At 63.4% G+C, this 56,582-nt stretch carries 51 protein-coding genes and 2 pseudogenes (2 of these 53 only partly in view); 20 read left to right on the top strand and 33 right to left on the bottom strand.

What is annotated here, in order from left to right; all coding sequences use genetic code 11:
• Together B5V02_RS06600 and B5V02_RS06595 are read left to right on the top strand one after the other, a co-directional pair.
• On the top strand, positions 1–210 hold the end of the coding sequence (locus B5V02_RS06600; protein ID WP_111543348.1) for a FecR domain-containing protein. It extends 324 nt beyond the left edge of the window; 210 of the gene's 534 nt are visible here — the last part of the coding sequence; its start codon lies beyond the left edge, outside the window; it ends in the stop codon at positions 208–210.
• Between the two features lie 6 nt (positions 211–216).
• Complete coding sequence (locus B5V02_RS06595; RefSeq protein ID WP_111543347.1) at positions 217–2,085, top strand: CHASE2 domain-containing protein; 1,869 nt, start codon at positions 217–219, stop codon at positions 2,083–2,085.
• A gap of 169 nt (positions 2,086–2,254) precedes the next feature.
• Here the strand turns inward: B5V02_RS06595 and B5V02_RS06585 are convergent, their stop codons facing one another.
• From B5V02_RS06585 to B5V02_RS06575, 3 genes are all read right to left on the bottom strand, one after another.
• On the bottom strand, positions 2,255–2,680 hold the full coding sequence (locus tag B5V02_RS06585) for a globin family protein (RefSeq protein WP_111543346.1): 426 nt from the start codon (positions 2,678–2,680) through the stop codon (positions 2,255–2,257).
• A 163-nt stretch (positions 2,681–2,843) separates the two neighbouring features.
• On the bottom strand, positions 2,844–2,993 hold the full coding sequence (locus B5V02_RS06580) for a hypothetical protein (protein WP_111543345.1): 150 nt from the start codon (positions 2,991–2,993) through the stop codon (positions 2,844–2,846).
• Between the two features lie 19 nt (positions 2,994–3,012).
• Positions 3,013–3,327 carry a DUF2934 domain-containing protein gene (locus B5V02_RS06575; RefSeq protein WP_111543344.1) on the bottom strand — a complete coding sequence of 105 codons (315 nt, stop codon included), beginning with the start codon at positions 3,325–3,327 and terminating at the stop codon, positions 3,013–3,015.
• Positions 3,328–3,972: 645 nt separating this feature from the next.
• Here B5V02_RS06575 and B5V02_RS06565 point away from each other — a divergent pair.
• Genes B5V02_RS06565 through B5V02_RS06555 form a run of 3 tightly spaced genes read left to right on the top strand, consistent with a single transcriptional unit; the run spans position 3,973 to position 9,208 of the window.
• On the top strand, positions 3,973–8,097 hold the full coding sequence (locus tag B5V02_RS06565) for a Pls/PosA family non-ribosomal peptide synthetase (RefSeq protein ID WP_111543343.1): 4,125 nt from the start codon (positions 3,973–3,975) through the stop codon (positions 8,095–8,097).
• Positions 8,094–8,555 carry a GNAT family N-acetyltransferase gene (locus tag B5V02_RS06560; protein WP_245445733.1) on the top strand — a complete coding sequence of 154 codons (462 nt, stop codon included), beginning with the start codon at positions 8,094–8,096 and terminating at the stop codon, positions 8,553–8,555. The genes B5V02_RS06565 and B5V02_RS06560 overlap by 4 nt, the downstream gene beginning before the upstream one ends.
• A complete protein-coding gene (locus tag B5V02_RS06555) occupies positions 8,552–9,208 on the top strand; it encodes a 4'-phosphopantetheinyl transferase family protein (RefSeq protein ID WP_245445731.1) in 657 nt (218 codons plus the stop codon). The genes B5V02_RS06560 and B5V02_RS06555 overlap by 4 nt, the downstream gene beginning before the upstream one ends.
• A gap of 9 nt (positions 9,209–9,217) precedes the next feature.
• On the opposite strand, the gene B5V02_RS06550 is transcribed toward B5V02_RS06555, so the two are convergent.
• Positions 9,218–10,336: a KamA family radical SAM protein gene (locus B5V02_RS06550; RefSeq protein ID WP_111543342.1), complete on the bottom strand. Its 1,119-nt coding sequence runs from the start codon at positions 10,334–10,336 to the stop codon at positions 9,218–9,220.
• Between the two features lie 159 nt (positions 10,337–10,495).
• On the opposite strand from B5V02_RS06550, the gene B5V02_RS06545 reads away from it, so the two are divergent.
• Positions 10,496–11,431, top strand: coding sequence for a hypothetical protein (locus B5V02_RS06545; RefSeq protein ID WP_111543341.1), 936 nt, complete (start codon positions 10,496–10,498; stop codon positions 11,429–11,431).
• Positions 11,432–11,460: 29 nt separating this feature from the next.
• Here B5V02_RS06545 and B5V02_RS06540 read toward each other — a convergent pair whose 3' ends face one another.
• A complete protein-coding gene (locus B5V02_RS06540; RefSeq protein ID WP_111543340.1) occupies positions 11,461–13,032 on the bottom strand; it encodes a serine hydrolase in 1,572 nt (523 codons plus the stop codon).
• A gap of 300 nt (positions 13,033–13,332) precedes the next feature.
• On the opposite strand from B5V02_RS06540, the gene B5V02_RS06535 reads away from it, so the two are divergent.
• Both B5V02_RS06535 and B5V02_RS06530 read left to right on the top strand, forming a co-directional pair.
• On the top strand, positions 13,333–14,994 hold the full coding sequence (locus B5V02_RS06535) for an acyl-CoA synthetase (RefSeq protein ID WP_111543339.1): 1,662 nt from the start codon (positions 13,333–13,335) through the stop codon (positions 14,992–14,994).
• A 186-nt stretch (positions 14,995–15,180) separates the two neighbouring features.
• Positions 15,181–16,074 carry a hypothetical protein gene (locus B5V02_RS06530; RefSeq protein ID WP_111543338.1) on the top strand — a complete coding sequence of 298 codons (894 nt, stop codon included), beginning with the start codon at positions 15,181–15,183 and terminating at the stop codon, positions 16,072–16,074.
• A 76-nt stretch (positions 16,075–16,150) separates the two neighbouring features.
• Here the strand turns inward: B5V02_RS06530 and B5V02_RS06525 are convergent, their stop codons facing one another.
• Positions 16,151–17,773, bottom strand: coding sequence for an ABC-F family ATP-binding cassette domain-containing protein (locus B5V02_RS06525; protein WP_111543337.1), 1,623 nt, complete (start codon positions 17,771–17,773; stop codon positions 16,151–16,153).
• 218 nt (positions 17,774–17,991) lie between these two features.
• Here B5V02_RS06525 and B5V02_RS06520 point away from each other — a divergent pair, with 218 nt between their 5' ends.
• A complete protein-coding gene (locus tag B5V02_RS06520) occupies positions 17,992–18,291 on the top strand; it encodes a hypothetical protein (protein ID WP_167458382.1) in 300 nt (99 codons plus the stop codon).
• Positions 18,292–18,621: 330 nt separating this feature from the next.
• Here B5V02_RS06520 and B5V02_RS06515 read toward each other — a convergent pair whose 3' ends face one another.
• On the bottom strand, positions 18,622–19,152 hold the full coding sequence (locus B5V02_RS06515; RefSeq protein WP_245445792.1) for an SDR family NAD(P)-dependent oxidoreductase: 531 nt from the start codon (positions 19,150–19,152) through the stop codon (positions 18,622–18,624).
• A gap of 293 nt (positions 19,153–19,445) precedes the next feature.
• Here B5V02_RS06515 and B5V02_RS06510 point away from each other — a divergent pair, with 293 nt between their 5' ends.
• Positions 19,446–19,934, top strand: a complete 489-nt coding sequence (locus B5V02_RS06510; RefSeq protein WP_111543335.1) for an RrF2 family transcriptional regulator — start codon at positions 19,446–19,448, stop codon at positions 19,932–19,934.
• Positions 19,935–20,198: 264 nt separating this feature from the next.
• Here B5V02_RS06510 and B5V02_RS06505 read toward each other — a convergent pair whose 3' ends face one another.
• From B5V02_RS06505 to B5V02_RS06490, 4 genes are all read right to left on the bottom strand, one after another.
• Positions 20,199–20,618 carry a cupin domain-containing protein gene (locus B5V02_RS06505; RefSeq protein WP_111543334.1) on the bottom strand — a complete coding sequence of 140 codons (420 nt, stop codon included), beginning with the start codon at positions 20,616–20,618 and terminating at the stop codon, positions 20,199–20,201.
• A 61-nt stretch (positions 20,619–20,679) separates the two neighbouring features.
• Positions 20,680–21,432 carry an SDR family oxidoreductase gene (locus B5V02_RS06500; RefSeq protein ID WP_111543333.1) on the bottom strand — a complete coding sequence of 251 codons (753 nt, stop codon included), beginning with the start codon at positions 21,430–21,432 and terminating at the stop codon, positions 20,680–20,682.
• A gap of 148 nt (positions 21,433–21,580) precedes the next feature.
• Positions 21,581–22,498, bottom strand: coding sequence for an MBL fold metallo-hydrolase (locus tag B5V02_RS06495; protein ID WP_111543332.1), 918 nt, complete (start codon positions 22,496–22,498; stop codon positions 21,581–21,583).
• 134 nt (positions 22,499–22,632) lie between these two features.
• Complete coding sequence (locus B5V02_RS06490; protein WP_111543331.1) at positions 22,633–23,112, bottom strand: carboxymuconolactone decarboxylase family protein; 480 nt, start codon at positions 23,110–23,112, stop codon at positions 22,633–22,635.
• A 128-nt stretch (positions 23,113–23,240) separates the two neighbouring features.
• On the opposite strand from B5V02_RS06490, the gene B5V02_RS06485 reads away from it, so the two are divergent.
• Positions 23,241–24,137 (top strand): LysR family transcriptional regulator, encoded by an 897-nt coding sequence (locus B5V02_RS06485; protein ID WP_111543330.1) that lies wholly within the window; start codon positions 23,241–23,243, stop codon positions 24,135–24,137.
• 18 nt (positions 24,138–24,155) lie between these two features.
• Here the strand turns inward: B5V02_RS06485 and B5V02_RS06480 are convergent, their stop codons facing one another.
• Positions 24,156–24,755 (bottom strand): YdeI/OmpD-associated family protein, encoded by a 600-nt coding sequence (locus B5V02_RS06480; RefSeq protein ID WP_111543329.1) that lies wholly within the window; start codon positions 24,753–24,755, stop codon positions 24,156–24,158.
• A gap of 187 nt (positions 24,756–24,942) precedes the next feature.
• Here B5V02_RS06480 and B5V02_RS06475 point away from each other — a divergent pair, with 187 nt between their 5' ends.
• Positions 24,943–25,554: a hypothetical protein gene (locus B5V02_RS06475; protein ID WP_111543328.1), complete on the top strand. Its 612-nt coding sequence runs from the start codon at positions 24,943–24,945 to the stop codon at positions 25,552–25,554.
• Between the two features lie 21 nt (positions 25,555–25,575).
• Here B5V02_RS06475 and B5V02_RS06470 read toward each other — a convergent pair whose 3' ends face one another.
• Positions 25,576–26,049, bottom strand: coding sequence for a cupin domain-containing protein (locus B5V02_RS06470; RefSeq protein WP_111543327.1), 474 nt, complete (start codon positions 26,047–26,049; stop codon positions 25,576–25,578).
• A gap of 64 nt (positions 26,050–26,113) precedes the next feature.
• On the opposite strand from B5V02_RS06470, the gene B5V02_RS06465 reads away from it, so the two are divergent.
• A complete protein-coding gene (locus B5V02_RS06465; RefSeq protein ID WP_111543326.1) occupies positions 26,114–26,575 on the top strand; it encodes a MarR family winged helix-turn-helix transcriptional regulator in 462 nt (153 codons plus the stop codon).
• A gap of 157 nt (positions 26,576–26,732) precedes the next feature.
• Positions 26,733–27,461: an SDR family oxidoreductase gene (locus tag B5V02_RS06460; RefSeq protein WP_111543325.1), complete on the top strand. Its 729-nt coding sequence runs from the start codon at positions 26,733–26,735 to the stop codon at positions 27,459–27,461.
• A gap of 25 nt (positions 27,462–27,486) precedes the next feature.
• Here B5V02_RS06460 and B5V02_RS06455 read toward each other — a convergent pair.
• Together B5V02_RS06455 and B5V02_RS06450 are read right to left on the bottom strand one after the other, a co-directional pair.
• Positions 27,487–28,443 (bottom strand): annotated as a pseudogene (locus B5V02_RS06455) (LysR family transcriptional regulator).
• A gap of 22 nt (positions 28,444–28,465) precedes the next feature.
• Positions 28,466–29,371, bottom strand: coding sequence for a S1C family serine protease (locus tag B5V02_RS06450; protein ID WP_111543324.1), 906 nt, complete (start codon positions 29,369–29,371; stop codon positions 28,466–28,468).
• Between the two features lie 390 nt (positions 29,372–29,761).
• On the opposite strand from B5V02_RS06450, the gene yghU reads away from it, so the two are divergent.
• Positions 29,762–30,628: a glutathione-dependent disulfide-bond oxidoreductase gene (yghU, locus tag B5V02_RS06445; RefSeq protein ID WP_111543323.1), complete on the top strand. Its 867-nt coding sequence runs from the start codon at positions 29,762–29,764 to the stop codon at positions 30,626–30,628.
• Positions 30,629–30,677: 49 nt separating this feature from the next.
• Here the strand turns inward: yghU and B5V02_RS06440 are convergent, their stop codons facing one another.
• The gene (locus B5V02_RS06440; RefSeq protein WP_245445730.1) at positions 30,678–31,475 is read right to left on the bottom strand and encodes a hypothetical protein; all 798 of its coding nucleotides are present in this window, start codon (positions 31,473–31,475) and stop codon (positions 30,678–30,680) included.
• A gap of 153 nt (positions 31,476–31,628) precedes the next feature.
• On the opposite strand from B5V02_RS06440, the pseudogene B5V02_RS06435 reads away from it, so the two are divergent.
• Positions 31,629–31,772, top strand: a pseudogene (locus B5V02_RS06435) (glutathione-dependent disulfide-bond oxidoreductase); the annotation flags it as partial.
• A 109-nt stretch (positions 31,773–31,881) separates the two neighbouring features.
• Here the strand turns inward: B5V02_RS06435 and B5V02_RS06430 are convergent.
• Positions 31,882–32,184 (bottom strand): DUF1236 domain-containing protein, encoded by a 303-nt coding sequence (locus B5V02_RS06430; protein WP_111543784.1) that lies wholly within the window; start codon positions 32,182–32,184, stop codon positions 31,882–31,884.
• A gap of 673 nt (positions 32,185–32,857) precedes the next feature.
• Positions 32,858–33,079, bottom strand: a complete 222-nt coding sequence (locus B5V02_RS06425; RefSeq protein WP_111543322.1) for a hypothetical protein — start codon at positions 33,077–33,079, stop codon at positions 32,858–32,860.
• A gap of 168 nt (positions 33,080–33,247) precedes the next feature.
• On the opposite strand from B5V02_RS06425, the gene B5V02_RS40450 reads away from it, so the two are divergent.
• Positions 33,248–33,421, top strand: coding sequence for a hypothetical protein (locus B5V02_RS40450; protein ID WP_167458381.1), 174 nt, complete (start codon positions 33,248–33,250; stop codon positions 33,419–33,421).
• 313 nt (positions 33,422–33,734) lie between these two features.
• Here B5V02_RS40450 and B5V02_RS06420 read toward each other — a convergent pair whose 3' ends face one another.
• From B5V02_RS06420 to B5V02_RS06345, 13 genes are all read right to left on the bottom strand, one after another.
• Positions 33,735–34,952 (bottom strand): amidohydrolase family protein, encoded by a 1,218-nt coding sequence (locus B5V02_RS06420; RefSeq protein WP_111543321.1) that lies wholly within the window; start codon positions 34,950–34,952, stop codon positions 33,735–33,737.
• A 332-nt stretch (positions 34,953–35,284) separates the two neighbouring features.
• Positions 35,285–35,836: an isochorismatase family protein gene (locus tag B5V02_RS06415; protein WP_111543320.1), complete on the bottom strand. Its 552-nt coding sequence runs from the start codon at positions 35,834–35,836 to the stop codon at positions 35,285–35,287.
• A 43-nt stretch (positions 35,837–35,879) separates the two neighbouring features.
• Complete coding sequence (locus B5V02_RS40445; RefSeq protein ID WP_167458380.1) at positions 35,880–37,454, bottom strand: WD40 repeat domain-containing protein; 1,575 nt, start codon at positions 37,452–37,454, stop codon at positions 35,880–35,882.
• 145 nt (positions 37,455–37,599) lie between these two features.
• Positions 37,600–38,370: an exodeoxyribonuclease III gene (locus B5V02_RS06395; RefSeq protein WP_111543319.1), complete on the bottom strand. Its 771-nt coding sequence runs from the start codon at positions 38,368–38,370 to the stop codon at positions 37,600–37,602.
• Between the two features lie 436 nt (positions 38,371–38,806).
• A complete protein-coding gene (locus tag B5V02_RS06385) occupies positions 38,807–39,484 on the bottom strand; it encodes an alpha/beta hydrolase family protein (RefSeq protein WP_111543317.1) in 678 nt (225 codons plus the stop codon).
• A 202-nt stretch (positions 39,485–39,686) separates the two neighbouring features.
• A complete protein-coding gene (locus tag B5V02_RS06380; RefSeq protein WP_111543316.1) occupies positions 39,687–40,802 on the bottom strand; it encodes a tetratricopeptide repeat protein in 1,116 nt (371 codons plus the stop codon).
• On the bottom strand, positions 40,799–41,704 hold the full coding sequence (ku, locus tag B5V02_RS06375; protein ID WP_111543315.1) for a non-homologous end joining protein Ku: 906 nt from the start codon (positions 41,702–41,704) through the stop codon (positions 40,799–40,801). Before ku ends, B5V02_RS06380 begins: the two co-directional genes overlap by 4 nt.
• Positions 41,705–41,938: 234 nt before the next feature.
• Entirely contained in the window at positions 41,939–44,428 is a 2,490-nt protein-coding gene (gene ligD / locus B5V02_RS06370; RefSeq protein ID WP_111543314.1) for a DNA ligase D, read from the bottom strand.
• A 69-nt stretch (positions 44,429–44,497) separates the two neighbouring features.
• Positions 44,498–44,827 carry a hypothetical protein gene (locus B5V02_RS06365; protein WP_245445729.1) on the bottom strand — a complete coding sequence of 110 codons (330 nt, stop codon included), beginning with the start codon at positions 44,825–44,827 and terminating at the stop codon, positions 44,498–44,500.
• Positions 44,828–44,833: 6 nt separating this feature from the next.
• Positions 44,834–46,036, bottom strand: a complete 1,203-nt coding sequence (locus tag B5V02_RS06360; RefSeq protein WP_111543313.1) for a GNAT family N-acetyltransferase — start codon at positions 46,034–46,036, stop codon at positions 44,834–44,836.
• Positions 46,037–46,229: 193 nt separating this feature from the next.
• Positions 46,230–47,465 (bottom strand): GNAT family N-acetyltransferase, encoded by a 1,236-nt coding sequence (locus tag B5V02_RS06355; protein ID WP_245445727.1) that lies wholly within the window; start codon positions 47,463–47,465, stop codon positions 46,230–46,232.
• A gap of 9 nt (positions 47,466–47,474) precedes the next feature.
• Complete coding sequence (locus tag B5V02_RS06350; RefSeq protein ID WP_245445725.1) at positions 47,475–48,803, bottom strand: MATE family efflux transporter; 1,329 nt, start codon at positions 48,801–48,803, stop codon at positions 47,475–47,477.
• Positions 48,800–49,969 carry a glycosyltransferase family 4 protein gene (locus tag B5V02_RS06345; RefSeq protein WP_111543780.1) on the bottom strand — a complete coding sequence of 390 codons (1,170 nt, stop codon included), beginning with the start codon at positions 49,967–49,969 and terminating at the stop codon, positions 48,800–48,802. The genes B5V02_RS06350 and B5V02_RS06345 overlap by 4 nt, the downstream gene beginning before the upstream one ends.
• Before the next feature lie 315 nt (positions 49,970–50,284).
• Here B5V02_RS06345 and B5V02_RS06340 point away from each other — a divergent pair, with 315 nt between their 5' ends.
• The 3 genes from B5V02_RS06340 to B5V02_RS06330 all read left to right on the top strand — a co-directional run bounded on the left by B5V02_RS06340 (position 50,285) and on the right by B5V02_RS06330 (position 53,799).
• Positions 50,285–51,454 carry a DUF1972 domain-containing protein gene (locus tag B5V02_RS06340; RefSeq protein WP_167458379.1) on the top strand — a complete coding sequence of 390 codons (1,170 nt, stop codon included), beginning with the start codon at positions 50,285–50,287 and terminating at the stop codon, positions 51,452–51,454.
• Positions 51,451–52,710 (top strand): glycoside hydrolase family 5 protein, encoded by a 1,260-nt coding sequence (locus B5V02_RS06335; protein WP_111543312.1) that lies wholly within the window; start codon positions 51,451–51,453, stop codon positions 52,708–52,710. Before B5V02_RS06340 ends, B5V02_RS06335 begins: the two co-directional genes overlap by 4 nt.
• A gap of 408 nt (positions 52,711–53,118) precedes the next feature.
• Entirely contained in the window at positions 53,119–53,799 is a 681-nt protein-coding gene (locus tag B5V02_RS06330; RefSeq protein WP_111543311.1) for a redoxin family protein, read from the top strand.
• 220 nt (positions 53,800–54,019) lie between these two features.
• Here the strand turns inward: B5V02_RS06330 and B5V02_RS06320 are convergent, their stop codons facing one another.
• Together B5V02_RS06320 and B5V02_RS06315 are read right to left on the bottom strand one after the other, a co-directional pair.
• Complete coding sequence (locus B5V02_RS06320; protein ID WP_111543310.1) at positions 54,020–55,756, bottom strand: adenylate/guanylate cyclase domain-containing protein; 1,737 nt, start codon at positions 55,754–55,756, stop codon at positions 54,020–54,022.
• A 430-nt stretch (positions 55,757–56,186) separates the two neighbouring features.
• Positions 56,187–56,582, bottom strand: the 3' portion of a protein-coding gene (locus B5V02_RS06315) for a VpsF family polysaccharide biosynthesis protein (RefSeq protein ID WP_111543309.1). It continues 951 nt past the right edge of the window; 396 of the gene's 1,347 nt are visible here — the last part of the coding sequence; its start codon lies beyond the right edge, outside the window; it ends in the stop codon at positions 56,187–56,189.

Raw genomic sequence — 56,582 nt, 5'->3', positions numbered from 1 at the left:
GGCACCAAATGGGCAGTCGACGTCGGCCAGGGCAAGACGTCTGTTTTCGTCCTCAGGGGTCACGTCGCCGTGAACCGGCCGGCGTCCAGTGCCGGCGTGGTCCTGGCGCCGGGCGACGGTGTCGACGTCGAGGCCGGAACAGGACCGCTGACCGTCAAGCGCTGGCCCGCCAAGCGCGTTTCCGCCTTGCTGGCCCGTTTCGGCCAGTGAGCTGCAGTGAGCAGGCGAGCGCTTCCGACGCTGATCGCGCTCATCCTGGCGGGTCTTTGGGGCGCCGGCCTGGGCGTCGCGCACTGGCGCGGCAATTTGTGGTTTCTCGATCGCGTCGAAGCAACGATGACCGATCTTCGAACGCTTGTTCGAGGACCAGCGAAGCCACCGGAGCTGATCACCATTGTCGCAATAGACGATGAAGCGGTGCGGCACGAGGGTACATATCCCCTCAGCCGCGCCACGCTTGCCCGGCTTGTCGATACGATAGCGCGGCTTGGACCGAAAGCCATTGCGCTCGACCTGCTGCTGGTCGATCCCGGGGCAAAAGACAACGATGACGCGCTGGCGCGTTCGCTGAGCGGGAGTGCGAGCGTCATCGCTGCCGCGGCGGTCTATCCCGGAGGCGAACAATGGACGGCAGCCGAGGGCGACGGACCCATCGCCGGCGTGCCGAATGCCGAGCGGTTTCTGTGGCCGCTGAAAGCATTCTCGGACGCCGCCGCTGTCGGCGTCGTCAACGTGGCCACCGACAAGACGGGAACGCCCCGCTTCGTGCCGTTGCTGTTTCGGGCCGGAGATCGGCTGGAAACGTCTTTCCCCTTGCGTGTTGCCGCCATGGCGGCAGGAGGGGATCCAGAAATCGCAGCCGATCATCTATCGCTGGGCGGACGGTCTATCCGGACGGACATTGGTCACATCCTGCCTCTGACATTCTATGGCCCCCGCGGCACGATCCGCACGATCAGCGCGGCGACCGTGCTGGAGGGCCAACTCGATCCTCGCACGATCCTGGATCGAATTGTGGTGATCGGAGCCACTGCAACCGGCACCGGCGATGTTTACCCGACACCGTTCGATCCCATACTCCCGGGCGTCGAAGTCATGTCGACGGCGATTGCCCACCTGATGGCCGGCGACGCAATTGTGCGAGACCAGTCTGTTCGGCTTGCCGATGCCGGCTTTGCGGTGGTGCTGCCAATGGTCCTTGTCGGGCTGTTGGCATGGCGGCGAAATGCCGGCGGCCTCGCGGCGATCGCCGGCGTGATCCTGGTCTGGCTGGTGGTCAACATGACCGCCTTCTTGCACCACATCTGGCTGAGCGCCGCGCTGCCGATGACCGCCGCCGTTCCGCCGGCTATCCTGTTCGGGGCCGCGCAGCTTTGGCTGGGCAGGAGCCGGGCGCAATTTTTCGCGACGCAAAGCCAATTGCTTCAACGCGTCGAAGCCCCAGGCATGGGGGAGTGGCTGGCCAAGCATGGCGACTTCCTCTCGGAGCCCGTCCGGACAGACGCCGCCATCCTGTTCATCGACCTGTCCGGCTTCACCGGACTGAGTGAAACATTGGGACCGATCGCCACACGCGAACTCCTGAACAATTTTCATGCGTTGGTCGGCGAAGAAGTGACGCGTTGCGGTGGCGTCGTCACGAGTTTCATGGGTGACGGAGCTATGATCCTGTTCGGTCTGCCGGAACCAGCGACAAATGACGCCTTCAATGCCGCCCACTGTTGTGTGGGGCTCTCCAGCCGCACCAACGATTGGCTCGCCTCGTTGCCTGCATCGACTGCATCCCGGCTCGGCTTCAAGATCGGAGCCCACCACGGAACAATCGTAGCCTCTCGACTCGGCGGCGAAGGCCGTCAGCACATCGCGGCCATAGGTGACACGGTCAACGTTGCCAGTCGCTTGATGGAGATCGCAGCCGACCAGAATGCTGAAGTCGCGGTGAGTGACATCATGCTTGATGTCGCCGGCCGCGACTGCGCCCTGTTCAAATCCGGTACCCTGAAAGGACCTGTGGAAACACAGATCCGTGGGCGATCCGGCTCGCTCGCGATCTGGCTTTGGCAGAGTGCAGGGATGCCGCAGTAGAGGGTTGCCGCCAGGCCTCCGGCTTGCCTGCCCTGCGAACAGCGGGCCCCCTCAATGCCGCTTGAAATACTGCACCTCGCGCTCATGCTTCACCGCAGCCTCGCGCGTGTCAAACGTGCCGAGATTGCGGCGTTTGCCGGTCTTTTCGTCCTTCTTGCGCGCGCTGCCCTCACGCCGCGAGTTGGACCTCGCGGGCGGCCGCGATCATGACACTCGCGAGCAAGCCGTAGGCTGCCTCCCAGGCCTCGCGCACCGCTGGCGTGAAAGCTGGGCCGAGGCCGGCCGCCAGCGTCTCGATCAGCGCCTGGCCGACGATCGGGTAATGATGCTCCTCGACACCGTAGGTGACGTGACGCTTGGCGAGTTCGCGCACGGTGGGCAGGATGGTCTCGGCACGATCCAGACCATGCACGACAAAGCCCAGGCTCGCCATCAGCTTGGCGCCTTGCTTGGTCATGTCTCTCACCGGAAACAGCGCCCGAAGATTCCCGTCGATAGCGAACAGGCGTTCATAGAACAGGGCGGCGGCGGCCGCGCGTATCGGGACGACTTCGCGAAAACTATCCTGAACTAGTCGAATCTGGTCGGGTGTCATCGGCGCGCTCCTGGGTTTGTGGGTAAGGCTCAACCATCTCCCCAGGGCGTTTCGCACGCATGTCGCCTGTCGCGTCGATGTGTTTCAATTCGGTTGCAAGCTGATTTCAGATTGCATTCAGTTGCTTTCAATTTCCTTCTCGCGCCGCAATGTTCGGCAGCCCTCAACGCCGCTTGAAATACTGCACCTCGCGCTCATGCTTCTCCGCCGCCTCGCGCGTATCAAACGTCCCGAGATTCCGCCGCTTGCCGGTCTTTTCGTCTTTCTTGCGCGAATAGAGGCGGTATTTTCCGTCTTTGAGTTTTCTGATCATCGGGCTCTCCCTGGATCGATCAGGATTTCCGCTTGCCCTTGATGTTCCGCGCATGCTCGACCGCCGCGCGGTCGTGGCCCAGCCTGTCGAGCAGCGCCTGCGCCTCGTCGCTCGATATGCCGGTGCGCACCGCCAGTTCCTCGACCGTCAGGATGTCGGCGCTGGCGATCTCGCTTGTTTCCGGGAGAGCATCGCCCGCCGTCAGCGGCAGCGCCGCCTCCCGGTCGATCTCGGCCGCGGCCTGGTGCCAGTGCCGCTCGGGATCGCCGCCGCCTTCGCGTTCCCAGATCTCGTATGCGCGCTGCTGGATTTTTTCGTGCCGTTCGTCGCCCATGTCAGTTCCTCCGTTGCGTCAGGGAAGAACGCGACGCCAATCCGAACGATCCAAAAAATTTGCGTGATCATGCGGGAAGAGCGTGACCCGCACGAAGGTTGGCGCCCTACGGCGCCCCCCTCTGCCCTGCCGGGCATCTCCCCCACTTGTGGGGAGATTGGCAGCTTCGGCGCCGGCGTTTTTCTCGCAACGTGAAAATTGGCGAAAGCGGATGTTCCGGCCAATCTCCCTCCTTGTGGGGGAGATGCCCGGCAGGGCAGAGGGGGGCGCCGTGGAACTCGGCGGCGGAGGCTTCACCCTCCCCGGTTGACGAAGCATCAAACGCAAAAACCCGCCTGTGCGGCGGGTCATTGGCGCAAATCAGCACGATGGACGAATAGCATAGCTGCCCTCACCATGTCAAGAATAAATTCCTATCGAAAAGCCCCCGGAACAAAAGCCGCCGACACCGCCGGACTGGCTGTCGTCAGGCTTTGTCGACCTGAGCTCGCAGCCTCACGCGGACCGTAGGAAAAGCGCTCGGACACACTCCAGAAACAAAACTCAACAGTTCGGAAAAACTGGCGAAAAGATCGGATGGCATAAGCATCCCGCGGCGGCCGGAAATCGGCCGCGCCGGGCGATGCCCGGCCAGGACGAGAAAGTATGGAAATGGATCACGGTTTCGATATGGCCGGACTGGACGAGGCAAGACCGGGCAGCCAGCCCGAGACTTGCCTCACAAGCGTCGATGCGCTCGTAAGGGTCGCTCACGACTCCGGACCAGTCGCGCGCGGCCAGATCCTGACGGGCGCCGACTTTGCCCGGCAGGGGCAACCCGGTGAGCGGCTCGATACGGTCTTCGAGCAGCTCGCCGAGACCTTTGCCGCGTTGCCGGCGGTGATCTCCGACGGGCGCGCCTGGACGTATCGGGAGCTGGACAAGCGTGCCAACCAGTTCGCCCGCCTGCTGGTCAAGCGTGGCGTGCGAAGGGGTGACCGGGTTGGGCTCATTCTCGACCGATCGGCGGAAACCTATGTTGCGTTGCTCGCCGTGATGAAGGCAGGCGCGGCCTTCGTGCCGCTGGCCACCGCGTTCCCTGAGGAGCGGATGACGCTCATCATCGAAGACGCAAGCGTGAGCCTGATCGTCACCATCGCCGCCTATGCGTCGCGAGCCGATCAACTGCCCGTTCCCCATTTGTTGATCGACAGCGCCGCCGCCGAGATTTCCAAACAGTCCAGCGCGCCGCTGAAGCCACATGCGAAGACCGCGGTATCAGACGACACCTGCTACATCCTCTACACCTCGGGCACCACCGGCAAGCCCAAGGGCGTGGTCATCAAGCACCAGAGCTTCGTCAACTTCATCCGGGTCGCCGCCGCATCCTACGGCTACCGGCCGGGCGATCGTGTCTATCAGGGCATGACCATCGCCTTCGACTTTTCCTCCGAAGAGATCTGGGTGCCATTTGCCGCCGGCGCGACAGTCGTGCCGGCACCTGGCCAGATGCCTCTCGTGGGCGAGGAACTGGCGGATTTCCTGCGCCACCATGACATCACCTGCATGGCCTGCAGCCCGACCCTTTTGTCGTCCATGGCCAGCGACGTGCCCAGCCTGCGCACGCTGCTGGTGGGCGGCGAGGCCTGCCCTCACAATCTGGTGGTGCGCTGGTCGAAGCCGGGGCGGCAAATCCTCAACACCTATGGCCCGACCGAGGCGACCGTCACGGCGACGATGAGTGTGCTGACGCCCGATAGTCCGGTCACGATCGGCGCGCCGCTGCCGACCTACTCGATCGTCATTCTCGACGCTTCGCTGCCGCAACTTGCCGAGCCTGGTGAACTGGGTGAGATCGGCATCGCCGGCATCGGGCTCGCGGTCGGCTATCTCAACAGGCCGGACCTGACGCATCAGAAATTCATTGCCGATTTCCTCGACCTGCCGAACAACCCGTCAAAGCGCATCTACCGGACAGGCGACCTTGGCCGGATCAACGACAATGGCGAGATCGAGTATAACGGGCGCATCGACACCCAGGTGAAGATCCGCGGCTATCGCATCGAACTCGGCGAGATCGAGGCGGTGCTGCTCGACCAGCCCGAGATCGCGCAGGCTGCCGTCACCACCTGGGAGATCGAGCCCGGCCGCGTCGAACTCGTTGCCTACTACGCACCAAAACCCGGCCTGCCGGCGATCTCGCGCGCCGATCTCGGCCAGGTGATGAAGCGACGCCTGCCAGATTACATGGTGCCCTCCTATCTGGAGGAACTGCCGGCGATCCCGATGACGGTCTCCAACAAGGTGGACCTGCGCCAGCTTCCAAAGCCGACAAATGCCCGGCTTTCGGCCGATCGCGCGATGGTGCCGCCCGGCAATGACGACGAGCGTTTCCTGGCCGACGCACTGGCCGCGGTGCTGAAATTCGACGAGGTGTCGGTCGAGGACGATTTCTTCGACGATCTCGGCGCCAACTCGCTGCTGATGGCCCATTTCTGCGCGCGCGTACGCACCCGGAAGGAATGGGCGACGACGTCGATGCGCGACATCTATCTCTATCCGACCGTGGCGCGCCTGGCCAAACACCTGAGCGTAGCGGAAGAGATGACCACGGCCACCAATGAGCCTGTCCTCACCCGCCAGGCATCGAACCTTGCCTACTGGACCTGCGGCGCGGCGCAGCTCGTGTTCTACGGGCTCTACAGCTATGTGGCGCTGTGGGCGGTCAATGACGGCCTCAACTGGATGTACGACGCGCTCGACGAGCCGCTGCAGCTCTATTTGCGCTGCGTGGCGCTTTCGGCCGCCGTGTTCTTCGGCATGTCGGGCTTTGCCGTCATCGCGAAATGGGTCCTCATCGGCCGCTGGAAGGCCGAGGCGTTTCCCATCTGGGGTCTGCGCTACTTCCGCTTCTGGGTCGTCAAGACATTGATCCGCACCGCACCCGTGGTGCTGTTCCGGGGTAGCCCGCTCTACAGCTTCTATTTGAAGCTTCTCGGCACCAAACTCGGGAAAAATGCCGTCATCGAATCGAAATCCGTGCCCGTCTGCACGGACCTCATTTCAATTGGCGCCAACACGATCCTGCGCAAGGAATCGATGATTCTCGGCTATCGGGCCCAGGCCGGCTATATCCATACCGGGCCGCTGACCATCGGCCGCGATGCCTTCGTCGGCGTCGGCTCCACGCTCGACATCGACACCAGGATCGGCAACGGCGCCCAGCTCGGCCATTCGTCCTCGCTGCACCGCGGGCAAAGCATCCCGGACGGCGAGCGCTGGCATGGGTCGCCAGCCGTGCCGACCACGGCGGACTATTGCAAGGTGCGCAACGTCGATCCTTCCAACATTCGGCGCTTCCTCTTCGAAGCGGTCCAGCTGATTGGCCTGTTTGCCATCGTCACCCCGCTGCCGCTGCTGTTCCACAGCTATTGGGAGAACGTCGGCGACGACTATCAGGAGACCATCGGCATCGTCGCGATCGGCACCACGGTCACGCTTTTTGGATATATCGCCGTGGCCTTTCTCGCGGCGACGCTGGTGCCGCGCCTCTTCAGCCTGCTGTTGAAACCCGGCCGCACCTATACGCTTTACGGCTTCCGCTATTGGCTGCAGACCGTCGCCGAATTCTCGAGCAATTCCCGCGTGCTCGGCCTCCTGTTCGGCGACAGTTCGGCAATCGTGCACTACATGCGCGCCATCGGCTGGAACCTCAACAAGGTGGTGCAGACCGGTTCCAACTTCGGCAGCAACCAGCAGCACGAAAACCCGCTCCTGTGCGAGATCGGCACCGAGACCATGGTGTCGGACGGACTTTTCATGATCAACATGCACAAATCCGCCTCAGCATTCAGGCTCGAGCCGACGCGGATAGGCGAACGCAACTATCTCGGCAACAACATCTACTATCCGCCGGATGGACGCACCGGCGACAACGTCCTGCTCGGCACCAAGGTGATGGTCCCCATCGATGGGCCGTTGCGCGAGAATGTCGGCCTTCTCGGTTCGCCTTCCTTTGAAATCCCCCGCATGGTGAACCGCGACAAGGAACTCATCGCCGGCGTCGACGAGGACGACCGGCGCCGTAGCATCCCGCACAAGAACCGCCACAACATGGTGACGATCCTGCTGTTCGTGGCAACGCAATGGATCATGCTGTTTGCCACACTGGCGATCTGGGACCGCGCGCTGAACTACTATACCGAATGGGCGGAGGTCGCCCTCTTCGTTGCCGTGCTTTTGACCTCGGCCATCACCATTCCGTTCTACATCTTCGTGGAGCGGGCAAGCCTTGGTTTTGGCAGGCTGAAGCCGCAAATGACGACGATCTACGACGTCGCCTTCTGGCGCCACGAACGCCACTGGAAGCTTGCCGATTCGCCGATCGTGCGCCTGTTTGCCGGCACGCCGTTCCGGCCGATGATCCTGCGCATGCTGGGCGTCAAGGTGGGCAAGCGGGTCTATGACGGCGGCAGCAACCTGACCGAACGTTCGCTGGTCGAGATCGGCGATGACGTCACGCTCAATGAAGGCTGCGTCATCCAGGCCCATTCGCTGGAAGAAGGCGCGTTCAAGTCCGATTTCATCCGCATCGGCAAGGGTTGCACGCTCGGACCTTCCGCATTCGTCCACTACGGCGTCGTCATGGGCGAAGGATCGGTGGTCGATGTCGATTCCTTCGTGATGAAGGGCGAAGAGCTGGAGCCCAACTCCATCTGGCGGGGCAACCCGGCCAAGCTGCATCGGTTCGTGCAGCCGGTCACGGGCGATGGCTCCAAGGCATCGGCTTGAAGACCGGAGAAATCCGTCTCGCCTCCCTGACCGAGGCCAACCGGGCCTCGGTCGCGTCCCTGGAACTGGCCCCGGACCAGATGGATTTCGTCGCCAGCAACGCGGAGTCCCTCGACGAAGCCAAATCCGATGACGACGCGCGGCCGCGCGTCGTCATGGCTGGGGATCGTGTCGTCGGGTTCCTGATGTACGAGGCGCCGCAGGATGACGACGAGGCGCGCATCTACCGTTTCATGATCGACCGCAAATGGCAGGGCAAAGGCTACGGCAAGGCTGCGTTGCGTGAAGTGCTGGACGAAATCGGAAGCCTCGGCCACATCAGTCACGTGTCAATCTGCTACGAACCGCACAATGAAGCAGCACGACGGCTCTATCGCGCCGCCGGCTTCGTCGAACAAGGGCTCGATGAGGACGGCGAAATGATCGCCGACCTCGTCCTGCCGGCGGATGATCGTTGACGCCGCCGCCCTCCCCTGAAGTCGCGCTTGCGCAAACGTCCCTGCTGCAGGCGATGATTGCCATTGCGCCCAAAAGTGTCCGGATCGGATGCCGGGTGATACGCGACGGCGACGAGGCCCATCTGCTGCCCGACGAAGCGCGTTCCATCCCCGCGCGCCAGCCGGCCATGCGGCGCGCCAGCGGAGCGGCCCGCTGGATCGCGCACGGGCTGCTGGCGGATGTTGGCGTCAACGGCTTCGCCATCCTGCGCGCGCCATCCGGCACGCCGGTCTGGCCCGACGGGATAACCGGTTCGCTCGCCCATGACGACGACATGGCCGTGGCGACGGTTGCGCATGTTGCCCACATCGCTTCTCTCGGCATCGACGTCGAGCCCGCCCAGCCCTTGCCCGACGATATCCTCGCGCTCGTTGCAACCCCTGCGGACCGGACAGACGCGGCGGAGCGGCACCTTGCCGGCCGCATCCTGTTTTGCGCCAAGGAAGCCGTCTACAAGGCGGCCTATCCGCTCGATGGCGAGGTCCTGGGCTATGAGGATATCACCGTGGACCTCGACGCATGCCGTGCGGTGACGAAAACCGGCCGCAAGGTCAGCCTCGCATACTGCGCTGCTCCGCGCGTGGTCGTCTTGGCGTTTGTCGATGCGGGTTAGAGAATCGCCCTACTCGCCAACCACTTCGCGATACCCCCGCACCTCGCCATCCAGCCCGCGCAGCCGCCAGCTCTCGCCCTCCCGCCCCTCGACATAGCACGGCCCGATCGGCACCTTGCCGCCGCCTTCCGGCAGGTCGAGCACATAGACCGGGTTGCAGATGCCCGACAGGCGGGCGCGCAGCGCGCCGGCCAGCGCCTGTCCCTGCGCAATCGTGGTGCGCCGGTGCGCCATGCCGCGGGCGAGGTCGCCATGGTGCAGGTAGTAGGGCTTGACGCCGAGGCGGTACATCAGCTCGCGGCAGAGCTCCTCCAGCACCTCGACCGTGTCGTTGACGCCTTTCAAGAGAACGCTCTGGTTGAGCAGCACGAAGCCGGCTTGCCGCAACATGCGGCAGGCCTGTTCGGTGGCGTCGGTGATCTCGCGCGGATGGTTGAAATGGGTGACGACCGTGACCATCAGCCGGCCCCGCAGCGCCGTCACCAACCCTGATGTGATGCGCGAGGGCAGCGCCACGGGCACGCGTGTATGGATGCGCAGCAGCCGCACATGCGCAATCGCCTCGATGCGGGCGCGGATTTCGGCCAGCGCCTTGTCGGGCAGCGAGAGCGGATCGCCGCCGGTCAGGATCACTTCGCGGATCTCGGGGTGATCAGCGATATAGGCGAGCGCCGGCTCCAGCGCCTCGCGCGTATAGCCACGGCCGATCGAGGTCAGCGACTCCTTGCGGAAGCAGAACCGGCAATAGACCGCGCATTGATAGGTCGGGAACAACAGCACCCGGTCGGCATGGCGATGCGTCAGCCGCGGCACCGGGCTGAACTCATGGTCGGCGATCGGATCGTCGAGCTCGCCGTCCTGTTCCGCCAATTCGTCGGGCGACGGGATGACCTGCGCCCGGATCGGGTCGGCGGGGTCGTTCCAGTCGATCAGGTCGAGATAGGTTTTTGGGATCCGGACCTTGTGGTTCGAGGCCGCGGCTTGCGCCGCCGCGCGCTCGCCCGGTGACAGCGGCAGGGACGCGAGATCGCGCACATGGCGCACGCCGGCGCGGATTTCGGTCTGCCAGGCGGTGTCGGGGGCGAGCGCGGCATCGTCCGTGTGGCGAAGGTTGGTGTCTGAAGTCATCGGGTTTCTCGGGGGCAATTTCTGGCAGAGCTATCGGCCGGATGGCCAGGCGGGTCAACCATCTGGGGTGATCGCCGCCATCGATCCATCGCCTGCGAGCCCATAGGTATTTAAGCAAAATGGCACTATTCTGCGCAGTCTGGGGTTCAGGGAAAACCAATGGATTTCAGCACAGGCCATGGCTACCTGCTCATTGGCGGCCTCATCCTGGTTGGTGCCGGGCTGCTGATCCTGTCGCTGATCGTCAATCTGCGTGTCGCCCACAGTGTGCGCGACGACGTGCGCCACCGCGAAAAGCTGCTGGAATACTACCGCAACATCTTTTCGCAGCTGGGCGTGATCCTGATCGGCATCGGCGTATCGCTGTTCATCTTCTTTTTCCAGCAGAATTACCAAGACCAGCGCAGACGCGAAACGGAACTCCAGCAGGTTCTGGCCAAGCTGGCGGCGCGCATCGCCCGCGGCGCTCCCGTCGTCGGGTCACTTGGAGAATTCGACGCGCTGCTGGATGAAGGCGGGGCCTATGTCAGTCCCGAACTTGGTGGAACCAACGCCGCGATCGGCGCGCAGGGAGCGGAGCTCGGCAAGCAAGTCGGCGAGATCGTGCTGGTCGAGCGCGACGTCGACGTCCGGGACTTCGACATCCTCAACTTGTCGCGCGATTTCGAATCGTCGTTCGTCGTCAACGAGCTCGATCCCACGCTGTGGTTCGACATCGTGCGCGACGAGAGCGAGATCAAATATGCCACCACCCAGCTCGCCCTCGACTACAAGGACCTGCAGGACGCGATCGGCGGCGAGCCGGTCGAGCTTGCGATCGCCAATCCTGAAACAGAGCGCAAGATCAAGCACGAGGTGCTCGACATCTTCTACGATGCCGACCTCCTGCGCCAGCGCAGCAGGCGATTTCTCGGCCGTGCGTGCTGGCTCCTCAGCCACGGGCGCAGCTTCGTCAGCCTTGCACCGGTGGAAGCAATCGAAGCCGATGCGAGGTCGCATCAGGAATGGATCGACCGGTCGAAACCCTTGCTGACGCAGGCGAAGTCGGGCAACGGCGATTGCTTCAAACTTCTCCAGCACGGCCCGGCATCTTGAGCTGCCGGCGGCACCGTTCGATTTGAAAGTCAGTCACCCACACGTTGCAGAGTGCCAAGATGATTGTCGTCGAGAAAACCGATCGTCACGGCCGACGCCTTGCCGTCGGGGCCGACGACAAAACTGACGCCCGAGGGCCTGTCCGGCGTCTCGGCATCGGGGAAGGTCAGGAAAAGGTCGCCGTCGAAATGGGTCAATGAATAGGACCGGGCGCCGGCCGGGCCTGCCCTGAGCACCAGGTCGTCTCCCGCTTTCGAGACGACCGCGTCGCCGATGAAGTCGTTGGCGTAGCGGCCGGCATAGGCACTGGCCGGCCCGGCCGGCCTTGCTGGAGACGGCGGCGCAGCATAGGTGGCCTTCGCCGCCGCGACCGCAGGGCCGAACAGGCCAGCATAAGTATCATCCCACGCCTTGACCCAATCCTTCCCGATCGTACCGTCGAAGACGAGGTCTGCAAAACTGTCGGACAGCCCCTCCGGCACGCCTGTCGGAAAGGCATTGGTGACGATGACGATGCCAAGCTTGTCTTCCGGGAAGATTGTCACCAGGCTGCGCGCGCCGACGCTGAAGGCGCCGGCGTGGCCCCAGCTCAGGCCGTGCCGGCCGAATTCGACATTCCAGCCGAGGCCGTAGAACGATGCGCCGCCGGAGACGGGGTTTTTGCCGCGCGCGATCAGCGGAACATGCGTCTGGCCCAGCGCATCGGCGGCAATCAATGTCTTGCCGGCATAGACGCCGTCGCCGAGGATGAGGAGCACCCATTGCGAGAGATCACGTGCCGTGGAGCTGACGCCGCCGGCGGGCGCCTGCGCATCCGGATCGCGCTCTATCTTCGCGGCCCAAGCGCCATCGACCTTGACATGGAGCGCGGCACGGTTGGCGTGCTTGATGAAATCCGAATGGCGGGAACTGGTCGAGGCCATGCCAAGCGGACGGTAGAGTTTCTCCTCGGCGACCTCCTCCCAGGGCCTGCCTGTCGGCGTCGCGGCCGCCACGGCACCCTCTGTCAATCCGAAATTGCTGTAAGAGTACCCGGCGCGAAAGCTCGACGATGGCGGCACGAACCGCAGGCGATGCAGGATCTCGGCGCGATCGTAGCCAATGTCCTCGAGGTCGTCTCCGGCGGTGCCCGGAAGGCCGCTACGATGCGAAAACAGGTCGCGGACGGTAAGTTGGCTTGCTGGATAAGGATCGGCCAGCCGGAACGCCGGATCGAGGTCAGCGATCTTCGAATCCCAGGACACGATCCCGTCGCTGACCAGCGCCGCTACGACGGTAGCGGAGACCGGCTTGGAAAGGGACGCGATCTGGAACACCGTGTCGGCGTCGACGACCTCAGGCTTGCCGGCCTCGCGATGCCCGAAACCCCTAAGAAAGATCACCTCGTCATCGTGCACGACGGCGATGGCGAGACCGGGTACGGCACCGCCCGCGACGGCGGCTTCGGCGAGCGCTTCGAGCTTCGACAGGGCAGCAGTGATCCGCTCGGGCGTGATGGTATCGGCCGGCGCCGCATGCGGCCAAAGCACCATGGCGGCGATGAAAGCCCAAATCCACCAATGCCAAATCCACCAATGACAGAGATTCCGATCCAGCCGCACGCGCCAGCCTCCTCCCAAGCATTCACCTGGCCATGATACAGGCCCGCGCGGGTGAGGCCAGCCCTCTCAGGCGATCCGCCATCCGGCGGCCGCCGGCATTACCAGCTGGGCGAGGGACCGGTGGCAACGAGCTGTACGTTCCGTGCGAAATCCCGGCGCGGTGCTGCTACTGGAAGAGGGCTGGGAAACCGCAGCGAGTGCGCCCCGCAATCGACGCAATCGACCACAAACCCGATTTCAGGCAATCTGACATATGGGCGGCGCGTGATGAGGAGACGGGCGCCGCCAGGAAGGACTGCCATGACCAAGACACAAGCTGCGGCGCTGCCGCGCTATGAAGACGCCGTTGCGCGCTTTCGCATCGAAGACGAAGTCGCACGGCTTCAGGGAGACCCGACGACCGGCATCAATGCCTGCATCGAATGCTGCGATCGCCACGCCGGCGCCAACCGGCTGGCGTTGCGCGCGATCTCCGCCGATGGCCAGTTGCGGGAATTCAGCTTCGACCAGCTTCGCGACATGTCGGCGCGCGTCGGCACCATGCTGAAAGCGGCAGGCGTCGGCCCCGGCGATGTCATTGCCGGCATGCTGCCGCGCATTCCCGAACTGGTGGCGCTCATCCTCGGCACCTGGCGCATCGGCGCGGTCTACCAGCCGCTGTTCACCGCCTTCGGCCCAAAGGCCATCGACCACCGGCTGAAGACCAGCGGCGCAAAACTCGTCGTCACCAACATGGCCAATCGCGGCAAGCTCGACGAGGTCGAGGATTGCCCTCGGGTGGCGACCATCCTTGCCCAGGACGAAGCCCTGCCGGCAGGCGACATCGATTTCCGCGCCGCGTTTGCCGCCGCCTCGACTTCCTGCGAGCCAATCCTGCGCAAGGGCGACGACCTGTTCATGATGATGTCGACCTCAGGCACGACAGGCCTGCCAAAGGGCGTACCGGTGCCGCTCCGCGCGCTGCTGGCCTTCGGCGCCTATATGCGCGATGCGATCGGCCTGCGGTCCGACGATGTCTTCTGGAACATCGCCGATCCCGGCTGGGCCTACGGCCTCTACTACGCCATCACAGGTCCCCTGCTGCTCGGCATCGCCACGACCTTCAACGAGGGTCCCTTCACCGCCAAAAGCACCTATGACATCATCGAGCGGCTTGGCGTTACCAGCCTTGCCGGTTCGCCCACCGCCTTCCGCCTGCTGCTGGCCGAAGGGCCTGAGGCCACCGCCCGCATCAAGGGCCGCCTGCGCGTGGTCAGCAGCGCCGGCGAGCCGCTCAACCCGGAAGTGATCCGCTGGTTCGACGCCCATCTTGGCGTGCCGATCCATGACCATTACGGCCAGACCGAGAACGGCATGATGGTCAACAACCATCACGGCCTGTCGCACCCGGTGCGCCCCGGCTCGGCCGGCTTTGCCATGCCGGGCTACCGCATCGTCGTGCTCGGCGAGGCCGGCCAGGAGCTTGGCCCCAACCAGCCCGGCATCCTCGCCGTCGACATCGCCAACTCACCGCTGCGCTGGTTCGACGGCTACCACCAGGCCGAAACCCCCGCGATTTCGGGCGGCTATTACCGCAGCGGCGACACCGTCGAGTTCGAGCCGGACGGCTCGATCAGCTTCATCGGCCGTGCCGACGACGTCATCACCTCGGCCGGCTATCGCATCGGGCCGTTCGATGTCGAAAGCGCACTGATCGAGCATCCCGCGGTCAACGAGGCGGCCGTCGTCGGCGTGCCCGACCCGCAGCGCACCGAAATCGTCAAGGCCTTCGTCATCCTGGCATCTTCTTTTCGCGGCAGCCCGGAACTCGCCGAGGAGCTGGCCCAGCATGTCAGGAAGCGGCTCTCGGCCCACGCCTATCCGCGCGAAATCGATTTCGTCAGCGAGTTGCCGAAAACGCCGAGCGGCAAGATCCAGCGGTTTTTGCTGAGGAAGGCCGAGGTGGAGAAGCGGAAGGGGTGAGGCGTGGTCCGCGAAGCGGACGGAAAGCCAATTGCTTGGCTTTCCGAACAACGGACGCCCGGAGCGACAGCGGAGGGCCGGCGCCGGCCGCTGCATGCAATGCTTCGCGTCGACTTGCCGCCGCGCAATAGCCGCAAAGCTGCTCGATGGCTCCCAGCCTGTCGAACGCCATATGGGGGCTATGTCATGCGGTTGGTCTGGACCATCATCTTCGCGCTCGCTACCGGAGCGGCTTTCGCGGCCTCGCCGGAGGACGACTATATCGCCGCACGCGACAAGGCGATTTCCGCCATCGCGACAATGGAAAGCGCGAACGAACCTGTTGAAACGCGCGATGCCGCCGGGACGAAGGCGCTGGCCGATCTCGAAAAGCGTCTTTCCGCCATTCTCGGCCCGCTGGCGGTTGCGGGTTTTCCGGCGACCGGCACGATCAATATCGAAAGCCTGAGCGATTCCGATATCGGGTTCGGCATGCTCGACGGGTTGCGATACGCCAAAAGCGACGACCGCCCGAGCCTCGTGGCAACGACGCGGGGGCTGCTTGAGCGCTGGCTACAGTCGAGAGCCGCCGAGATGGACGCGAGCTTCAGACTGCCCGCCGGCATCGATGCGGCGCTGAAGCTCGATGCCTTCTACACCCAGGCGATCAACAGCGACGCGGCGTTCACGGGGACGCTCGACTTTCCGCTGAAGAAGCCTGAAGGCGCCGACATCGCGTTTGCGCGGCTCGGCGGCTGGGCGCAGGACATAGGACCGAACCCCGACCAGCAGGTCATCGTCACCCTCGTCAAGGGCAACAGCGTCATGATCGCCTCGGCGCCCGCGGCACCGCCTGTTCCGAAGATCGCGGCCTGCGACGCCTTGTGGGCCTCTGCGGACGCCGCCGCCCAGAAATTCCAGGAGGCCTACCAAGCCTCCGATCTCAAGGACCAAAAGGCGTATGATGCCGGCAATGCCGCCTGGGAAAAAGGTGACGCGGACTATCGCGCCTGCATGGGCGAGCACCTGCCGGGCGAGCCGGTCTTCCCGGCACTTCTCGCCCAAGCCCAGGAGCTTGCCGATCACATGGCCGGCAAGTAGGCCTGCTCAGGCGTATCGGCGCCGCGCGTTCTCAGCGGGCTGAATGGTCAGCTCGCTCGGGCGCCATTGGTAACTGTCAACTCCGCAACCCCGGCGCTTCATGCCCGGTGCGCTCGACATACTCCGTATAGCCGCCGCCATAGGTGTGGATGCCTTCGGGCGTCAGCTCCAACACGCGGTTGGAAAGTGCTGCCAGAAAATGCCGATCGTGCGAGACGAACAGCATTGTGCCTTCGTACTGCGACAGTGCCGTGATCAGCATCTCCTTGGTGGCGATGTCGAGATGGTTGGTCGGCTCGTCCAGCACCAGCAGATTGGGCGGGTCGAACAGCATCAGCGCCATCACCAGCCGCGCCTTCTCACCACCTGACAGCACGCGGCATTTCTTCTCGATCTCGTCGCCGGAAAAGCCGAAGCAGCCGGCCAGTGCCCTGAGCGGCGCCTGGCCAGCCTGCGGAAACGCGTCCTCCAGCGTCTGGAACACGGTGCGCTCGCCTTCCAGCAGCTCCATGGCGTGCTGGGCGAAATAGCCCATCTTGACGCTCGGGCCGCGCGCCACCGTGCCGGTATCGGGCTCGGAGGCGCCGGCGACCAGCTTCAACAGCGTCGACTTGCCGGCGCCATTGACGCCCATGATGCACCAGCGCTCGCGGCGGCGGACCTGGAAATCCAGCCCCTCATAGATGCTGCGGCTGCCATAGCCCTTGTGGACGTTCTTCAGCGTCACGACGTCCTCGCCACAGCGCGGCGCCGGCTGGAAATCGAACGACACCGTCTGGCGGCGCTTGGGCGGCTCGACGCGATCGATCTTGTCCAGCTTCTTCACCCGGCTCTGCACCTGGGCGGCATGCGAGGCGCGCGCCTTGAAGCGCTCGATAAAGGCAATCTCCTTGGCCAGCATCGCCTGCTGGCGCTCGAACTGCGCCTGCTGCTGCTTGTCGGCGATCGCCCGCTGCTGCTGGTAGAATTCGTAATTGCCGGAATAGGCGGTCAGCGAACCGGCGTCGATTTCGACCACCTTGTTGACGATGCGGTTCATGAACTCGCGGTCGTGCGAGGTCATCAGCAACGCGCCGTCATAATTCTTCAGGAAGGACTCCAGCCAGATCAGGCTTTCGAGGTCGAGATGGTTGCTCGGCTCGTCGAGCAACATGGCGTCGGGCCGCATCAAAAGAATGCGGCCCAGCGCCACGCGCATCTTCCAGCCGCCGGAGAGTTTTCCGACATCGCCGTCCATCATCTCCTGGCTGAAACCCAGGCCATCGAGCACCTCGCGGGCGCGGCCGTCGAGCGCATAGCCGTCGAGCTCCTCGAAACGGTGCTGCGCCTCGCCATATTTTTCGATGATCTCGTCCATCTGGTCGGCCTGGTCGGGGTCGGCCATGGCGGCCTCGAGTGCGGCCATCTCGGCCGCCACGTCGCTCACCGGCCCGGCGCCGTTCATCACTTCGGCAACCGCGCTGTGGCCCTCCATGTCGCCGACATCCTGGCTGAAATAGCCAATGGTGACGCCGCGATCGACCTGCACCTGACCTTCGTCGGGCTGCTCCTGCCCGGTGATCATGCGAAACAGCGTCGTCTTACCGGCGCCGTTGGGGCCGACGAGGCCGACCTTCTCGCCCTTCTGCAGCGCCGCCGACGCTTCGATGAAGACAAGCTGACGGCCATTCTGCTTGCTGATGCTTTCCAGTCTGATCATGCGATTTCCGGGGGGCTTGGAGCGTGGAAGGATTTTCCCCGGGGCCATACGCGATGGCGGGCGCCAGAGGAAGAGGCGCAAGCGCCGCACGCCCCGGACACACTCCAGAAACAAGATTCAACAGTTCGGAAAAACTGGCGAAAAGATCGGCTGGCATAAGCATTCCTGCGGCGGCCGGAAAATGGTCGCGGCACAACGCGAACGGATGGTTACCAGTAATGCAACGAGATTCGAACGGATGGATGGGTGCCCTGCTCGGCATGTCGCTCGCCGTCACCGCGATCGGACCGTCGGAAGCAAAAGCAGCCATCACCCGCAGCGAACATTGCGACCGGCTCAGTCTTCAATTGGACCAAGCCATCCAGACCAAAGCCGAGACGACCGAGGTCGCTGAGGCAATGTCGCTGCAGAAGACGGCCATCCGCTTCTGTGCCGAGCGCAAGCAGGCGCAAGGCATCAGGACGCTGGCCAACGCTCTGAAGCTGCTTGGGGTGACGCCGGACGATCAAGCCCAGTGATATCAGATCTTTGAAACCAGTTTTTGAAGCCCAGACTTTCAACATCCAGACACAAGGCATGTCAAGAAACACACCGGCAAGAGGCACGGCCACAAGCACGCCAAGGCTTATTGATCGCCGCTCTTTCTGACTTCCTCCCGGGAAATGGCCGCCACTCGCAAAAGCGAGGGCGGCCTTTTTCTTGCGCTGTTTCAGGAAATAATGTGCAGCGGCTTCCACTCGGAATTGCGCAAAATCAAATAAGTTGCAGCGGTTCAACGATTCAAACGTTGAACCGCCCGAAACCAAGCGCCAGCTGCGCTCCGCCGATCATGCCCGGAATTCCGATCCTCACCACGGCAGCCTTTTGCCGTCGCGAAAGAAGCCGCCGGTCGGACCATCGTCCGGCAAGGTCGCGGCCCAGACGATGCCGGCCGCCCCTTGCGCCACCGGGCGCCCGCCCGGCCCGCCCATGTCGGTGGCGACCCAGCCCGGGCAGACAGCGTTGACCAGCACGCCGGCGCCGCGCAGCTCGGCCGCCAGCACGCAGGTCAGCGCGTTGAGGGTCGCCTTCGATGTCGAATAGGCCGGCGCTCCTGCCCCCATCGAGGCCAGCGAACCGCCTTCGGAGGAGACGTTGACCAGCCTGCCATGGCCACCGGCCCCAAGCAGCGGCGCAAAGGCGGACGCCGCCCGCCAGGCGCCGAAGACATTGGTCTCGAACGCCTCGCGGATGTCAGTCCAGTCCGGCAGCAACGCCCGCGAACCGGTGTCGTAATGGATCGCGGCGTTGTTGATCAGCACGTCGAGACGGCCGAACCGGCGCTCGACATCCGCCGCCGCCCGTGCCGCTGCGTCGGGCGACGCGACATCGAACGCGATGGATGCGCGACGTCATCGGTCCCGGCTACCCGGTCCATCCCTACAGCATTGACCCGCATTCCGGCGCCTGAAGGGTTACTTCTTGCCCTGCGGGCAGATCGTCTCGCCGCGCTTCAGCATCGCGACGGCGTACCCGACGCAGATCGCGCCAAGAAGCTGCCTCGGGGGCGACAACGGACGATGCTGAAATCCCACTCCGGCCGAACCGGGACCTGTCTGTTTACACCGCAGTGGAATAGGGATATTTTATATCCTTAATAAAGCCCGGTCAGTATCGACCCCGGAATCAATTGATGATCCTGAAAAGCCAAGTCGAATGGGCGCTACACTGCTGCGCCATTCTCGCGGGCCTGCCTGAGGGGCGCTATCTCTCGACAAAAGCGCTTGCCGAGTTCCACGGTCTTCCCAAGGAGTATCTTTCCAAGGCATTGCAAAGCCTGTCGCAGGCGGGTCTGGTCCATACGACGCTGGGTCCGTCAGGTGGATATCGATTGGCGCGGACACCGGCCGAACTGACCTTCCTGGATATCGTCGAAGCGGTCGAGGGCAAAGCGCGGACATTTGTGTGTAACAATATCCGCGAAAACAACCCATGTCGTCCGCAGGGCTATTGCGAAAGCAGCCCTTGCGCGGTGTCGCGCTTCATGTGGGAAGCCGACGAGGCCTGGCGTGCAAAATTGCGCAGCGTCAGGCTTTCCGATCTCACCGAGGCCCTGGCGCAGGAGATTCCAGCCGAACTCTGGAAGAGCAGCTTTGAATGGGTGCTGGAGCGCGCCGGATGAATGGGAATGGCAGATCGTGGCGGATGGCTAATGCATGTCGCGCAAAAGTGGCCCCGGTTTTGAGACAACGACATGCATACATACAAAGACTTAAAGCGCGTCGCATGAATCCGTTTCGACGCGACGCGCTTTAGTCTTTCATCCGGACAACAGGCGGACCATCGACGCCCTGAGGATGCCTCGCGACAATGCCGGCAAGCCCCGGAAGCGTGAAAGGCACGGAGCGATGCTCACCGGACATGGAAGGCGCCCGGCCTCTTCGGCCTACTTCTTGACCGGATAGGTCAGTTCTTTCTGGTTGGTATCGACCACGAAGACCGCCAGTAGTTTTGCGGGCTTCGTCTTGCTGCCGTTCTCGCTCACACTGTGGCGATCGCCCGGCAGCTCCGAAAAGCTCTCGCCGGCCTTGTAGACCTTGACCGGGCCGTCATTGACCTGGCTGCGGATGGAGCCTTCCAGAACCGTTGCATAGATGAAGGCGGAACTCGGATGGGTGTGCGCTTCCGAGTGACCGCCGGGACCATATTCGACCAGAATGCCCTTGATGCTCTTGCCGGGGACATTCGGCAGTTCATGCTCATAGATGAGCGTGACTTTGGCGGCCTTCTCGCCTGTATCCTGGGCTGCGGCCGGGCCTGCCAAGGCTGCCGTGACGATGAGGGCGGCGACGATTGACTTGATCATTTCGAAACTCCTTGTGCGTTGGGTGGAACGCTGCGCCCGAAGCTGCGGCGCATCGTGATGGTCATTTCCGCGCCGAGGTGGCGAACCACTGCTCGAAGGTGATGCGGCCGAGACGGGGATTGTTGTCGGAGACGAGCGAACCGTCGTTCAGTTTGGCGCCGAAGTAGCGCGCCTCCGGATCAGCCACGACCTTGCGAGGATCGCCGGCAGCCTTCAGGTAGCGGGCGACGAGCTCGTTCATTCGCACACGCTCCGGACCGGAAATCTCGATCATGCCGTTGATCGGCGCGGCGAGCGCGACACCCGCCATGACGTCGGCGACGTCATCGGATGCGATGGGCTGCACATAGGCCGGCGACAGATGCACAGCGTCGCCGACCGTACCGGATTTGGCGATGCCAGCCAGGAACTCCATGAACTGCGTGGAATGAACGATGGTGTAGGGAATGCCGGAGGCTTTGATCAGCTTTTCCTGGGCGAGCTTGGCGCGGAAATAGCCGCAGTCCTGCAACCGCTCGGTTCCGACAACCGACAGCGCGATATGGTGCTTGATGCCAGCAACCTTGTCCGCCGCGAGCAGGTTGTGGCCCGACGTCTCGAAGAATTCCAGCGCGGCCTTGTCCGCGAAGGAGGGTGAGTTGGCGAGGTCGATCACCACCTCGGCGCCCGCGAGCGCTTCCTCCAGGCCTTCGCCGGTGATGGTGTTGACGCCCGTGTTTGGCGCGGCGGCAATCACCTCATGCCCCTGCCTGCGCAGACGGTCGCCTGTCTTGGTGCCGATGAGGCCGGTGCCACCGATGATGACGATTTTCATGATACTTCTCCATTCGCGATCGCTCTGGCGCCGCGTTGCTCGAGAGATTTGCTTGGGGTGGGAGGTTGGTTCAGGCCGGCCTTGCCGGCCGAACCGGGCACGGCCTTGAAGGCTACGCGCCCTAGGTCGGCCCTAACCCAACAAGCGGTCAGTAGTCCCAGAAGACCGGTACCCAACGAAAAGCATCGCCGGCGACCGCCACACGGCCGACGGATGGGAACGGCATATGAGTGGCCACCAGCAGCTCGCTGGTTGCCGCCAGCTCTTGCATAAGCCGGACCCGAACACGGGCTGCCTCCTCGGGGTCGTGCTCGAAGCCGTTGTGCCAGTCGGGGTGCTCGAATCCGACCGGGAACACGGCGTCGCCGGCGAACATCAGCCGGTCGCCGCCGGATGCCAGGCGGACCACACTGTGCCCGGGGGTGTGGCCGCCGGTGCGAGATACGACCACCCCCGGCGCCACCTCGTACTCCTCCTCGAACAGCAGCAGCTGGCTGTCGTACTCTTTCCTGAACCGCTTGGCGGCCGCCCGAAGCGCGTCCGGGAACCCCGGCGGCATGGAGACGTGGGAGAAATCGGGCGCCTCCCAGAATTTGACCTCGGCGGCGGCCACGTGGATCCGCAGGTCCGGATGCAGCCGGTCTTTCACCCCGTCGACGAGCAGCCCGCCAATGTGGTCCATGTGCATGTGCGTAAGCACCACGTCGGTCACGGCTGCAAGATCGATGCCGGCGGCCTCCAGTCGCTTGATCAACTGCCCAGCCCGCGGCAAGTGCAAGTCCGGGTCCAACCCTAGCCCAGCATCGATGAGTATGGTCTGCCTGCCGCTACTCACCACGACCACGTTCAGCGGCCAATCGAAAGCGTCCGGCGGTAGGAACATGTCGTCCAGCCAGGCGGCCCGGACTGCCGGGTCGGCGTTGTGTGCCAACATCGCGGTCGGTAGCGGCAGCACCCCGTCGCTGACCACCAGCACGTCAATCTCGCCGATCCGCAGCGCGTAGCGCGACGGAACTAACTCGTCGGACCCCTGCCTATCGGGGTGTGAAGTGTTTTGTAGATTCATGTTTGTCTCCTGTTGAGCACGGTCTTGGAACCGGTCAGGTCGGTTGCACCGGAAATGACGATTTTCAAAGTTGTCTTCGTTCGCCGCCGCCCATGCGGACGTGCATCCCTTGATGGGTTCTCAGAGCGAAACGCTTAATTCAGGCCGGCCTTGTCGAGGCCGTAAAGTTTATCCGCAGAGCCGGGCACGGTCTTGAAGGCGACGCTGGCGCGGTTCCAGGCGTTGATGGCCATGATCGAGAAGGTCAGGTCGGAGATTTCCTTTTCCGAAAGCTGCCCACGCACACGCTCATAGAGCTCGTCCGGAATACCGCCTTCGGGGAGCTTCGTGACGGCTTCAGTCCAGGCAAGGGCGGCGCGTTCACGAGGAATGAAAAGGTTCGATTCCCGCCAGATGGCGACATGGTAGAGCCGCAACTCGCTCTCGCCGTGGATCTTTGCTTCCTTGACATGCATGTCGAGGCAGAAGGCGCAGCCATTGATCTGGGACGCCCGGATGTGGATCAGATCGCGGATCTTCTCTTCGATAACGCTGTGTGCCTCGGTCATGCTGAAGTCGAGAAACTTCTTGAATAGCTCGGGCGATTGTTGGGCGACGTTCAGGCGCTGTGTCACGGCTCTCTCCTTGTTTGAGGATATTTGATATCCTTAAGGATATATGATATCCATAATCTCCGGACAGTAAAGCGCCTCCCGCCTGGGATGCGGACATAAGGCATATGTCGAAAAGTATGGGGGTGAGGGTGGACATCGTATCGGCATTGCGAACGTTCCTGCGGGTGGCGGAGACAAAGTCATTCTCGGCGGCCGCGATCGACCTCGATCTGACGCAGCCGGCCGTATCCCGGCAGGTTTCTGCGCTGGAAGCGCATCTGAACACGCGCCTTCTGCACCGCACGACGAACGCGCTTGCCTTGACGGTCGAGGGTGAACAGATGCTCCCGATGGCGCTACGCGTCATAGAAGCGGTCGAAGCGCTCAGCGAAGCCGGCTGCGCCGAAGGAGCGACCGCATCTGGAAAAGTGAGGCTAAGCCTGCCCGCGCCACTCGGACTCTACATGAGCGATCGCCTCTCAAGCCTGCTGGAGAGCCATCCGGCGCTTACTGTTGACCTGATCTTGCGGGAGGAACCCTCAGATCTGGTCGCGGACGCAATCGATCTCGAGGTACGCCTCGGGCCGGTCGGCGACAGCAGCCTTATGTGTCGCCGGATCGGCTGGACGACTGCCTTTCTCGTGGCCTCGCCCTGCTATCTCAAGGGGCGGGATACACCGCAAGCGCCGCAGGACATCAGTGGTCACTGCTGCATTTGTTACAGCCGTGCCGGCGACGGCCGGTCATGGTCTTTCTCCGACGGGGCGGATGAGGTGGTTCTGCGAATTGAGCCTCGCCTGATCGCCAACAATTCAATGGCCGTCCATCGAGCGACGCTGGCTGGAGGCGGGCTTGCAGTGCTCTCCCATATTCTGGCCGGGCCGGACATCGAAGCAGGGAGGTTGGTTAAGGTGATGCCGGATTTTCCGCCGACGCGCCTGCCGATCAACGTCGTCTATCCATCCCGCCGGAACATACCGTTGCGTGTCACAACGGTCCTCGACTTTCTTGTCCAGGCTGTCCGCGACGACGCTTTGATGGCGTGATCAGCGCCTTGAAGGGCCTCACTTCTTGACCTGCGGATAGATCGTCTCGCCGCGCTTCAGCATCGCGACGAAGGTCTCGATCTTCTTCTTGCGGCCGGCCTCGGTCTTCATGTTGTGGGTGCGGAAGGCGAGCGCGAAGCGGTTCTGCGCGTTGAGCTTGCCCAGCATCTCTTTCGCTGCCGGTTCGGCATCGATCGTGGCCTGGAGATCATCCGGAATTTTCATCGCCTTGCCGCTGCCATAGGCGCGCGCCCAGCGCCCGTCGGCCTTGGCTGCCTCGACCTGTCTCAGCCCATGCTCGGTCATGCGGCCCTCCTCGACCAGCCGCGCGACATTGTCGATGTTGATCAGGCTCCAGATGCTCTTCCTGCTGCGCGGCGTGTAGCGCTGCAGGAAGCTGTTGTCGTCCAGCCCCTTGCGCACGGCGTCGATCCAGCCGAAGCACAGCACCACGTCGATGGCCTCCTTGGGCGTGATCGACTTCAGTCCCGACCCCACCTTGTGGACCTTGATCCACACCTCGGTTTCCATGGCGTGGTGCCCGCCGAGCCAGGCGTGAAAGCTGGCCGCGTCCGGGAATTCCCTGACCTTGTCGGGATCGACCTTGACCGGCGCCATCAGCCGGCCTGCCCGTTCGTCGCGCTTGCCGCTCGCATCACCGACATCTTGCCTCCAGCATCATGCGTCAACATCGTGACATGGATCCCTGTCAGTTTCCGGCAGCAACAAAGCTTGCCGGCGGATGACGATGGAACGCACCACCGTGCTATAGGACAAGGTTCTACGCTCGGGGGGAATATCCGTCATGAAATCTGTGCTCCTCGCCCTCGCGGTGCTGTTCCCCACGGCAGCCCTCAGCGAGCCTATCGAAACCCAAAAAATCATCACGGCGGTGACCGGCGACTTCAACGGCGACGGCGCCGTCGATCTTGCCATGGTGGTGGAGACCGAGCCCGGCCATCCGATGGACGTCCACTTCTTCCTCAGGGACAAGGAGCACAACTACCTCAAGCCCGTTGAAATCGTGCACGAGCAGATCCTCGGCGAATGGAACAGCTACGACCGCCCGGGCTACGAAAACTCCGACACCGAGCCGGAACTGACGATGCTGCCCAACGGCTCGATCAAATTCTACCTGCCGGCGATGCCGGTCGGCAGCGAACGGACCGACATGACGCTGACCATCGCCTGGCGCAACGGTGCCTTCATCGTCGCCGGCTTTGCCTATGACCACTATGACTATATGAAGGAGAATGCCGAAAGCGCCTGCGAGTACAACGTCCTGACCGGCAAAGGCACCAGCAGCGAAAAGCAGCCGGACGGCAGCACGAAGCACAAGACCGTCTCGGTCGAAGGCCAGACCATCGCCTTCAAGGACTGGAACCCGGGCACCACCTTCACCGCTTGCGGCGATTGATCGGCGTTTCTTCGACCGGCTTCAGGTTGATGGCGGCGCTGCCGGCGTCAACCCGTGTCGGCGCATGATGTCCATCATTTTGACCTTGTCCGGAGGGCCGCCAGCGGCGGCGTTGAACTCCGCAAAGGCCTCGCGAAAATAGTCCGGGCCGATCGCCGCGGGCGTGACGATGCAAAGCGCCTTGGCATCCCTGGTGCCATTGTTGTCAAACCGGTGAACGGCGCCGCGTGGAATGCACAGCGCCTCCCCCGGTCCGACCTCGATCGCCTTGCCGTCGACGGTCCAGGTCAACACCCCGTCGACGCCGTAGATCGTCTCTTCGTAGTGATCGTGGCTGTGCGCCGGCGCCGGCAGCCGCTGCGCGCCGGGCACCATCAGCTCGAAGGTGGCGACGCTGCCGTTCGAACTGTCGCCCGACACCAGGAAGCGAACCGACAGCCCCTTGGTGCCGATGATTTCGTTGGCAGGATTGACCTGAAGATCCACGGCTGGCATTGCACAAACTCCCCGGGTAAACTACATTTACTACCATCAGTAAACTCAATTTACCGGATCGTCAATGGCCACATCCACGGAAGTTCTGCAGACCAGGACCGAGGATCTGTTGATCGGCGCCTTGCTGCGCGTGCCGGCGCAGGCGATCCAGCGCCGGCTGATCAAGGAACTCAACGCCGCCGGTTTCGACGAACTGCGCCTGCCGCATATGGCGGTGCTGCAGTTTCCCGGACCGGACGGCGCACGCCCGGGCACCATCGCCGAGCGCGCAGGCATGAGCAAGCAGGCCATCAACCAGCTGCTCAGCAGTCTCGAAGGCTACGGCTACCTCATGCGATCCGACATTCCGGGCGAAGGCAGCGCCCGCGTGGTGCGGTCCACCGAACGGGGGCATGCCGCCTTCTGGAAAATGGTCGACATCCTGCGCGACATCGAGGAGGAGTGGCGCGCCGAACTCGGACCGGAACGCTTTGCCCAGCTGAAAGCGCTGTTGTTTGTGGTCTGGGACAGCCCGCTGGCGCGGTAAGCGGCCACCAGCCGACCTTGCGTGGCCGAGCTTCCATTCCGCACAGGATTGAGAACCATCGGCATTTCCGATAGCGCCATCGGGTTCTTCCGTTTTCCCTTGCCGCACCGAACTGCCAATCCCCTGCCCTTGACCATCCAAACAAAGGCAGAGCGAAATGAGCATTTCAAACCAGAAAATCCTGATCGTCGGCGGCGGTTCCGGCATGGGTCTGGCGCTGGCGCGGCGATGCGTCGAGGCCGGCGCCAAAGTCACTATCGCCGGACGCAGCGAGGACCGGCTACGGCAGGCGTGCGAGGCGCTGGGCAACCCAGTGAACCTGGAGGTGGCCGCTGTCGACATCACGCGGGAGGACGAGGTGGTCGGGCTGTTCGCGCGGATCGGCCGGCTCGACCACATCGTCAGCACCGCCGCCGACATCGAAGGCGCCTACCGGCTGTTACCCGAGCTTGACCTGCAGGCGGCGCAACGGGTGGTGGAGAGCAAGCTTTACGGCCCGCTGCTGCTTGCCAAGCATGGCGCACCACGGCTTGGCGTCGCCGGGTCGATGACCTTCGTCTCCGGCATCGCCGCCTATCGGCCGGCAGCGCGCGGCGCTGTCGTTGCCGCCGTCAATGCGGCGCTCGAAGGGCTGGTGCGGGCGCTCGCCGTGGAGCTGGCGCCAATCCGCGTCAACGCCGTGTCACCCGGCTGGGTCGACACCACGATCTGGGCGCAGGTTGCCGGCGACAGAAAGGCCGAGACGCTGGCCGCGATGGCCGAGCGGCTGCCGGTCGGCAGGATCGGCCAGCCCGACGACATCGCCGACGCCATTTTCTTCCTGATCGGCAACGGTTTCACCACCGGAACGACGCTGCATGTCGAGGGCGGGCACCGCTTGGTCTAGAATGGCCAGCGTCAGGAAATCGCTTTCAAAGCAAGGCCTTGGAGCGGTTCGTCGACTCAGGTTCTGAGCTGGCTTGGGCGCGTTCCGGCGCCAGCGTGTCACGCGCGGCGGCAAGGAGCCGCCTGAGCGCCGGCGGCTGAACGCGTCGGCGGCGCCAGATCATCGTCAGCGGCGCCTTCCGCATCTGGCCGGACCACGGCAGTTCGACGAGGTCGCCACGCACAAGCGCGTCGCTGACGGCAAGGCGCGGAACGAGGCCCAGCCCCGCGCCGGCCGCCACCAGCCGGGCAATGGTGCCGATGCTGCCGACCTCGGCGGCAAGTTTTGGCGCGGCGACACCCGCCTCGGCAAAGGCGGCGTCGAACATGTGCCGGTAAATGCATCCGGGCTCCGTTGCCACGAAGCGCAGCGTGGCAAGCGCGGCCATGTCTGATAGTGCGGAGCCCTGCCCCGGAGCCGCGACCAGCACCAGCGGTTCGTCAACGATTGTGCGCCTGGCAAAATGTTCATCGGCGGCGCCCTTGGTGACGTCGCGACGGTCGAAGCAGAAGGCAACGTCGATGTCGCCATCCTCCAGCAGGTGCCGCAGAGTGCCGCTGTCCGCCACCTTCATCCGCACGGTGATGTCGGGATGGCGAGCCTGAAATCCCGGCAGCCAGGGCGCCAGACAGGCCGAGGCGATCGTCTCCAGCGCGCCGATGGCCAGCGATCCGCTGGTCTACCCGGCAGCCGCCTGCACGGCCGCGCGCGCCTCGCCATCGAGCCGCAGCAGGTCTTCGGCGATGGGCTTCAGCGCCAGTCCCGCCAATGTCAGTTCGAGACCCGTTTTCGAGCGCGTGAACAGGGCAGCGCCAAGCTCGGCCTCGAGGGACTGGATCTGGTCGCTGACACTCGATTGCGCCAGATGAACCGCCTCGGCGGCGCGCGTGATGTTGCGGCTCCGCGCCACCGCGAGGAAGGTCTTGAGCAATCTGGGATGCAACGAAATGCCCCGGTCGATGCGCCTACTGCAGCTGCGGCTTCTTGAGGAAACTGCCGCGATCGGCCGATTTGACACGCAGCCAGGTCTCGCGGCCGTCGCGCAGCACCCGCATCGGGATCTCCGCGCCGGCCGAGCCGCTCTCCCACAGCTTGCGATAGAAATCGGCCAGCCCGTCGACCGCGCCGTCGCGGATGTCGGAGATGATGTCGCCCTGGCGCAGGCCGGCCTTGGCGGCCGGGCCGCCTTCGGTCACGCTCATCACCACCACCTTGCCGTCGCTTTCGGCCGACAAGGCGCCGAGCCACGGGCGCGGCGGCCTGGCCACATGGCCACGCGTCAGGAGATCGTCGAGAATGGGCGGCAGCAGATCAATCGGCACGATCATGTTTATATCGGCGACCTCGCCGTTGCGGCTCATCTGCAGGCGCAGCGAACCGATGCCGAGCAGCGAACCGTCGGCGCCGAACAGCCCGGCGCCACCCCAGGACGGGTGCGCGGGCGCAATGAAGATCGCCTCGTCGAGCAGATACTCCCAATAGCCGGCGAATTCCTGCTTGGTGACGATCCTGGCCTGCACCGACTGGCCGATACCGTCGGCCAGCACGACGGCGTCGCCGATCCTGGCCTTGCCGGCATCGCCCAACGCCACCGCTGGCAGGCCGAGCGGCGCCAGCGCCTGCACCAGGCCGAAGCCCGATTCCTGGTCATAGGCCAGCGCATGCGCAGGGATGACGCGGCCGTCATGGCTGGTCAGCCAGACCTCTTCCGCTTCGGTGATGAGATAGCCGATGGTCAGCACCAGCCCGTCGTCGCGGATGACGACGCCGCTGCCCTCCCTGAGCGTGCCCAGGGCACCCGCCGTAAAGGCATCCTCCGGAACGGTGGCCCGTACGGCAACGACCGAGCGCGGATTGGGATTGATGGTCATGTTTTTGTCCTGCGATGCAATGCCCTGGCGATATCTCTTATAGGTATGCCGCGAGGGAGATGGTGCAAGGGGTGAGAAGCGGTTCGCGCAGCGAACGAAAAGCCAATTGCTTGGCTTTTCGAGCTTCGAAAGCCCTGAGCCTGCGAAGGGCCGGGTAGCTGATTGCCCGGCCGGGTCCCCGCTGCTCCGCAGCGACCCGGCGTTCGCCGGCCTTTCATCATGCCACCGGCACGATGAATTCGCTACGCGAACCGGCTACTCACCCCACAAGGGGAGAAGGGAAAACGGCGCCTCCATTAACAATAGTTCAACGCAAGTTGAACTTCCTCATCTGCAGCCCTAATTGTACAGCGACCTGCCCATCCTTTCCCCACGACACGAGGCCCTGAGATGACCGACTACACCCCGCCGAAAGTATGGACCTGGAACAAGGCGAATGGCGGCACCTTCGCCAGCATCAACCGGCCGATCGCCGGGCCGACGCATGACAAGGACCTGCCCGTCGGCAAGCACCCGCTGCAGCTCTATTCGCTGGCGACGCCGAACGGCGTCAAGGTGACCGTCATGCTGGAGGAGTTGCTGGCGCGCGGCCACAAGGGCGCCGAATATGATGCCTGGCTGATCCGCATCAACGATGGCGACCAGTTCGGCAGCGGCTTCGTCGACGTCAATCCCAACTCCAAGATTCCTGCCTTGATGGACCGCAGCGGCAAGACGCCGGTGCGCATCTTCGAATCCGGCTCGATCCTGGTCTATCTCGCCGAAAAGTTCGGCGAATTCCTGCCCACCGAACAGCCGGCCCGCGCCGAGGTGCTGTCCTGGCTGTTCTGGCAGATGGGCTCGGCGCCGTATCTCGGCGGTGGCTTCGGCCATTTCTACGCCTATGCGCCGGAAAAATTCGAATATGCCATCGACCGCTTCTCGATGGAGGTGAAGCGCCAGATGGACGTGCTCGACCGCCGGCTGGCCGAAACCGAATATCTCGGCGGCAAGGATTATACGATCGCCGACATGGCGGTATGGCCCTGGTATGGCGGGCTGGCGCTCGGCCGCATGTACAATGATTCCGGTGAGTTCCTGTCCGTGCAGGACTACAAGCATGTGCAGCGTTGGGCCCAGGCGATCGACGCACGCCCGGCGGTCAAGCGCGGCCGCATGGTCAACCGCGCCTTCGGCGAACCGGCCTTGCAGCTGCATGAGCGCCACGACGCCCGCGACTTCGAAACGAAGACGCAGGACAAGCTGGCAGCGGAGTGAGCTGAGCCGATAGCGCGCTGATCTCCCTCCCTGAGGGGGGTTGGCAGCTTCAACCGACCGGCCTCTTCTCGACGGCCGACATCCACAGCTGGTCGATGTCGGCAAGAAACGTCTCGTCGATCTCATCGAGATGGTTCCAGTACATGCCATCCTCGTAGAAATAGCCGAGGTCCTTCTCGATCTCCTCGGCCTTTTCGGCCTTGTCGAGCCGGATGCCGGCAAGAATTTCCGCCTTCATTTCGGCAATCCGTGCCAGCGAAAGGCCGGCAAGCTCGTCGAAGGCGAGACTGGGAAAGACCAGCCGGCTGCGCGGCAGGTCGGACAAATTGATGCACAGGCAGCCGTGCTTCAGGGCCTGAACCAGCAGGCGCGCCGACTTGGCCTCGAGGTTGCGCAGGGTGATGTCATCGCGCAATGGATCGGGACGGCCGATGCCATAGAAATGGGTCTTGCCCGGCCGGTCGTAGATCATGTCGCAGCCCAGGAATGCCAGCACATCGGGCTTCTGGCTGTGAATGGTCCAATATGCAGCGGTCAGCGCCATCGTGGCGCCGGCATAGACGAAACCACCGAAGGCGTTCTGCGCCGGAACATAGTGCGTGGCGCTGAATATCTTAGCCTGCCGCAAGGTCGCGTCGTGGGGCAGCCGGTCCAACGGGAAATCACCGGCATGGACGAGGAAATCCCAATCGGGGCGCACTCGCCAGGCATTGTTGATGGCGACGATCCGGCTGAAGGCCTGCTTCGGCCAAGGCTGGCAACGCACCGCGTCGGGCGCACTGCCAAGCAGAAGGAGAATGCGGGGTGCGTCATTGCGAACATTCATCCCGACGGGCTGGATCGTCATCGAAGGGGCTTTCAGGTCTCGGCCGAAAGGCCGGCTTCGCATGCGATACACATGCCGGCTTCGGTGCCGGCGCGCGAATATTTCGCGCAACCCTGCATCTTGGCGGGCCACTTTACCAGCCCAATACATGCGGCCGATCGCGCAAGCCGACAGGCGCAGGCGATCGACGCACGCCCGGCCGTCAAGCGCGGCCGCATGGTCAACCGCGGCTTCGGCGAACCGGCCATGCAGCTGCATGAACGCTACGACGCCGGCGATTTCGAAACGAAGACACCGGACAAGCTGGCCGCCGAATAGGCCACGGCAAAGCCAATTTCAAAAGAAAGCCCGCCACGAAAGCGAATTCGTGACGGGCTTTTCTCAAGGCAAATCTGACGCGGGCAATCCCCTATGTTGGGGACCTCACTTAGTTCAGGACCTCGACGATCTGATGGGTCTCGGGATCGACCAGGACAGTCTGGTCATTGATCACGGCGACGCGATACTTGACGTTGGGCACCTCGCGCAGTTGGACCGTGTCAGGCACCGGCGAGCCAAGCTTGAGCTCGACGCCCAGAAGGTTGACCGACGCCAGCGGCTCCTTCTTGATGTATTCGCGAACGATAGTTTTTTGCTCTGGCTGGACGACGATGACGTCTTGCGCCATCGCTGCACCAAAGCCGCTCATCAGGACGACCGCAGCCGCCGCACTCGAAAGATAAAATTTCATGACAATCTCCATAGGGCTATTTGAAAATCCGCCCTGCATGGAAACTCGATGGTCGCCTTGAAGTTCCATCTCGAATTTCAGAATAAAGAGATAATGACATCGGCTTGTCGATAACGCATATTATTTTTGTTTCTTGTCACAAAAGGCAAATATATTTGAAAATTTTCGCAGATAAATTGACGTCCGGCCGATTTTTCGGATCGGAAATTTCGGATTTGAAAAAAGCACCGCTGCCGAGCCGACGGGCTATTGTCCAACGGCAAGCTCACCCTCGTTCTCGTTTCGGACGACGACCACGAAAAGAGCCGCATCGGCTTCACCCGCAATCCATCGAAGGCCGGGGCAATTTGCTGCATAGGAACAGCTAAGCAATTTGCTGCATAGGAACAGCTAACGCAGAGAACGCAATGTCGTTCCTGCCGCCTTCATCCAGCGGCACAAAAAAGGCTCGCCCTGCCGGGAGCAGAGCGAGCCCTAGATAGCGCCGGCGGAGGTGGCAGCCTCACCGGTCACATTCAACAACGCGAAACGTCGGGGCTGGTTCCAACCTTTACAGCCGGGATACATCAACGGACAGGCGCTCGTTTGAAGCACGACGAATACCGCAGCGCCGGCCTGCGCGCGCTGGACAAGCTCGCCGCTGTTCATCTCCCGGACCAATTGGCAAACTAGGTCAAGGCTGGGTGGATGGCCTCCAGTCGCTTGCGACGCCGTCCAAAGCCATCTTGATATGGTCTGGACTGTCGATGCCACCGCTGAAAAGAGCGATCAGGCGACGCGCCAAATGCTCGCGGGCAGGGTGTGAGCCTTCGATGCCAGCCTGCTCGCAATAGTCGTCTAGGATTCTGGTGAGTGTTGCCAACTGAATTTCGTCAGCCGTGCCACGAATGATCATCGCGCGTCTCCCTCATGGGCGAAAGCGTGATCGACTCTTTCAAGCGCTCGTTGCCGTTGAAGACCGAGCGACAAGGACACTGTACGCTTCCGACAATCGGTTAGCGAGTCATTCCGCGAAGGAACCAAGCCCGCATATTGCCGTTGCATCGTCTAGGGGTTTGTTCCAATGGCTGACGAACAGGACAAGGCACCCAACGAGTCTGACGACTTTGTCGTCCGGCGTTTGGCAAATGAGGCGAGTATCCCCGAAGAGCAAGCACGCGAGCTTATCGGTTTTCTTGGTGCGCACAGTTGGGCTTCGCTTCTACGGGAAGCCCGCATTCTTGGCAAAAAACGATAGGAGCCGCCGGCAGGTCAGTTTTCGAGGTCGTCGATCGCTTCGGAATTTGCAGTTGGCCTTGCCAACGACGCCATTTTCGGTGCCGCCATTGTGGCAGGAGAAGCTTGTCCGGCTAAGTTTTTTCCCGATCCGGACCCCTCGATACGGCCGCGTCATTATATCGCGTTTGACTAAAATAGCGGAACGTCCAATGCACATTGCCGGAACCGAACAGGGCCCCTCGGACCTTTGCGTCTGGCACCTAAGACCTTGGTCCTACACTAAAGCGCCCATATCCACCGGAGAGGGTTTGACGCCGGCGATGCGGCACGTGTCAGCGCACCAGCATCTTGCTGTCCTTCGCCACCGCCCTGCCCCGGCGATACACCGTCCGGCCCTTCGGCACGGCGACCACCGCCTCGGGCACATGTTGCGCCTGCAGCGTGACGAAATCGGCGCTGGCGCCGACCGCAATGCCGTAGCTCTCCAGGCCAAGCGCCTTGGCGCCGGCATGGGTCACCACGTCGAAGGCGGCGGCCAGCTCATGGTCCTCGTAGAAGCCCGAGCGGTAGCCGATCATATTGGCTCGCGAAAGCATGTCGCCATCGCCATAGGGCCACCAGGAATCGCGAATGTTGTCGGAGCCGCTGAACACGGTGACGCCGGCCTGCCTGAGCGCCGCCACCGGCGGGAAGGCGTGATTGCCCGGCGCATTGGTCATGATCGCGACGCCGGCGGCAGCGAGCATCTCGCCGGCCTTCAGCAAGGCGTCGGCCGGGATATCGCCCAGCCCGTAGGCATGGCTGACGGCGACATGACCCTGCATGCCCAGCGCCTTCGTCCGTGCGGCGATCTCCTCGACCTGGAACAGGCCAAGCGTGCCGCCATCGTGCAGATGGATGTCGACGCCGGCGCCGTGTTTCTGTGCCAGGCCGAAGACGACATCGAGATGGCCCTTCACATCGCGGTCGAAGCTGGCGGGGTCGAGCCCGCCGATGAGATCGCAGCCGAGCTTCAACGCCTCGTCCAGAAGGTCTGGGGTGCCGGGCGAGGACAGGATGCCGCTCTGCGGAAAGGCGACGAGCTGGATGTCGATGAGGTCGCGGTATTGTTTGCGCACCGCCAGGATCGTCTCCAGATGCTTCAGCCCGACCGAGCCGTCGACCATCACATGGCTGCGCATGGCGAGACTGCCATTGCCGATGCAGAGCTCGAGCTGGTTCTTCGCCCGCTCGTCCATCGGGGCGGCGGCGGCAAGGTTCCTCGCCTGGAAGGCGACACGCTCGCGCACGTCGAAACCATTGCTGCACGGGATGTGCGGGCGCCAGGCGTCGCCATAAAACGAGGTGTCGAGATGGATATGGCCCTCGACGAAGGCCGGCACGACGAGCTGGCCCCCAAGATCAACAATGGCAAGGTCGATGCTGGCGAGGTCAACCGAGGGTGCCTTCCCGGCCGGCGTGATGACGCGAAAGCGCCCGTCGGTAACGGTGAGGTCGACCAGCGACCCGTCGGCCAGTTTGGCGTTGAGGAAAATCGTCTGCTCAGTCAAGGACGCGATCCATTGGTTGAAGCGCCAGTCGTCACCGCTCGCCCGCCGAAGGTCAATGCGGCAGGAAAGAGAAACTGTTTCACGCCGTGATGGACCAGCACGCCCGAATCCGCACTTTTGCCCCGGCCTATTCCGCTTTCGCGGAAGTGTCGGCCGGCGGGCGATGTGCAATGGTGTTGATGCGGCGGTACGAGCCGCCCTGGTTGACGCGGGCGCCTGAGCCATCCCAACAATGCGCCCCCCGTCCGCGTCGACCAGCGCGTACGCCGGCAGCGACGGACAATGCCGCCGCGCGAAGCGACGATCAGCCCGCTGTGAGGTTCGTTACAGCTTCAGCCGCCGGTCAGCGCCTTCGTCGTTACCAGATTGACACCGGCCTCGGCGAATTCGCCATTGTGGCGGCCAATAATCTGCCGGGCGCTCTCACTGGCATTGTCCAATGTGCTGTGCGCATCGGAGACCACGGTGACGTCGAGCCCTCTGGCCATCGCGCCCTTGACGGTCGCCGCCACGCAAAAATCGGTCTGCGCGCCCAGCAGCATGACGGCATCTGCACCCTGTCCGGCCACCCAATCGCCAAGGGCTGCATTGCTGAAAGCATTGCCGACGCTCTTGGCGAAAGTCGGCTCGTCCTCGGCCTGGCCGAGTGCGGGCCACACCGGCCAACCCGGCTCGCCCGGCGCCAGCGGATCGCCCGCCGGTCCATCATGCCTGACAAAAGCGACCTTGCGCCCGCCGCGCCGCGCCCAGTCGATGACCGCGCGGGCACGCTCGACAATGGCTGACGCCTCATGGATCGGCGGCTCATGCACGCCGTCGAACATGCCGGTCTGCAGATCGATCACGATGAGCGGCGCGTTGTCCGCGAGGCTGAGTGCTGACATGGTTTTTTACATAGCATAGCGGGCGAGGCGATCAAGATTCCATTCACCCCGGCGCACCTGCAAACAGCACCACGCCATCGCCGCCGGTGGCCGGCCAGTCGCGGATGGTGCGGTCGTAACCTCCGGTCAGCACCGTGCCGTCGGCGGCGAAGGCCACCGCGTAGATCGGGCCGGTCCGGCTGTCGAACATGGCGATCTGGGTGCCGGTGTCCATGTCCCACAGGCGCGCCGTGCCGTCGAGCGAACCGGAAACCAGGCGCTTGCCGTCGGCCGACAGCGCAAGCGTGTAGACGGTGCCCTCATGGCCCTCGAAGCGGCGCACTTCGCGGCCGCTGTCGAGATCCCAGAGCTTGATCGTGTAGTCGCCGCTGCCGGTGATCAGATGATGGCCGTCGGCGGTGAACACGGCGCCATAGGTGCCTTGCTCATGCCCGTGCCAGCTGCGCAGCTGTTTGCCGCTGTCGACGTCCCAGAGTTTTAGCGTGCCGTCGATGCTGCCGCTTATGGCGCGAGTGCCGTCGGGCGAGACAGCGACTGCGCTGACAGACCAGTCGTGCCCGCTCATCACATGCAGCACGGCGCCCTTCTCGAGGTCCCAGACGATGACGTTGCCGGTCTCGTGGCCGGTCACGGCGCGCTTGCCGTCCGGGCTGATCGCCAGCTTGTTGACGCCGCCATTGCCGCCCGACGAGAAGACATGCAGCACCGCGCCGTCGGAAAGTTTCCGCTGCACGATCTCACCGTCGTCGCCGGCGGTCAGCGCGCTGACGCCATCGGGCATGAACAGCGCCGTGCGCGCCATGTCCTTGTGGACGCCAAGCGTGCGGATCAGGTGCTTGCCGGCGATGTCCCAGAGCTTGATCGTGTGGTCGGTGCTGGCGCTCATGATCGAGTGGCCGTCGGGCGCCACTGCCAGCCAGACGACAGCGTCGCGGTGGCCCTCGGGCTCAGTCGGCAGCGGTGGCGGAGCCGGGGGCAGCGGTGCGACCGTGGGTGGCGGAATGACCGCGACCTCCGGCGGTGTCGGAGCGGCGGGCGGCGGCACCGGTGCCGCGGGCGGGTTGGCGGCTTCCGGTGGTGGAGCGGTTGGCGCCGGCGGTGGGGCTGCTGGCGGGGTTACGGGTTCCGGTGCCGGCGGGGTGTTGGCGACGTCCTGCGCCTTGGGCTCGCCGGGCTTGGGTTCATTGGGTTGGGGTTCATTGGGCTTCGGTTCGCTGGGCTGGCTTGCAACCTCGCCGCCATCATGCTTCCGCCCGGGGCCGAACCGATCAACGGCCAGCGCTGCGACCACGACCAATGGCAGGACGAGAAACACCTTGCGCAGGCCGGGCCTGCCGGTGTCCTGCACTTCCGCCGCACGGCCGAACAGCGGCGCGCCGGCTGCATGCCCCGGCCGCCCCGGCAACATGCCGGCCCAGAACAACAGCGCGCCAATCAGGCAAGCGAGCGCCGCCATCGGCAATCCGGCCAACCGCAAGGTGGCGGGATCCCCGGCGAAAGACGAGACACCGCGCCAGACGACGACCGCGTCGCCAAGCACCAGCCAGGCACGCCAGACGCAAGCTACAGTCACCACCAGCAGGATGAATGCAATCAGCCTGTCGACGACTCTGTTCATCGGCCCCCCACGGCGCCATTGCAGGCTTCGCCCGAAATGGCACCCCGCACAGTTCAGTTCATGAGATTACCCGTGGAAAAGGTGTTCGCAAAATGGCGTCTGCGAAAGGGATTGATGGCGAAGGTCCCGGCAAGTTCGCCCCGCGCTACTTCAGCTCCACCCAGACCGGCGCATGGTCGCTGGCGCCGTCTTGCCCGCGCACCTCGCGGTCGATGCCGGCGGCGGTCAGGCGCCGCGCCAGCGTCTTCGACAGCAGGATGTGGTCGAGCCTGAGCCCCGCATCGCGCGGCCAGCGGTTGCGGCGATAATCCCAGAACGTATAGAGCGTCTCCTTCGGGTGCTTCTTGCGCAGTGCATCAGTCCAACCTTGCTCAAGCAAAGCGGCGAAGGAAGCCCGGCTTTCCGGCTGCACCAGCGCATTGTCGTCATAGGAACGGGTGGCGTAGATGTCGCGCGGCTCGGGCACGATGTTGTAGTCGCCGGCCAGCACCACCGGCAGGCCGGTGTCGAGCAGTTGCGCGGCATGCGCCTCCAGCCGTTCATGCCAGGCGAGCTTGTACTGGAATTTCGGCCCGGGCTGCGGATTGCCGTTCGGCGCATAGAGGCAAGCGATGACGATGCCGTTCACCGCCGCCTCGATGTAACGGCTCTGCTTGTCGGCATCGTCGCCGGGCAGCGCGTCGCGGGTCAGGACGGGTTCCGAGCCTCGCGCCAGGATGGCGACGCCGTTCCAGGTCGGCTCGCCCTTCCACGCCGCGCCATAGCCGGCCGCGGCCAATGCCGAACGCGGAAACTGCGTGTCGCGCGCCTTCAGCTCCTGCAGGCACACGATATCGGGTTTTGCCGTCGCCAGCCACGCCAGCAAATTGTCCAGCCGGCTGTTGACGTTGTTGATGTTGAAGGACGCGATCTTCATTGAGAATTTAAATGAAATCGATGAGAACCCTTCAGAAAAAGAATAATATCAGGAAAGATCAGAGTCGCAGAAAGAAGAAGTATTGAATATGCTACAGATTCAGCCACCCCGTATGCCTTATCAAACATGACGAATATCGAGGATATCGCAATAAAATAGACCACGATAGAAAACTTCTTGAATCGAGAGATCTGGTGTGGTTGCGATATAAACCAGAAATAATCTTTATATTACTCTGATTTATTCATAAAATTGTAAATATGTATCATAGATAAAATGAATGTCGCATATTCGACGTATAATAAATAGCTGATATCCAAATAGGATATCGCCGCAAGGAAGATACAAAATAAAATAAGCAGCGCCATTGCAAGGAAGGCGGCACCTGTTTTTAGCCTGTTTTTCCCATATATAATGTAGGGCAAAATTACCTCTTTTAGATTTTACCTGCGCGAAAATCCGCTCGGTTGGCCAATGCACGCGTCGCCCACGCCTTCACCGCTTCGGCCAACGTCTTCAGATGATCGGCGGTGGAGAAACCGGAGATGCTCTTGCGCGGCTTGAGATCATGGTCGCCATCTTCCAGCCAGACAATCTCGATCTGGTGGGAGAGCGCATAAGTCGCGACCTCATCCTTGGTCCCAAACTCGTCGCGCGTGCCCTGGAAGATCAGCGTTGGGGTCTTGAGCCCGGCCAGATGTTTGGTCCGCAATTGCTCAGGCTTGGCCGGCGGATGGAAGGGATAGCCGAGGCAGACCAGCCCAGCGATCTCGCCCTTGGCAAACATCTCGTCCGCGACCATCGAGGCGACGCGCCCACCCATCGACTTGCCGCCGATGATGAGCGGGCCGCTCACGCCCTTCGCCCTGAGGTCGGCGATCGCCTTGACATATTCAGGGTTGACCGTCTCGGCCCGCGGCGGCGGCTTGCGGTGCCCGTAGCGGCGGGCGGCCATATAGTGGAATTCGAAGCGGGCAACACGGAACCCAGCCGCGGCCAGCGCCTTGGCGGTGGCGGTCATCGAGGCCGAGTCCATCGGCGCCCCAGCGCCATGGGCAAGCAGGATGGTGACGGGGGCGGTGTCGGGGCCGTCGAAGAGGAAATTAGTCGGCATGATGTAGAGCTCCGAAGCTCGGCGTTGGTGACCCCTTCTCCCCTTGTGGGAGAAAGGTGGATCGGCGCGTCAGCGCCGAGACGGATGAGGGGTGCTGGAAGGAATGAGACGATGGTGCTCCGTCCAACACCCCTCATCCGTCCGCGCTTCGCTCGGCCACCTTCTCCCACAGGGGGAGAAGGAAACGCTAGTGCAGCGCCCCTCACCCCGCCGACTTCTTCGCCAGTTGCAGATCGACGAACTGCACCCCCTTGGCCGCCACGCGCGCCCATTCCGAATCCGTATCGAGTTCGAGATAGCGCGCCCAGTTGCGGCGCGCTTCGGGGAGATTGCCGGCGTCGAATTCCAGCCGGGCGAGGTTGAACACCGGATCGGCATAGGTCTTGTCGAGCGCGATCGCCTTCTGCAGGTGCCTTCTCGCCGAGGCTTCGCGGCCTTGCTCGCTCATCAGCCCGGCGAGGTTGAACCAGGCCTCTACGAAGGCCGGGTCGAGTTTTATCGCGCGCGCATAGTCGTGCGCGGCTTCCCTTCCGTGGCCGCCGGCGCGCAGGCAGTTGGCGCGGTTGAAGGCGGCAATCGCATCGCTCGGGTCGATGGCCAGACAGCGCTGGTAGAGCGCGGCCGCCCCATCATGGTCGCCGCCCTCCTCCGCCGCTTCCGCCTCGGCGAACAACTCTTCCAGCGTGTCGTCGCCGGCTGAACCGGCCATACCGAGATCGAACAGCAATTGGCCGTCGAGTTCGCTCTGGCCGCCCTCGAGATAGATCGCGTCGGGCCGCCCATGCTGCGAGCCGACTTTGAGCGACTTGGCGGTCAGCGATGCCACCGGGCCGGAGCGATGGACGGAGCGCGCGATCGCGCCCCAGGTCGCACCTCCCGCCACCAGCCCGGCATATTTGCGCGCCAGGATCAGGTCGCGGAAGGAATAGGGTTCGCTGTCATGCTCGAAGGCATCGAACAGCGACAACAGGCCGAGGTCGGCGCCTGACAGCCGCGACTGCTCGATCACCGATTGCCTGGACAGCGAAGATGCCTCCGGCGCCTTCATCAGCCCGAGCAGGCGCAAGAAACCATTCTCGCTGATCAGCACGCGGCCGGCCGTGCGCTCGGCGGCGACGCGGCGCTCGATCTCGGCATCGCTGGCCTTTGCCAGATAGGTCCGCCCGAACACGACATGCGTGGTGCGCCTGGTGACGCCGCGCCGCAACTGGCCGTGCTGGCGCTCGACCTCGCGTGCCGCCAGCCTGAGCGGAAACGCCGCCAGCGCGCCGATCGTGCCGAAGACGGCCCCCGGGACCAAGACGGCTTGTGCCGTCATTTCTTGCTCTTGCCGACCGCCTTCAGCAGATTGGCCTTCAGCGGATTTTCAACAGCGCCGCCCGCTGCCGCCTTCTTGGCCGCGGGCTTGGCGACCTCGTCGGCCTTGCTCTTCGACTTGGCCGGTGGCTTCGACTGCGACAGGCTGGCCTTCAGCGCATCCATCAAATTGATGACATTGCCGCGCTCGGGGGCCGCCGCAATGATCGGCTTGTGGCCTTTCAGCTTCTCGCGGATCATCGTCATCAGCGCGGCCTCGTAGCGATCCTCGTAGTTCTTCGGATCGAAGGTGGTTTCCTTCTGCTTGATCAGCGCTTCGGCCAACTGCAGCATTTCCGCGTCGGGCTTGCCAGCGGGGATGTTGCCAAAGTATTCAGCCGTGCCACGCACTTCGTTCGGGTTCCTCAAGGTACACACGAACATGCCGTTCTCGCGCGCGCCGATCGTCACCACCCGCTCGCGGCTGGACAGTACCAGCCGGGCGATCGCTAGCTTGCCGGATTTGCGCATCGCTTCGCGTAGCACGGCGAAGGTCTCCTCGGCCATCGCGCCATCCGGCGCCAGATAGTAAGGCGCGTCCTGATAGATGACGTCGACCTCGCCCTCGTCGACGAAGGCCTCAATGTTCATCGTGTGGTTGGATTCGATGCGCACCGCGTCGAGGTCGGCGTCATCGATGATGATGTACTGCTTGTCCTCGTACTCGTAGCCCTTGACCAGATCCGAGCGCTCGACCAGCCCCAGTTCGGGGTCGACCGGCTTCATATTAATACGGTTGTGGGTCTTCTTGTGCAGCTGGTTGAAGCTGATGCGCTCGCTCGCGCTGGTGGCCGGATAAAGCCGGACCGGACAGCTGACGAGGCTGAGCTTGAGGTAACCTTTCCAACTTGCCCTGGGCGCCATGAAACACTCCTACGCGGCCATGCACTGTCACACCGGTGCAGCGCTGTTCGTCCGAAGGACGAGCGACGCCACTGAAATCCTACACCGACCCCGCACAATACAGGCAAATCCCTGACGAAATCTTCCATGAAGGCGCAGGCATCACCGCGACAGAATAATTCAAATTGTCCGAAGCGTCGATGGCGTTGGAATTTGAACGCGGCGCGAAGGATCGCTGCAGTCCTCATTCTGCGACTACTTCCTCGTTCCCGGCAACGTCGGCAAATCCCGCGCGAACTCATCGATCTCCGCCCAAGGATCGCCGGATGTCGCCAAGAGCCCCGGCAGCGAGGAATAGTTCAAATCCTGCGGTGCATCGATCGATTCCAGATCCGCCCAGCTCACCGGCGTCGAGGCCGGCAGGTTGGTGCGGGCGCGCAGTGAATAGGGCGCCGCCGAGGTGTGGCCGCGCGCGTTGCGGTGATAGTCGATGAAGATGCGCTTCTTGCGGTTGTCCTTGCCCATTGTGGTGGTGAAGGTGTCGGGCGCGGTTGCCGCCAGATGCGTGGAGATGGCGCTGGTCGCCTGGTGCAGCTTCTTCCAGTTCTGCTTGCCCGTCACCGGCACGGTGATGTGAATGCCGCTGCCGCCCGAGGTCTTGGCGAACGGCACCAGCCCCAGCCCCTCGAGCTCGCTTTTGATATGCACCGCCGCCTCGACCACCTCGCGCCACAAAATCCCCTCGCCCGGGTCGAGGTCGAAGACGATCTGGTCGGGTTTGTCGAGGCTGGTGCGATGCGTACCCCAGGTGTGGAACTCGACGACGCCGAACTGCGCCAGCGCCAGATAGCCTTTGGCCCCTTCAACCGAGAGATAGGATTTGGTCTCGCCCTCGGAATTGGTCGCCTCGAACGTCACCACCGAGGGCGGCATGCCGGTGAAGGCATGACGCTGGAAGAAACAGTCCTTCGGCAGGCCGGTCGGGCAGCGCACCAGCGACACCGGCCGGCCGAGAATGTGCGGCAGCATGAAATCGCCGACCAGCGCGTAGTAGACGGCGATGTCGAGCTTGGTCGGGCCGGTCTTGCCGAACAGCCGCCGCGTCGGATTGGTCACCCAGATGGTGGCAAGGTCGGCCTCCGAGATCAGCCGCTTGCGTTTGGCCGACACCGGCGTCGACAGGCCGACATCCCTCAAGCCGCGAAACACCGCGTGGCGCAGCGCATTGTCCGCGGTGCGGTTGGCATAGTGGATATGGGCCGAGAACAGCGGCCGCACCCAGTGCATCTCGCGCATGATTTCGCGCGGCACCCCTTCGGGCGCCGTCGCGCCTGATGTGAGCGGCTCCAGCCTGGCGAGCAATTCAGCAGCGGTCTCGGCATCGAAGCCGGTGCCGACCTTGCCGCGATAGTGAAGTTCGCCGTCCTCGAATTCGGCAAGCCCAAGTGCCGCCAGCCCCTCGGCCGCGTCGGAGGTGGTGTAGCCGGCGATGACGAAGTCGCCGGTCTGGAGCGCCTTGGTCTTGGTCCAGCTCTTGGTGCGGCCGCTCTGGTAGGTCGCGGTGGCGCGCTTGGAGACGACGCCTTCCAGCCCGAGTTCCGACGCCTGGTCGTAGAGCCCCTGGCCCGAGCCTTCGACATGGTCGGAGAACTGGATGGCGGAGTTGGCGCCAAGGCCGGACAGCATCTGTGCCAGCAGCGCCTTGCGCCGCACCAGCGGCGCCTTGGTCAGGTCCCAGCCGTCGAGATGGAGCAGATCGAAGGCGTAGAAATGCAGCCGGCTGCCGGCGCCTTCGGCCAGCGCATTCTGCAGCAGCGCGAAACGGCTGATGCCCTTGGCGTCGAGCACGACGATTTCGCCGTCGATGATGGCGTCGCGGCATGGCAGCTTGGCGAAGGCATGCGGCAGGTCGCCATAGCGCTTCGTCCAGTCGATGCCGCCACGCGTGATCAGCTTGACCACGCCGCCGCTCAGATGCGCCATGGTTCGGTAACCGTCGAATTTGATCTCGTGCAGCCAGACCTCGTTGGTGTCCTCGCCATCGGGCGGCTTTGGCACCTGCGTCGCCAGCTGCGGCTCGATGCGGCTGAGTGCCGGCGCCTTGAACGCGCCCGGCAGCGTACCGGGCTTCAGCACCGGCGGCTTGCCGGGCTTCGTAGCCGGTTTGGCGGGGGCCACCAGCTCCTCGATGCGCTTGCCAGATTTGACGCTCTCCGGCCGCGCTTCCAGAATGTCGAGCGCTGTGTCGGCGGCAAGGTCGCGCTCCTTGAACAGCAGCCAGTTCTTCTTGTTCTCGTCCTCGCCTGGTTTTGGTTTGAGCCTGGTCAGCATCCAGCCGCCATTGAGCTTGTCGCCGGCCAGCCGAAACTTGAAGGCGCCGGTCCGCAGGCTCTTCTCGACGTCGTCCATCGGCGCCCAGCTGCCGGTGTCCCACACGATCATCGGCCCGCCGCCATATTCGCCCTCGGGGATGACGCCCTCGAAGTCGATATATTCCAGCGGATGATCCTCGGTCTCGACCGCCAGCCGCTTGTCGGCCGGATTGAGCGAAGGCCCGCGCGGCACGGCCCAGCTCTTCAGCACGCCACCGACCTGCAGCCTGAGATCGTAGTGATCGGCGGTGGCGTGATGCTTATGGACGACGAAGCGGTTGCCTTCGTCGGAGACCAACCCGCCGGCGGGTTCCGGCGTTTTCGAGAATTCGCGCTTGGCGCGATAGGTTTTGAGTTTTGGTGAGGTTGTCATGACATAGATCGAAGCACGTCGGCCAAGTGAACGCGTCCCGACAGAGCGCTACTTCTAGGCCTCACGCTCTCAATCGTCGGTGGCCGGCGTCAACTCGAGCTCGGCCGGCGACAGGCCTTGCTGCAGCTGGGCGAGCCGGAATTCGTCGACCCAGTAGGCCTCGCCGTCGACCAGCACGCGTGCCTGGTAGGCGCCGGCCGAAAAACTCTGCGCGGTGATGTAGACCTTGTGGCGGTCGAGCGCCTTGCGCACCGCGGCGCGCTTGGCATTCTGGCCGATGACGGGACTGAACATGGCACTGCCCTCGGTCGCCCCGACACTCACATGGCCGCGATCCGCAGCCTGGCGACTGGGCTCAAGGATGACGGAGACGCGCGGTCCTGTCAATTTCGCGGACAACCGCCTTCAGTCCTTCAATCGCCGCAAGCTGCGCGCCACGCCCTGGACGGCCTTGAGCAGCCGCGGTTTCGAGCGCACGTAAAGCTCGGCCCGGCTGCGAAACAAAATGACGGCATTCGCACCCCTGCCCCGCACCGTCATCGGTTCGCAGATCTCGGCCAGAACCGAACTCGCGGCACCGATATATTCCTTGTAGCCCTGACCGCCGACCGACAGGTCGAAATAGTCGAATCCCCGCTCGCGCCCCCATATCATCAGCTTGGCGATCGTCGTCAGGCCGGGTGAGACATTGGCGATCGCATCCTTGTCGATCCCGAGCAGGATGCCATGAAGAGTGCCTTTTCTGGCCAGCACGAGGAAGGAGGCGAGCCAGGCTTGCCCGACGCGCAGCCCGAAGAGCCGCACCGATCCGTCGGACAGGCCCTGGAGAGCCGCGTTCCTGTAGAAATCGACGGCCGATTGCTGCGTCAGGAGATCGAAACGCCCAAGCTCGCGAAAGCGCTTCAGCCGCAGCTCCAGCAGTGTGCCGAAGAGCTCCTCCATCAGGGCGGGCGTGTCGGCCTCGACCAGGCTGAGACCGCCCATCTGTTCAAAGCGGCGGCAGTGCTTGTGGAAAGTTTTGGCGAAGGACGGCTTGCAGATGCGCTTGATCAGACCCTCGGGCTCGCCGTGCAAGGCCAGGCCGGAGGTGATCTGGATGGAATCGCGCGTCGCCGAAAGCAGAGCCAGCGGATTGGCCACGCCGTAGATCTGCTGCGGGATACCGGCGATGTGGATGCGATCCACCGGCGGCAGCACCGAACAGACCGCCGCCCAGGCGGCTTCAGCGCCCTGCGTGGTCCACGGGCTCGCATCCGCCAGCAGCGGCGCGGAATAGTCGCAGACGCCGCAGCTCAGCCATTCGACCACATAGTGGTGGAAGGCCCGGCGCCGCATCAGCGGCACCAGCATTCTGGGCTCGCCGGTCGCGGCGTCACTCACTTCGACGACGAGCAGTTCCGCACCCTTGGGCATCAGCCGCGCGGCGATCCCTTCGGCCCAGGCGTAGTGCTGATGGGCGGTGCAGACGCCATCGGCCTGCCACTCCAGCCAGAGCGGCTTGACTGCCTCGAGGCTGGTGTGCAGCCGTGCCGTATAGGCACGTCCGGCGGTATCAGCGCGGGCGGAGAGAGCAGAAGCCCGCGCCGCCGATATCGGTGCCATTCGCATTGACTGAGTCGAAATATCTGCCTCCAATCTTTTCCCGCGGCGATCGGATGCGGTCGTGGGCGGTCCATGCCGGAGTTGTCTTCAGCCGCATGAACCCGCCCACCCGTCTTGCGTCCTTCCCAAGACAGGAGATCAGCTAGGTGCATCGACGCCGATCCTCTTTGACATGGATCAAGCGCGAAATGCGGCCGCCTCAGCTCTTCAATCGTCGCAAGCGGCGCGTCACGCCCTGGACGGCCTTGAGCAACCGTGGACGGGATCGCACCACAAGCTCGGCCCGGTCGCGAAGCGAAGCGACGGCTGCCACGCCCTTGCCGAGCGGCGTCAGCGTTTCGTCGATCTTGACCAGAACCGAACTCTCGGCGCCGAACTGTTCCTTGTAAGGCTGGCTGCCCACCGACAGGTCGAAATAGCCGAATCCCCGCCGCAGTCCCCATACCATCAGTTCGCCCATGAGCCCCAGGCCCGGTGAGGCGTTGGGCACCACCTCCAGGTCCATTCCGATCAACAGGGCATGCAAGGTGCCATGCCGGACCAGCATGTACTGGACAGAGACCCAATCCTCGCCGACGCGCAGTCCGAAGATCCGCACCGATCCGTCGGACAGGCCCTGAAGCGCCGCGTTTCGGTAGAAATCGACAACCGCCGGCAGCGCCAGCAGATCGAAACGCCCCAGTTGGCGAAAACGCTTGAGCCGCATCTCGACCAGGGCGGCGAAGACGAGCTCTATCAAGGCCGGCGTGTTGGCCTCGACCATATCCACTTTGCCGTGCCGTTCGAGCCGGCGCCAGTCCTTGTAGTAGGTTTTGACGAAGGACGGTCTGCCTTTGCGCTTGATCAGGGTCTCCGGATCGCCGTCCAGCACGAGGCCGGATGTGATCAGGGTGGACTCGCGCGCGACCGCCAGCAGCGCCAGTGGATTGGCCAGGCCGTAGATCTCACGTGGAATTCCCGTGATGTGGATGCGGTCCGCGCGCGGCAGGACGGATCGGACCGCCGCCCACGCCGCTTCGGCAGCCTGCGGGGTCCACAGGCTCTTGTCCGCCAGAAGCGGCGCTGAATAATCGCAGACGCCGCAGCTCAGCCATTCGATCACCCGATGTCCGAACCTCGTCCGCCGCATCAGCGGCACCAGCATCTTGAGCTCACCGGTCCCGGCGTCGGCCACTTCGACGACGAGAAGGTCGGCGCCTTCAGGCATCAGCCGTTTGACGATCCCCTCGACCCACGCATAGAGCTGATGGGCGGAGCACATCCCATTCGCCTGGCACTGAAGCCAGAGCGGTATGACGGCTTCGAGACTGGTGTGCAGCCGCGCCGTGTAGACCCCCCCTGCGATGCTTCGGGAAGCATCAATAGCCCGCCCGGACGGTACTGGCGCCCCAGCCATCGGCGCATCTGGCGCAGGCGTCAATGTCTGGATCGACATGTCTGTCTCCTACCTTTTTCCGGTGGCAAGCGGGGCGGGTTCGGTCCCTCGCCACGACGTTGACTTGCTGTCATGCCGGCTATCCCCGCTGTCAAGCGTCCCGCTCTCAAGCGCGAGGATATGGCGGCGTGCGAAATACCATGAGGCCGCGAGCACAACGGTCTCGGAGGCCGCGGCACCTGCAAGCGACCATGGCGGGGAAGCGATAGCCAGCAGGATTGCGATCAAGACCAGCCCGACGACCGCGCCGGCCGTTGTGATGAACGCCACGACCCGGAACTCGCCGAGTATCTCGAGGACGATGCGCGGCATGATATAGAGCATGATCGGTATGAAGTTCGCCACGGCGAGAAGCCCGATGAAGCTGACAGAAGCATCCGCGAGGGTCTGCGATCTTATCGTCGGCAGAACAAACATGATGCCGGCTCCGTAAACCAGGCTCCCGAGCCCCATGACAAGCGACCATAGCTTGGCGTGCATCCACACCCGCCTGACTTCATTGCTCGCCATCAGCTTCGCAAGCTCGGGCTGCAGCATGTTGACAAAGGCCAGGCTGACGATACGCAGGGGAGCAAACAGGACGAGAACCGCCGCGATAGGCGCGTAGGCCGCCGGACCGGCAATACCCGCGACCAGCAGCGCCAGGCACTGACCCTGAATGTTGGTGGTCGTCGCGCTGAATCCCGACCAGCGCAGTTGGCGCCAGAGCCTGGCATAGCGTCGCCGCACAGGCGCTCGGAAGCTGAGGCGAAGCGGACGGGGTGCCAGGCGAGCGAGCACGGCTATGCCGATCAGATTGGCCGCTGCAAGGGCATAGAACACCATCTGCAGCACATTCGGCGCCGTCCAGATCGCCAGCGCAGTCATCGCGGCACCGGCGACGGTGAAAGTGAAATCGCTTATACTGACGACCATCTGTTGGCGACGCGCGAAGAAAGCCGTGCGCATATGACTGCGCAGCGACCACGCGCCGACGAAGCACCCGGCGGCGATGCCGCCCGCGTCACCCCACATCAGCATCAGCAGCGCGGTCGCAGCGCCCACGATCGACGCGACGACCACCGCCGCCCCTCCGAACGTCACGTCGTGCGCGTCGACGCCGGCCCTGTTGGTGCTCTTGCCCATCCATATGCTGGCGGGGACGGCGGTCAGCGATCTGATGTAGGACAGGCCGACGCCCCCCATCACCATCGCGATGGCGAAGATGCCGTATCCTTGCGCTGACAGCACATGCAGCAGCGCGAGGTTCAGCGCGAAATGAAACCCGCTCTGTATGGCCTCGCCGCCGATCATCAGCACAAGGCGTCGCAGCAGATGGCCTGGAAACGCGAATTTCACGAACTGGTCTCCGCTTCGCGGGCGACATGCGCCCGGCCGGGCTTCGCCAGCGCCACCCTCAGCTTGTCCGTGGCAATCGCCGCGATCGCCGCCGCCGCCACCGGCTCGCTGAAAATCTCCTCGTATCGCAACCGGCCCGCGGCGACGAAACCACGCCAGGCATCTGGCCGCAGGATGATCTCCCGCAGTTTGTCGGCCAAAGCGGCTGGATCGCCGGGCGGAACATGCCAGCCGGTCTCGCCATCGCTGACCACTTCCACCAGGCCGCCGATGGCCGACACCAGCGGCGGCCGGCCATAGGCCATCGCCTCGATGGCGACGCGCCCCAGCGATTCCGGACGCCGCGACGGCACGGTGACGACGTCGGCCCAGCGGTAATGCTCCGAGGGGTCCGGCACGAAAGGCAGAACGCTGACGCATCCGGCGAGGCCCATGCTTTCGACCAGTTCGGCGAGCGCGCGCTCGCGCTCGGCGCTTTCGAAGGCGCCGCCGACCAGCCGCACTTCGATCCTCGACCGCAATTCCGGTGGCATCGAAGCGATCGCCTCGAGCAGGACCTCCTGGCCCTTGATCCTGTTGACGCGGCCGAGCAGCAGTACCCGCAACGGGCGCTTGCCGTCATAAGTCATCGGTTCGGCGGCCGCCGGCCCGGCGACACCGTTGTAGACGACATGCGTGCGCGAGACCTTGGGATCGCCGAACGCGGCGCGCGTCGCGCGTGAGTTGAAGATGAGATCCGCATGGCTCCAGCGCATCAGGCCGACCAGTATCCTGCGCATGGCGCCTTCGGGGATCTCGTGGATATGCAGGACAGCCTTGTCGGGGAGAAGGCGTGCGGCCAGCGCGTAGTCGGCCACGATCGAGGTGTTGACGTAGGTGAGATCGCAATCCCTTAGGCGCCGCCAGGCTCTCAGCACCGCCATAGGCAACCGCGCCATCTCGACCGTCGCAAGGCGCGCGATGGCCTGGCGTCTCAGCACCCAAAGCGGCTCGAAGACGATCCGGCTGGCATGTGGTTCAAGGATTTGCACGATCGGTCCGCTGCGCGGCAGTACCACTTCGATGTCGGCGGACGGAAACGCCCCGCGCAGCGCAGCAACGCTCTCCGCGAAGCTGCGGTCGGAACCATAGAGTTCATAACCCTGATGAACGCAGGCAATCCGCATCTTTGTATCCCGCCAGGTGCCGCAACCATCGCGCCGGGCGGTGGGATGCAGGAACCTTGTCGCAAGAACCATGCCTGGTTGAACCGTCCGGCTGCCGGACGCCAAATCCTGGCAATGCCTCGTTTCGACACAGATACGCACAGAAGGGTTGACCGATAATGAAACAACCGCCGGCTTCAATACAGTTTTTTTACAACCCGGCGCGATGATCATTCGCCCGAGCGCCGAAATCGTGAGATGGCACGGAAGTTGCCCGTCTGCTTCTTCATGATGCAGCAATCGCTAATATGTTCAGATCTGAAAGTGCCACCGGCCATGAAACCAGAGAAGCCTGCCATTCTGATCCTGGGGACGCGCGGCATACCGGCGGCTCATGGCGGCTTTGAAACCTTCGCCGAAAGACTGGCACTTTTTCTTGCCGGGCGAGGCTGGAAGGTCGGCGTCTATTGCCAGGAGGAGGTCGAGCGGATCGACCAGAGGGTGCGCAGCGAAACCTGGCGCGGCATCGAACTAATCCACGTCCAGGTTGCCTCGAAGGGTCCGCGTGCGACCTTGGAATTCGATTGGCAATGCGTGCGCGACGCCGCCAGGCGGCCAGGCGTCTGCCTGGTGCTCGGCTACAACGGCGCGGTTTTCCTGACCTGGCTCAGGCTGAAAGGGCGCAAGATCTTCACCAATATGGACGGCATCGAGTGGCGCCGCCCCAAATGGGGTTTGGCGGCGCGCACCTGGTTCTGGCTCAACGAATGGATTGGCGCCTGGGCCTCGCATCGTCTGGTCGCCGATCATCCTGTCATCGCCGACCATCTGGCGACGCGCCGGCCGCGCAGCGCCATCGCCACCATCGCCTATGGCGCCGATCCGGTGACATCGGCACCGGAGGCACCTGTCCGGGCGCTCGGCCTGGAGCCCGGGCGCTATCTGATCTCGATCGCGCGCATCGAGCCCGACAACAACATCCTGCCGATCGTCGAAGCCTTTTGCAGCCGCAAGCGCGACATGAAGCTGGTGGTGCTGGGAACGCTGTCCGACGACATCCCCTATCATGTCGCTATCCGCAAGGCGGCGAACGGCTCGGTGGTTCTGCCGGGCGCCATCTACGACCAGGCGACGGTGAAGGCACTGCGCTATCACGCGCGCGCCTACCTGCATGGCCACACGGTCGGCGGCACCAATCCGTCGCTGGTCGAGGCGCTGGCGGCCGGCAACATGGTGATAGCGCACGACAATCCGTTCAATCGCTGGACCGCGGGTGCTGCCGCGATCTACTTCACCGACACCGACAGTTGCGCCGAGCGGATGCAACAGGCGCAGGACGATGACGCCCTGGTCAGGAACTGCGGCATCGCGGCCAGGGTGCGCGCCCGCGAAGCCTTCCGCTGGGAGGATGTCCTGGTTGCCTATGAGCGTGAAGCCTATCGGCTTCTCGGTGTCACCGCCGACGAAGCCGTCGCGGCCGATCGCGCATCGCGCCGCACCGCATGACAGGCTGGTCGCGCCGGCGGGTGCTGAGGACGGCGCTGTTCACGGCGGCGGCACTCGGTTCCCTCCCGATCGCGCCATTCGCCCGCGCCGCCGAGCCGCACTTTCGGCGCGGCGTCAACGCCTGGCCCTGGTTCTCGCTGACACGTGAATTTCCGGCACCGCGCACCGACTATGGCTGGCCGCCCTTCCAGCCGCAACGGCCCGTTCCGACCGCGGACGACCTGCGCCGGTTGCGCGACACGGGGCTCGATTTCATCCGCCTGCCGGTCGATCCCGGCCCGTTCCTGGCGGCCGACGCCACCGCGCTCGGCCTGTTGCTGGACATGGTCGACGCGGCCGTCACGGCCACCCTCGATGCGGGTCTCGGCATCATCGTCAACGTGCAGGCCAATGGCGCCACCCACTATTGGAATCCTGACCGCATGGTCGCCAGCGTTGCCGAGCCCGCCTTCGATCTCTATCGCGGGCTGGTCGGCGAGCTTGCCGGCAGGCTGGAGCGCTTCCAGCCCGGCAAGGTGGCGCTCGAAACCGTCAACGAGCCGCCGCAGGCCTGCGCTTCGGAGGTCTGGTCGCAGGTCCAGCTCGCGCTTCTGACCGCGGCAAGAGCATCGGCTGCAACCTTGCCGCTGGTCGTCACCGGAGGCTGCGGCTCGATGGTAAACGGGCTGACCGCGCTCGATCCGGCGCCGCTGTCGCCGTTCGAGCCGATCCTGTTCACCTTCCACTTTTATGAGCCCTATCTGTTCAGCCATCAGGGCGCGCCGTGGATGCGCGAGCCCGTCTACCGTTCGCTCAACAACGTGCCATGGCCGGCGTCCGCCGGCTCGTTGGAAGAGACGCTGGCGTCGGTCAGGGCGCGCATGGCGCAGGATACCGAAACGACTGATAAGGCCAAGAAAGCCGCCTATGCGGAAACCGAGCGCATGCTGAAGGTCTATTTCGACGCCCAGCCCGACCGGCGCTTTGTCGACAAATATCTTCGCCAGGTTCGCGCCTGGGGCGACGGCCACGGCCTTGCGCCGGAACGCATCATCATGGGCGAGTTCGGCGCGCTGCGCACCGACGCCCGCTATGTGGCAGCGCCCAATCCCGATCGGGCGCGCTACATCGCCGACGTACGCCAGGGCGCCGAGGATCTCGGCTTTGGCTGGGCATTCTGGAATCTCTTCGACGGCATGGGGATGATGGACGACACCACGCGGGTGCTGGACCCCGCGATGATCGACGCGCTTGGGTTGACCATGCCGGGGGACTAGGCAAAACCCAATCACTCCGAACAACCGAGTCGAACCCAAAGCCGACTTACGTCTTCCATGACGCGAACGGCAACTTTGCGCCTACAGCGGCCATTCAGGGTGCCTTTGGCGCTTCCTGAAAGCCGACTTCCCAAACGACCACGCTGGCCGACGTGTTTGGCAAGGCCGGTGCTGGCGGTTAGCTACTATCTACTATAGAGGCGCTCGAGACAGCGCGAGAAACGGGCGACCCGCAGATGATTTTTCCGTGCTATGATGGTGTTGCGACGCTTAGTCGACCTCGGCAATGGCAGAGGCCGAAAGCTATTTTGCCCTGGCGCAGGAAGTTTTGCGCCCAAGCACGGGCTCAACTCCGAAACGCTGGGTGTGCTACCTTTTTCTGACTGATCCGGGGCGAGGAGGTTGTCCATGTCCACGAGTAATATCGACCGCCCGCTGCAGCCGGGCGACCGGGCACCGAATATTGTGCTCGACGCGATCTCGCGCGAAGGCAAGATCGCGCTCGACGATTTTCGAGGCCGTAGCCCGTTACTGGTCGGTTTGTTTCGGGGCCTGCATTGTCCATTCTGCCGGCGCCACGTCGCGGTGATGGCGCAGCTCAATCCGGCCCTGAAGGAGAAAGGCATAGAATGTCTCGCAGTGGTCGAGACGCCGGTCGAACGTGCGCGGCTCTACTTCCGCTACCATCCGCTACCCGATCTTCTTAGCGCATCCGACCCGGAGGGCGCTTCACACCGCGCCTTCGGTTTACCCATCCTCGAGCTCACGGAGAATGAAACCGAATGGCCGCACAAGCTCGGAATGGACGCAGTCATGACAATGCGGATCGATCTGCCGGGGGAGTTGCCCGAGCCGATGAACCCGGCTGCGGCGGGCGACTTTTTTGAGAAAAAGGACGGGTACGAAATTACGGAGGCCGACCGGCAGATTATTATCGCCGGTCACATGCCGCTTGTCGGCGAGTTCTTGCTCGATCGGGAAGGCATTGTGCGCTGGACCTTCACGGAAGCTGAAGAGGAAGGCCAAAATGTATGCCGGGCTCCAAATCCCAAAGAATTGATGGCGGCAGCTTTCCAAGTCGCACACTAATCTAGAAAGGGGTTTTGGAGTTCAGAGATCGCCGCGTCCATGAGCGTAATCAGGGCCGGGCGATCCTCGCGTTGTGCTTTCCGGTGCCGAAAGTCTTCACTGGCCATGTTCAAGTCTCGATATGACGAATTTCGTTCCGGCAGAAGAGACCATATATTCGCTGCTGCGGCAGCCTCGAGACGCCTATCCACTGCGGCCCCGACGGGCATAGCCATGACAGTCATTCTGGCAGCCCCGCCATGCGATAGCCTTCCACGATATGCCGCCGCACGTCTTCGGCCGGGAAAGGCTGCGAAGCTGACCAATGCCGGATTGTGAAGTGCGGATTGCTTATCATGAACATTTCCGCCTCCCAGCGCGCCTCCTCCAAACGGCCAAGTTGCGCAAGGCTTGCTGCAAGCAGGCGTCGTGAAGTCGTGCGATAAGTTTCGGGTCTCCGCAACGTTTGAACCGCGGATTCGTAGTCGCCGATCGCATACTGAGCCTGGCCCAACATCCAGTAATACCAACCGGGCGGGTGAGGGTTGAGCCGCAGCGCCTTGCGCACCTGCTCTATGGCTTCGGCAGGCCGGCCGTTTTCCGTCGTCAGTTCAGCCTGCATCGCCCACGCGTCGGCGTGGTTGGGATCCAGCTTGTGGGCGGCGGCGAATTCGGCATCCGATTCCGCCCAGCGACCCTCATGTCCTAATATAACGCCCAATACCCATCGGTTCCCAGCGTCATTCGGGTCGAGTTCGACCGCCTGCTGTGCTTCGGCAAGCGCACTTGCGCGATTGGGATCCATCGGTTCGTCCCAGAACTCCCAGCCCAGCCAGAGGTTGAGTGCCAGCCAACGATGCGCCTCCGCATATTCCAGATCGAGCGCGATTGCCCGGTTCAGCAGGAAAATGGCTTCTTTCGCGGTGAGCGCCGTTTGCAGGCCCAAGGCCCGTGCACGCACACATAGATCATAGGCCTCCAGGTTGCTCGGTCTGTTGCGCGCCGGCGCGGCGGTCAGACGGCCCACCAGAGCCTCGACAATCTTGCCGGTCACCTCGTCCTGAACGGCGAAGATATCTTCAAGGCTTCGGTCGAATCTTTCGGCCCAAAGGTGGTTGCCCCCGATCGCATCGATCAATTGAGCGTTGATACGCACCCGTCCAGCTGCCCGCCGTGCACTACCCTCAAGAAGATGGCGCACTCCCAGGTCTCGCGCGATCCGACGCACATCCACGTGCCTGCCCTTGTATGCAAAAGCCGAGTTGCTGGCGATGACAAACAACTCGCTGTTCCTCGACAGATCCGTGATCAGGTCTTCGGTGAGGCCGTCGACAAAAGCCTCCTGCTCCGGATCGTTGCTCATGTTCGTAAAGGGAAGGACGGCGATGGAGGGCTTGCCGGGGAGCGGCAGCGGCGCTTTCTCCGCCGGTCCGCCACCTTCAGATGAGGTCGATAACCGAATCCGGTAAACGGACACCGGTTCGGCAACGTTCTTGATCGCTTGCGGACCGAGTTCGTCGAAGTCGCATTCAAGCTTTCGCTTGACTTGGTCGTAGACGCTGCCGGAGACGCAGATATCTCCAGCCTCGGCCATTGCCTGAAGCCGCACTGCGACAACAACGCCATCGCCGAACAGATCGCCGTCCTCGACAACGACATCGCCCAGATTGATGCCGATATGCAGGTTGATTTGTCGGTCGAACGCCAAACCCTCGTTCGCGGCCATCATCCGCTTCTGGAGTTCGACGGAGCATGACACAGCGTTCACTGCGCTTCCGAACTCGACTAGGACGCCATCACCCATCACTTTTACGACACGGCCGTGACGGTCGCGGACCAGTGGCTCCAGGATCTCCTTCCGCCTCCTCTTTAACGCGGTCAACGTTCCTTGCTCGTCCAGGTCCAGAAGTCGGCTGTAGCCCACCACGTCGGCGGCCAATATGGCGGCAAGACGGCGTTGGGCGCGTTCTTCGGCCATTTCGCTTTGCTTTCATTGAAAGCAGAAAGATGGATTGTATGACGCCCATTTCAAAAGTCTATCAGGCTGACTTCGAAGCTCGATCGGCAAGCCGCTACATGGGGTGATCGCGCCAGTCGATTGGCCCATTGGCCCCACGACTTGTCCTTGGGGGGCTGATGTCGAGGAAGGCCAGCAAGGAGTCACGTCCGTTTACAGGCGGCTAAGTTGGGTCACTAAGGTCGGCTTTCTGGCCAAGAAAGGCCTTAGGGCTTCTTGACGGCAAAAGTCCGACAAGTGTCAGCATCACGACGATGCTCGTACCGGCGTGAAGGTCCGCTATTGAATATCTGAGGCCAGAAGCTGCCAGTCAGCTTTGGGCCCAATCCCGGCCATTGGCGGCAGCCAGTTTGATTGAGCTTTGTGAAACGGCTTTCCGTCCGCAATTGCGTTAAAAAGATATAGAGCGGTTCTGCGTTTCCGCGAAAGGACGAACCGCTTTGACCGGCCTGATCACCGAGCGCGCCGGCCGGTAAAGGGCAAGGCACAGCACCGCGACCTTGGTGAGGAGCGTGGTCTTGGAGGAGATGCTTTCCGAGGTGTTGAGAAGAATGAGCCAGCCCACCACCGGCAGCCAGACGCCAGGATGGCAGCGGCGCGCCACCTCATGCATGAACAGCCCGAAGCTGGACATCATCAAAAGGGTGAAGAAGGCGCCCTGGTAGACCGTCATGCGGATGAATGGGTTCTCGATACCCCATTCAAGGCCGTTGATCCGGCGCAGGCTCTCGACGAGATCGATACTTGGCCCGACAATCACATCGCGCAGTTCCAGATAGTTGAAGAT

This window comes from Mesorhizobium kowhaii, assembly GCF_003253745.1.
Taxonomy (GTDB): domain Bacteria; phylum Pseudomonadota; class Alphaproteobacteria; order Rhizobiales; family Rhizobiaceae; genus Mesorhizobium; species Mesorhizobium kowhaii.
This window is presented reverse-complemented; position numbering and strand designations above follow the sequence as displayed.

Excerpts from the sequence above, each read along its gene's own strand:
- B5V02_RS06585 (WP_111543346.1), bottom strand. The coding sequence starts at position 2,680 with ATGACACCCGACCAGATTCGACTAGTTCAGGATAGTTTTCGCGAAGTC.
- B5V02_RS06580 (WP_111543345.1), bottom strand. The coding sequence starts at position 2,993 with ATGATCAGAAAACTCAAAGACGGAAAATACCGCCTCTATTCGCGCAAG.
- B5V02_RS06575 (WP_111543344.1), bottom strand. The coding sequence starts at position 3,327 with ATGGGCGACGAACGGCACGAAAAAATCCAGCAGCGCGCATACGAGATC.
- B5V02_RS06565 (WP_111543343.1), top strand. The coding sequence starts at position 3,973 with ATGGAAATGGATCACGGTTTCGATATGGCCGGACTGGACGAGGCAAGA.
- B5V02_RS06550 (WP_111543342.1), bottom strand. The coding sequence starts at position 10,336 with ATGACTTCAGACACCAACCTTCGCCACACGGACGATGCCGCGCTCGCC.
- B5V02_RS06545 (WP_111543341.1), top strand. The coding sequence starts at position 10,496 with ATGGATTTCAGCACAGGCCATGGCTACCTGCTCATTGGCGGCCTCATC.
- B5V02_RS06535 (WP_111543339.1), top strand. The coding sequence starts at position 13,333 with ATGACCAAGACACAAGCTGCGGCGCTGCCGCGCTATGAAGACGCCGTT.
- B5V02_RS06530 (WP_111543338.1), top strand. The coding sequence starts at position 15,181 with ATGCGGTTGGTCTGGACCATCATCTTCGCGCTCGCTACCGGAGCGGCT.
- B5V02_RS06525 (WP_111543337.1), bottom strand. The coding sequence starts at position 17,773 with ATGATCAGACTGGAAAGCATCAGCAAGCAGAATGGCCGTCAGCTTGTC.
- B5V02_RS06520 (WP_167458382.1), top strand. The coding sequence starts at position 17,992 with ATGCAACGAGATTCGAACGGATGGATGGGTGCCCTGCTCGGCATGTCG.
- B5V02_RS06510 (WP_111543335.1), top strand. The coding sequence starts at position 19,446 with ATGATCCTGAAAAGCCAAGTCGAATGGGCGCTACACTGCTGCGCCATT.
- B5V02_RS06505 (WP_111543334.1), bottom strand. The coding sequence starts at position 20,618 with ATGATCAAGTCAATCGTCGCCGCCCTCATCGTCACGGCAGCCTTGGCA.
- B5V02_RS06500 (WP_111543333.1), bottom strand. The coding sequence starts at position 21,432 with ATGAAAATCGTCATCATCGGTGGCACCGGCCTCATCGGCACCAAGACA.
- B5V02_RS06495 (WP_111543332.1), bottom strand. The coding sequence starts at position 22,498 with ATGAATCTACAAAACACTTCACACCCCGATAGGCAGGGGTCCGACGAG.
- B5V02_RS06480 (WP_111543329.1), bottom strand. The coding sequence starts at position 24,755 with ATGGCGCCGGTCAAGGTCGATCCCGACAAGGTCAGGGAATTCCCGGAC.
- B5V02_RS06475 (WP_111543328.1), top strand. The coding sequence starts at position 24,943 with ATGAAATCTGTGCTCCTCGCCCTCGCGGTGCTGTTCCCCACGGCAGCC.
- B5V02_RS06470 (WP_111543327.1), bottom strand. The coding sequence starts at position 26,049 with ATGCCAGCCGTGGATCTTCAGGTCAATCCTGCCAACGAAATCATCGGC.
- B5V02_RS06465 (WP_111543326.1), top strand. The coding sequence starts at position 26,114 with ATGGCCACATCCACGGAAGTTCTGCAGACCAGGACCGAGGATCTGTTG.
- B5V02_RS06460 (WP_111543325.1), top strand. The coding sequence starts at position 26,733 with ATGAGCATTTCAAACCAGAAAATCCTGATCGTCGGCGGCGGTTCCGGC.
- B5V02_RS06450 (WP_111543324.1), bottom strand. The coding sequence starts at position 29,371 with ATGACCATCAATCCCAATCCGCGCTCGGTCGTTGCCGTACGGGCCACC.
- yghU (WP_111543323.1), top strand. The coding sequence starts at position 29,762 with ATGACCGACTACACCCCGCCGAAAGTATGGACCTGGAACAAGGCGAAT.
- B5V02_RS06440 (WP_245445730.1), bottom strand. The coding sequence starts at position 31,475 with ATGACGATCCAGCCCGTCGGGATGAATGTTCGCAATGACGCACCCCGC.
- B5V02_RS06430 (WP_111543784.1), bottom strand. The coding sequence starts at position 32,184 with ATGAAATTTTATCTTTCGAGTGCGGCGGCTGCGGTCGTCCTGATGAGC.
- B5V02_RS06425 (WP_111543322.1), bottom strand. The coding sequence starts at position 33,079 with ATGATCATTCGTGGCACGGCTGACGAAATTCAGTTGGCAACACTCACC.
- B5V02_RS40450 (WP_167458381.1), top strand. The coding sequence starts at position 33,248 with ATGGCTGACGAACAGGACAAGGCACCCAACGAGTCTGACGACTTTGTC.
- B5V02_RS06415 (WP_111543320.1), bottom strand. The coding sequence starts at position 35,836 with ATGTCAGCACTCAGCCTCGCGGACAACGCGCCGCTCATCGTGATCGAT.
- B5V02_RS40445 (WP_167458380.1), bottom strand. The coding sequence starts at position 37,454 with ATGAACAGAGTCGTCGACAGGCTGATTGCATTCATCCTGCTGGTGGTG.
- B5V02_RS06395 (WP_111543319.1), bottom strand. The coding sequence starts at position 38,370 with ATGAAGATCGCGTCCTTCAACATCAACAACGTCAACAGCCGGCTGGAC.
- B5V02_RS06385 (WP_111543317.1), bottom strand. The coding sequence starts at position 39,484 with ATGCCGACTAATTTCCTCTTCGACGGCCCCGACACCGCCCCCGTCACC.
- B5V02_RS06380 (WP_111543316.1), bottom strand. The coding sequence starts at position 40,802 with ATGACGGCACAAGCCGTCTTGGTCCCGGGGGCCGTCTTCGGCACGATC.
- ku (WP_111543315.1), bottom strand. The coding sequence starts at position 41,704 with ATGGCGCCCAGGGCAAGTTGGAAAGGTTACCTCAAGCTCAGCCTCGTC.
- ligD (WP_111543314.1), bottom strand. The coding sequence starts at position 44,428 with ATGACAACCTCACCAAAACTCAAAACCTATCGCGCCAAGCGCGAATTC.
- B5V02_RS06360 (WP_111543313.1), bottom strand. The coding sequence starts at position 46,036 with ATGCGAATGGCACCGATATCGGCGGCGCGGGCTTCTGCTCTCTCCGCC.
- B5V02_RS06355 (WP_245445727.1), bottom strand. The coding sequence starts at position 47,465 with ATGTCGATCCAGACATTGACGCCTGCGCCAGATGCGCCGATGGCTGGG.
- B5V02_RS06345 (WP_111543780.1), bottom strand. The coding sequence starts at position 49,969 with ATGCGGATTGCCTGCGTTCATCAGGGTTATGAACTCTATGGTTCCGAC.
- B5V02_RS06340 (WP_167458379.1), top strand. The coding sequence starts at position 50,285 with ATGAAACCAGAGAAGCCTGCCATTCTGATCCTGGGGACGCGCGGCATA.
- B5V02_RS06335 (WP_111543312.1), top strand. The coding sequence starts at position 51,451 with ATGACAGGCTGGTCGCGCCGGCGGGTGCTGAGGACGGCGCTGTTCACG.
- B5V02_RS06330 (WP_111543311.1), top strand. The coding sequence starts at position 53,119 with ATGTCCACGAGTAATATCGACCGCCCGCTGCAGCCGGGCGACCGGGCA.
- B5V02_RS06320 (WP_111543310.1), bottom strand. The coding sequence starts at position 55,756 with ATGGCCGAAGAACGCGCCCAACGCCGTCTTGCCGCCATATTGGCCGCC.